This window comes from Bacillus sp. TH17, assembly GCF_016651125.1.
GTDB classification, from domain to species: domain Bacteria; phylum Bacillota; class Bacilli; order Bacillales; family Bacillaceae_G; genus Bacillus_A; species Bacillus_A mycoides.
In genome coordinates, this window is the sequence record NZ_JAEKEN010000001.1 from 1,268,768 (window position 1) to 1,326,438 (window position 57,671).

The following is a 57,671-nucleotide window of genomic DNA, read 5'->3' on the forward strand; positions in this document are numbered from 1 at the left end:
CAAAAAGAGCGAAAACGGAGTAATCTTGTGTTTACCGGGCGGTCCCAAATCATTTCGAACAATAATGAAATAGGGATTCTACTTGCGAGTTTAGGTGATGGAAAGATTGTAAAAGAAATGCTTTCTAAGGAAATGGATACGGTGTTGCAGTTGTTCTCAAAGTTACATATGTTGTCCGAGGAAGGAAAGCAATCGGAAAAAATATATGAACAAATTGTTAGAAGTTTACAAGGAATTATTAAGCAAGCGTATATAAAAGATATTCCGTTACTCGATGGGACGTATGATTTCGCTGAAGTACAGCTTTCATTCGGGCGAAAAGTACATATTCCTTTACTTGACGTAAGTGCTCTCATTTCTAGAGTGGAAAGTGATTCTTCAGAAGGAAATATAAATTTAATGATAACGGTTATTACAGCTTACATGACGAAATTGTCTAATGAAACAATCTTAATTAGCGGTACAGATCGTATTTCTAAAGAACGTGATGTGAGCGTGTGGAGAGCACTTGCAGAAATGAATATGACGCAATTATCTCATGCGTTGAAACATACGATTCAAGAGCATAAATGGTCTGTTACAGCTCTATTTCTCTTTATATGGGTTATAGGTATCATATTGATTCGTATTATATAATAAAAAAAGGTCGCCATTTCAATTATGACGACCTTTTTCTATATTTTTTCGTAGAAGAATGTATCAAAACGCTGAAGGTTGTAGCGTTCGGGTGTTAAAATTTGTTCTGTGCTACCAACGAATAGTACGCCGCCTTTTCGTAAAGAACGACTAAACTTTTCATAAAGCTTTATTCTTGCTTCTTCTGTAAAGTAAATCATTACATTTCGACAAATGATTAAATCGTAGTTCGTATCAAATGTCTGCATTAATAAATCATGTTGTTTAAATGTAACTTGCTGTTTAATATTTTGATGCAATATATATGTATCATCTTCTTTTGTGAAATGACGTTGTTTTAAATCATTAGGTAATTCTTTCAAAGAGCGTTCTGTATATTGACCACGTTTTGCAGTTTCTAAAACATGAAAATCAAGATCCGTTGCTTGAATGTCATAACGAAACGGAGCTAGATGCTTCGATAATATTAAAGAAAGTGTATATGGTTCTTCACCGGCAGCGCAAGCAGCACTCCAAATTTTTAATTTACCGTTATTTTGTTCAAGTAGCTTTGGTAGAGCTTTCGTCTCTAACGTTTGCCAGCGCTCTTTATTTCTGAAAAACTCTGATACGTTAATTGTAATATAGTCAATAAAACTTAAAAATAACGTTTGATCGATGCGTAAATTATTTAAAAAATTTGTGTAATTTTCAAAACCTTTTCTCGAAATGAAAGCGTCGATTCTTCGGCGCATTCTATCTTGCTTATAGGAAGCGATATCCATATTAAAGTGCTGTTTAAAACTTACGACAAATTGATTATAATCTTGTTCAGTTATCATATTTACAATAGGCACAATAACGATATTGTGCCTCCCCTTTACATCATACGAATTTTTTGTTCAAAGCTTTTTTCATCTGCTTTTCATGTAAGCCTGGTAAATCATAAATAACAGCATCAATTCCTGCTTCTTTTGCAACGTCAACGGGAATGACAGACGTATGTTTATCTCCGTTATAAAAACAGAGAACTAAATTGGTATCTTCGACAACTTGCTTTACAAAAAACATATAATCTGATCGATAAATGGATTCGGAAGGATGATCAAAAGCAATATACTCGGCTCCGTGTTTTTTTAAGTAATCAACGACTTCTTGAAATTCGTCTGTTAATACTTGTAACGGTTGTAGTGTGTAAAGACATAAATTTTGAGCAAGTCTTTCGTTTTCAATGAAGAAACGAAGAACCTCATTTTCAATAGATTTATAACATAATATGTAAATTTTATGTTTGTGAGCATAGTCAATTAAAAATTTTTTTATTTCTTCCTGATCTAATGCTGTTAATTGATTTGAACCACAAAGAAAAATATTCATAGATTTGTGCCACCTCATGCTAAATTGTAACATATCTTCTATAAAAAATAACTGCAAAATATCATTGTACAGAGTATAATTATAAATAACTAGATTTTACGATTAAGTTTAGAAGGAAATAAAAAAATAAATAGGTGATATATATGCTGCGTTCTATCTCGCATAATCCAATTTTATCGCATATACCGCCTGCTACTCAAATGCCGAAAGAAGCAAATGTCAGGACAGGACTTGCTTTTTCGGATAATTTGCATGCAGATCCGAAAAACGATAAATTGTTAGAACAAATGGAAGCACTTGTTGATAACATTGGAGAAATTAAAGAGAAAATCGAATTAGAGTTAACGCTCGATAATGTAATGGAATACAAAAATACTGTAAAATCATTTTTGAATTTTTACGTTGATAACGTATTGCAGTATAAAGATGTTATGTCTCGTCATCCGCGTTACGGATATTCGCAGAAAATGACGATCGTAAAACAAGCTGAAATGGGATTAACTGAGTTAGAAGATGTTATGAATTTAATTAATACGAAAACAGGGCATTTAGAAATGTTAAATCAAATTGGAGAAATTCATGGTTTGATTGTAAATTTAGTCTTGTAAAGGAAAGGAAGCTATATGTACATACAATTATATGAAAAGCTCGTTATTATTCAAAAGGCATATGAAAATATTCAAACGCTTGGGGAACAAATATATGAGAATTTAAAAAATAAAAATGTAAATGCAGTTCAAAAGTTGCAAGTAGAGCAATTGCAGTACATAGAAGGTGTTAAAGGATTATCGCGATCTTTTGAGGAAATGGTTGTTCAGCTTTGTAAAGAAAAACAAGTTGAACCGTTGCGTATGCGTTCGGTATTTTCGTATTTTTCACAGGAAGAAAATGAAAAAATGGAAGAATTACAAAAAAGTTTAAATGAATTAGAAGAAAATGTAAAAATGATTCTTTTGAAAAATCAATATTACTTAAACGTACTATTAAAAACTACAGAAAGTATTGTGGATTCCGTTTCTGAATACAATTTGGAGAAAAACAATAATTCGCAAATCTTTATGAATGAACTATTGTAAAGGAGAAGTGAAGCATTATGAGATTATCTGATTATAATACGCCGTTATCTGGTATGCTAGCGGCCCAAATGGGATTACAAACGACAAAACAAAACTTATCTAACATTCATACACCGGGTTATGTGCGTCAAATGGTGAATTACGGATCTGCTGGAGGGAGTAAAGGGTATGCACCGGAACAAAGAATAGGATACGGTGTACAAACATTAGGTATTGATCGTATTACAGATGAGGTGAAGACAAAGCAATATAATGATCAAATGTCACAGTTCTCGTACTATGCATATATGAATTCTACTTTGTCGCGAGTCGAGTCTATGGTAGGAACGACAGGTAAAAATTCATTATCTAGTTTAATGGATGGGTTTTTCAATGCTTTTCGTGAAGTTGCAAAAAATCCGGAGCAATCAAATTACTACGATACATTAATTGCTGAAACAGGGAAGTTCACAAGTCAAGTAAATCGTCTCGCGAAAAACTTACATACAGTGGAAGCACAGACGACAGAAGATATTGAAGCACATGTTAATGAATTTAATCGACTTGCTGCTAGTTTAGCAGAAGCGAACAAGAAAATTGGACAAGCTGGTACACAAGTACCAAATCAACTATTAGATGAACGTGATCGTATTATGACAGAAATGTCTAAGTATGCAGATATAGAAGTATCGTATGAAGCTACAAATCCTAATATCGCAAGTGTTAGGATGAATGGTATTTTAACTGTAAATGGTCAAGATACATATCCACTTCAATTACAGAGGGATAAAGAGCCTATGTCTGTACAAATATCTGGAACAGATATCCCATTAAGTGGTGGAACAATTTTATCGGCAATTGATACGAAAGCAAAGATTACAAGTTATAAAGATAATCTGAATGAATTTGTAAATTCGTTTAAACAACAAGTGAATAATACTATGAAGAAAGAGTTTTTTGTAGGAGAAGATGCGAAGAAAATTGAATTGAATCCTGATTTTACAAAAGATATTTCAAAAATGAAAATTTCAGCTGAAACTGCCAACAACCTTACGAGTATTACAGATAAAGGCTATAAGGATGGACTTACATATAAGCAAGCCTTAGATCAATTTTTAGTTGGTGTAGCTTCTGATAAAAGTTCAGTAAATGCATATCAAAATATTCATAAGGATTTATTAGAAGGTATCCAGCAAGAAAAGATGAGCATCGAAGGCGTTAATATGGAAGAAGAAATGGTTAATTTAATGGCCTTCCAGAAATACTTCGTGGCGAACTCTAAAGCTATTACTACGATGAATGAAGTATTTGATAGTTTGTTTTCGATTATTAGATAAGGAGTAGTCATGTATAGTCTGTGATTGAAAATATATAAGGAGGAGATAGAAATGAGAGTATCTACATTTCAAAATGCAAACTGGGCAAAGAATCAGTTGATGGATTTAAATGTGCAACAGCAATACCACCGAAATCAAGTAACTTCAGGGAAGAAAAACCTTCTTATGAGTGAAGACCCACTTGCAGCAAGTAAATCATTTGCAATTCAACATTCATTGGCAAATATGGAACAAATGCAAAAAGATATAGCGGATTCGAAAAATGTGTTAACACAAACTGAAAATACTTTACAAGGTGTTTTGAAATCTTTAACAAGAGCAGATCAATTAACAGTACAAGCATTAAATGGAACAAATAGTGAAAAAGAATTGAAGGCTATTGGTGTAGAAATTGATCAAATTTTAAAACAAGTTGTATATTTAGCGAATACGAAAGAGCAAGGCCGTTATATTTTCGGTGGTGATAGTGCAGAGAAGCCACCGTTTACAGAAGATGGTACATACCAAGGTGGAAAAAATGATGTGAACTGGCAACTAAATGACGGTTATGAATTCAAAGCGTTCCGTAACGGAGAAGCATTATTATCCCCAGTTATAAAAACGTTAAAACAGATGAGTGAAGCGATGCAAAACGGTGACCCAAAAGCGTTAAAACCGTTATTAGAAGGAAATAAGCAAAACTTAGATGGCATCATTAATCGTACAACTGAAGTTGGTTCGACAATGAACACAATGGAGACGTTTAAAACAATTTTAAGCGAGCAAAATGTAGCACTTCAAGAAAACCGTAAAGAAATTGAGGATGTTGATTTAGCGGTCGCAATTTCTGATTTAGCTTATATAAACGCAACGTACGAAGCAACATTAAAAGCTGTTAGTACGATGAGTAAAACGAGTATTTTAGATTACATGTAAATGATAAGGAGTGAAAAATATGGCAGGGACAATATCTAATTATGGTGACAGACAGCAAATATGGAATTTAGGAAATAACATGATAGATACAAAGAAGTTAGTAGATTTAGAGTTACAAGCATTGGAAATGAAAAAATCACCATATACTACACAAAAACAAACGTTAACAAATGAAAACAAAGTGTATGCGAGCATGAAAAAAGAGTTTGCAAATTTTGTGCAAGTATTCAAAGATTTAAACACATTTAAAGGTGATGAAAAGAAAACAACTCTATCCAAAGATGGTTTTATGACAGCACAGGCGGATGCTGCTGCAATTCCTGGAACATACACAATTACAGTAGAGCGAGTAGCAGAAAGACATCAAATAACTACAGCTCCACTTACTCCCCCAAAAACTCCTGAAGGTACGGAGCAAAAATTCAGTTTAGATTTAAAGCTTGGAGTAGATGATGTATTTCAGATAAATGGAAAAGAAGTTAAAATTTCGGAAGATATGACGTATAAAGATCTTGTCAATAAAATTAATAATGGAAATTATGGTGTATCCGTATACACATTAGGGGATCAACTATTTTTCACATCTACTATTGCAGGAAAAGAGGGAGAGCTGAAATTAACGGATGGTACCAATGGCTTTTTACAAAATATAGGGCTGGTTACTTCTGCGAAAAATACGGATGGAACGAATGCCATTGCACATCAAGTGACAGGAGCAGTAAATGCTGAATATACAATAAATGGAATTAAAGGAACTAGTAAAACAAATAAGATTGATACAATTCCAGGATTAACTATTAACTTAGAAAAGGTAACTACAGAGCCGATTAAATTAACTATCGAAGATTCAGATATAAAAAATTCGATAGATTTAATCAAAAAAATGAAAGATGAGTATAATAACGCTGTTAAAAGTTTAGATTTATTTTCTGGTGAAAATGGAGTAATGCAAGGGAATAATGTTTCATTTGCTATCAGTAATGCAATGACAAGCATTTTTAGATTTTCCCAAGATGATAAATATTTATTTTCTTTCGGGATTCAAATTGATAAAACAGGAAATATGACTCTTGATGAAGAAAAATTGAAAATAGCTTTTAAAGAGAATCCAGAATCTACAAAACAATTTTTCTTTGGTTTTAATGGCATTGGTCATGATATAGATAAAAAGCTCGAGGGAATCTTTGGAGATGAAGGGATTATTGGAAAACGCTCTAAAAGTATTGAAAAGCAAGTAACTGATTTAGAGAGAAAAATTCAAGATATTGATACAATTAATAAGAAAAAACAAGAATCAATTATTGATAAATATGCAAAGTTGGAAAGCCAGCTAGCATTGCTTGATAGTCAGCTGCAGACGATCAAAGCAATGACAAAAACAAAAAGTGATGATTAATGAAAGCTGAGGAAGTGATTATATGCAAGCATGGCAACGTTATATGCAAAATGATATTATGACGAGTAATCCGATTAAAAATACAATATTTATTTATGAAAGATGTATCGTAGAGTTTCGTAAATTAGAAGAATTTTTAAATACATTTAAACTTCAAGAAGGAGACGACCTTCTTGAAAAGTTAGAACGTATATTTGAAGAGTTGAAGCTTCAATTAAATCCTGATATTTCGAAAGATTTATATGACAGTCTATTTGGTTTATATGATTGGATTAGCATTCAAATTCAAACGATGAAAGTAACGCGTGAAGCAAAAGACATTGATGCGATTGTACAAGTGTTACAAGATTTAATAGACGGTTACCGTGGAGCGCTCGAAAATGAACAATGATATTTATCGAACGTTTGTCAGTTGTTTTAATGGAATCGGTGAATTGCAGGTTTCAGATGAAGAGTTTGCTGAGAAAAGTGAGATGTTAAATCGTTGGATGATGACATTGGATGAGGAAACGCGCACGCAAGTTGCAACGGAAGTTACCCCGTGGATTATTAAGGCAGCGCAGCATATTCGAGATAAGCAAAAGATTTTGGAAGAAATGATTATGGAAAATGATGGGCGAATGAAAGCTAATTCATTTTATGGTAAATATTAATGATAAAGTATGGAAAAGGATTCCCCTTTTAAAAGGGAATCCATTCCTTGTTTAAATAAAGAGTTCCGCTGATTGAGGTTTCACTTTATGCCTGTAATGAGAAAGTAATCTAAAAAATATAAAAATTAAATTTGATTTGTATTTCATATATCGAAATATTTCATGGATTACTACGTGTATACATTTTTTTGTATTCTTTTTTATATTTTTGTATTTTTCTAAAGACAACAATGGAAAAATGGAATAAAATATGTAAGGGTACATAATAGTAAATATTTTAATAAATGCATATAAGGAAATAAATAATGAAGTGAAACTTCCATCAGTGGATCATTAAGTTAGAAAAGGAAGGGTGTGGAATATGCCAGATTTAGTGAGTGATGTAAGCCATTATATGAATTATTTAGTGACGAAACGAAATACTGTTTCTAGTAATATTGCAAATGCGAATACACCTGGCTATAAAGCACAAGATGTAACATTTGCTGAGCAGATGAGTAAGAGTAGTGCGTTATATAAGAACAATGCGGCTGATTTAAAGAGTAATCCAGATTTATATCAAACGAATGAAATGCACTTACCGACAGTAAATATGAAAAATACATATGCAAAGATTCAAACGAAATCAATGCAAACGAATCAAGATGGAAATAGTGTGGATGTAACGACAGAAATGCTAGATTTAATGAAAGCAAATCAGTTATACGGTATTTCAATTAATGCAATTAATACACAATACGCAATTAACCAAGCGGCACGTGGACGTTAAAGGTAGAAGGAGAGACAACGATGTTTCAGGCAATTAATGCAAGTGGATCAGGACTAACGACAGCGAGAAAGTGGATGGAAGTTACTTCAAACAATATTGTAAATGCGAATACGACAGCGGCTCCGGGGACAGATTTATATGAGCGTCGTAGTGTGGTGCTAGAATCAAATAATAGTTTTGCAAGTATGTTAGACGTGGCTCCTACTAACGGAGTGAAAATAAAAAGTATTGAAGCAGACAAAACGGAAAACTTAGTGTATGATCCGACGCATCCGCACGCAAATGAAGAAGGATATGTACGTTATCCAAATGTTGATGTAACTGCTGAAATGACGAATGTTATGGTTGCTCAAAAAATGTATGAAGCAAATACGAGTGTATTAAATGCGAACAAAAAAATGCTCGATAAAGATTTAGAAATTGGACGAGGATAAGGGGGAAGATAGGGATATGAAAATTCAACCAATGTTACATACACAGCCATTTGGAGCAATTCAGTCAATTGGTGCACCAAAAACTTCGGAAACATCTGTAGTTGAGGGGAAAAAGTTTATTGATTTATTGGAAGATATAAATCAAACACAAAATAATGCGCAAACAGCAGTATATGATTTATTAACAAAAGGGGTAGGAGAAACACATGACGTTTTAATTCAGCAAAAAAAAGCTGAATCTCAAATGAAAACGGCTGCTCTCGTACGTGATAATCTTATTGAAAATTATAAGTCACTAATTAATATGCAAATTTAGGAAAGTGGACGGGTGTGTTTAAATGGAAAAGATAAAAAATGTTATCCAATCGTTAAAAACGTGGCATAAGTTAGTAATCGGTGCTGCGCTATTAGCGGTTGTAACAGGAGCACTTTTATACTTCACCTTGCCAGATAAATATGTTGTTGTATATCAAAATTTAAATGATGCAGATAAGCAAGAGATTACAGCAGAATTATCGAAGTTAGGTGTCGATTACCAATTAGCGGCCGATGGTTCAATTCGTGTGCAAAAGAATGATGCTCCATGGGTTCGAAAAGAAATGAATGGAATGGGCTTACCGTTTAACTCTAAGAGCGGCGAGGAAATTTTATTAGAAAGCTCGCTCGGTTCAAGTGAGCAAGATAAAAAAATGAAGCAAATTGTCGGTACGAAAAAACAATTGGAGCAAGATATTGTACGAAATTTTGCGACGGTTGAAACGGCGAATGTTCAAATTACATTACCTGAAAAAGAGACAATTTTTGATGAAGAAAAAGCAAAAGGAACAGCAGCGATTACTGTTGGTGTGAAGCGTGGACAATTATTAACAGCTGATCAAGTTGCTGGTATACAGCAAATGATTAGTGCGGCAGTTCCTGGCGTGAAAGCAGAAGAAGTAAGTGTTATTGATAGTAAAAAAGGTATCATCTCAAAAGGAGCAGATGAAGCGCATTCTAACAGTTCCTCTTCTTATGACAAAGAAGTAGAGATGCAGCATCAAATTGAAGGTAAATTAAAACAAGATATTGACGCAACGTTAATGACGATGTTTAAGGCAAATGAATATAAAGTGAATACGAAAGTGTCTGTAAACTACGATGAAGTTACACGTCAGTCAGAAAAATATGGTGATAAAGGTGTACTTCGTAGTAAACAAGAGCAAGAAGAAAGCTCTACTGCGCAAGAAGGAGCAGATACGAAGCAAGGTGCGGGTATTACAGCGAACGGTGAAGTGCCGAACTACGGTACGAACAATAATCAAAACGGTAAAGTTGTCTACGATAATAAAAATGGTAACAAAATTGAAAACTATGAAATAGATAAAACAGTTGAAACAATTAAGAAACATCCGGAATTAACAAAAACAAATGTTGTTGTATGGGTAGATAACGATACGTTAGTAAAACGAAAAATTGATATGACAACATTTAAAGAAGCGATTGGCACAGCGGCTGGGCTTCAAGCTGATCCGAATGGAAACTTTACAAACGGTCAAGTTAACGTTGTAACTGTTCAGTTCGACCAGCCGAAAGTTGAAAAAGAGAAAGAGCCAGAAGAAAGTGGTATGAACTGGTGGTTATTCGGTGGAATTACAGCTGGCTTGTTAGCGCTAATTGGCTTAGTATGGTTCTTCTTAGCAAGACGTAAGAAAAAGAGAGAAGAAGAGGAATATGAAGAATACTTAGCAGAAGAGGAAATTGCTGCAAGCAATGAAAGTATCCTGGAAATTCCTGAAGAAAAAATAGTGCCAGAGCCAACACCGGAACCAGAAGAACCGAAAGAACCAACGTTAGATGATCAAGTGCAGGAAGCTACGAAAGAACATGTAGAAGGTACTGCAAAAGTAATTAAAAAATGGTTAAACGGACAGTAAGGGAGGAACAACGATGTTAGATGAAATCTCCTCCAAAGAAAAAGCTGCCATCCTCATTCGTACATTAGACGAAGGGGTGGCAGCAAAAGTCATTGAATATATGACAGCTGAGGAAAAAGAAGTATTACTTCGTGAAATTGCGAAGTTTCGTGTATATAAACCAGAAACGTTAGAAAATGTATTAGGGGAGTTTTTGTATGAACTAAATGTAAAAGAATTGAACTTAGTGACTCCAGATAAAGAATACATTCGTCGTATATTTAAAAATATGCCAGAAGACGAGCTGGAAAAATTATTGGAAGACCTTTGGTATAACAAAGATAATCCGTTTGAGTTCTTAAATTCACTTACAGATTTAGAACCACTTCTTACAGTGCTCAATGATGAATCACCGCAGACGATTGCGATAATTGCTTCTTACATTAAACCGCAACTTGCTTCTCAATTAATTGAGAGATTGCCAGATCATAAACGAGTAGAGACGGTAATGGGTATTGCAAAACTAGAACAAGTTGATGGTGAATTAATTAATCAAATTGGTGAGTTGTTAAAAACGAAATTAAATAATATGGCATTTAGTGCAATTAATAAAACTGATGGCTTGAAAACGATCGTGAACATTTTAAATAATGTTTCACGAGGTGTTGAAAAAACAGTCTTTCAAAAGCTGGATGAAGTCGATTATGAGTTATCTGAAAAAATTAAAGAAAATATGTTTGTCTTTGAAGATTTACTTGGTCTTGAAGATCTTGCGCTTCGCCGTGTATTGGAAGAAATTACAGATAACGGTGTTCTTGCGAAAGCACTTAAAATTGCAAAAGAAGAAATTAAAGAGAAATTATTTACATGTATGTCTTCGAACCGTAAAGAGATGATTCTAGAAGAATTAGATGGCTTAGGACCGCTTAAGATGACGGATGCTGAAAAAGCGCAGCAAACGATTACAGGTACAGTTAAAAAGCTAGAAAAAGAAGGAAGAATTATCGTTCAAAGAGGTGAAGGGGATGTCCTTATTTAAAAACAGAATTCCGAAGAATTCTGTTTCTTTTTCTGAAGAAACGTATGAATTACAATTTCCAAAACTAGCTTCAGTCCAAATAGAAGAGGAAGAATTACAAGCTGATCATGCAGAGCTTCGCGCCCAGCAAGAATCATTACATATGGAAATGAATCAGTTAAGACAAGGGCAGCAAATGCTAGAACGAGAGCGTCAGCAGCTAGTACAAGATAAAGAACAGTTTCAAATGCATATTCATGAACAAATGGAACAGATGGAAGCAGCGCGTATACAGTTTCAAAAAGAACAACAAGAAACAGCATACGAATGGACAGAGTTATTATGGAATCAATCTTTTCAGTTAGCAGAAAAAGTAGTGAATCAAGCGGTAGATTCGCGCTTATTAGACGTTTTGCCGATTTTAACAGGCATCGTGCAAACATTACCTACTTCATTTGAAAAATTAATTATAACGGTTCACCCAGAAACATTTGAACGTATACAAGAAGAGAAAGAAAATACGAAAGAGTATTGGCTACTACAATTAGTAGAATGGAAGTATGATTTTTCTTTACAGTTTGGCGAATTTGTTCTGGAAGAAGAGAAAGAGTTTTTTGAATTTAAATTTGCACCGATATTTGCGAAGCTTCGTCATAAATGGGAAGAAGAGAAGTTGTTTGAGGAGCAAAACGTATGAACAACGAGCTAATGAATGAGCATAATAAATGGAATACATTTATTGAAACACCGTTTTATACGAAAGTTGGCAAAGTTCATAGTGTACAAGAGCAGTTTTTTGTAGCGAAAGGTCCAAAAGCGAAGATTGGAGATGTTTGTCTCGTTGGAGAGCATAGCGTCTTATGTGAAGTTATTGCAATTGAAAAAGAAAACAATATGTTACTCCCATTTGAACAGACAGAAAAAGTATGTTACGGAGATTTAGTTACATTAATTACAGAAGATGTCGTTGTTCCCCGTGGTAATCATTTACTTGGCAAAGTGTTAAGTGCAAATGGAAAAGTGTTAAACGAAGTTGCCGAGAACATTCCACTGCAAAAAATAAAATTGGATGCACCGCCGATTCATGCATTTGAGCGTGAAGAAATTACAGATGTATTTGAAACGGGAATTAAATCAATTGATTCTATGTTAACGATTGGGATCGGTCAAAAGATAGGTATTTTTGCTGGATCAGGTGTTGGTAAATCTACTTTACTTGGAATGATTGCGAAAAACGCAAAAGCTGATATTAACGTTATTAGTTTAGTAGGTGAGCGTGGCCGGGAAGTAAAAGACTTTATTCGAAAAGAGTTAGGCGAAGAAGGTATGAAAAAAAGCGTCGTTGTTGTAGCGACGTCAGATGAAAGTCATCTTATGCAACTTCGCGCTGCAAAGCTTGCAACATCTATTGCTGAATACTTCCGTGATCAAGGCAACAACGTACTACTCATGATGGATTCTGTAACTCGTTTTGCTGATGCGCGCAGAAGTGTTGATATTGCAGTGAAAGAGTTACCGATTGGTGGTAAAACACTGTTAATGGAAAGTTATATGAAGAAGCTGTTAGAGCGATCTGGGAAAACACAAAAAGGATCTATAACAGGTATTTATACCGTACTCGTTGATGGTGACGATTTAAACGGTCCTGTACCAGATTTAGCACGTGGTATTTTAGATGGACATATTGTATTAAAGCGTGAGCTTGCTACGCTTAGTCATTATCCTGCCATTTCAGTGTTAGATTCAGTAAGTAGGATTATGGAAGAAATTGTGTCGCCTAACCATTGGCAACTGGCAAATGAAATGAGAAAAATCTTATCTATTTATAAAGAAAATGAATTGTACTTTAAATTAGGGACGATTCAAGAGAATGAAGAAAATGCTTATATTTTTGAATGTAAAAATAAAGTAGAAGGTATAAATACGTTTTTAAAGCAAGGTCGATCGGATAGTTTCCAATTTGATGATATCGTTCAAGCGATACACCATATAGTATAAGGCCTCGTATGCGGAGGCCTTATTTTTTTGTTTTTTAATATTTCACAGATTTTTTTAGAAAAAAACTATATAATAGAAAAAGAGAGCGTTATAATAGGAAGGGGCTATGAAAACAGGTGGATAAACAGCAGTACGACACGATAAAATTGCAGATTAATCAAGAAAAAGAACATATTTTAAAAGAAGTATACGAATTAACAGCTGAAAAAAGAAAAATAGAACAAAAAAAAGAATATGATTTATATGTTGTGAAATCACGTAGCAAAGTCGTACAAACTGGGCAACGTATTATGGCTGGCATGCTTTCTTCACATACGTTTTCACCTGAAAGAATAGAAGAATGGAATCGAAAAATTAAAAAAACAGAAGGTTTTATTCAAAAAAATGAAAGTCTTTTAGAACAAGTAAAAGAAAAAGAACGTGTCATTGATGAAATGTATCAAGAAGATTGTAAGAAGCTTGCGAAAGTAAAAGAAAAGCTGGAAGAAAAAATGCTTCTTGATTTAAAAATGTGTATGAACGGATGAGGTGGATGTAGTGATACAGTTTGTATTACCGGTGCAGCAAAGTTTACCTCCGCAAAAAGAAAAAGGGCTAGAAGTACAATCGAAAAATGAAAATTCTTCATTCGATAATACAATGAGAATTGAAAATAAAAAACAGCCGAAAACGGAGAAACCGAAACGAGAAGAAGCACCAGAAGAAGAGAAGAAAGAATATATTCTCGCAAAAAAAACGGTAACGAAAGAAGAGCCGATTGTAAAGAAAGAAGAAAAGAAAGAGACAGAACAGTTATTGTTAGCTGTATCTGAGCAAATGGTTGCAATTGAGCAATTACGTGTGCAGCCAGAATTGTTATATCAATACATACAAAAAATACAAGAGTTGTATAAAGAATATGGAAATATAAAACTTAACGAATTGCCTGCAGCTGAATTACAACAATTACAAGAGCTCCTTTCAAACATGAATATTAAAAAAGCCATATGTTTAGAAGATACAATGCAAATGGTGTTAGACAAAGTGAAGATGCCGGAGCAAACGATGCACGCATTGAAAGTTGTAGAAACAGAAACTTGTAATATCACAAAGAAACAAGAAGAGTCTAAAGACGTAGACCTTCCGAAATCAGAAAGTGATGATGTAAAGATAGAGTTGCCAGAAGTTGATTCGTTAAACGATTCGAATTCTGCGGGTGCGGAATTATTAAATAAAGCAACGAATACCGAACAAATAGGGAAATCAAATAGTGGTGCTGAGAAAGTTTCATTACCTGACTTAGGAAAGAAAATGGAAGCGCAAGTAGAAGCGCTACAAAAGTTTGTAGTGAAACAAGAACGTGTTTTATTCCAGCTAAATCCAGAAAAACTTGGTACGTTAACTGTGTTTATGAAAAAGCATGGAGATCAAATTGACGTTCACGTAGAAATGGAAAAACACGATGCGAAAAAGCGTGTTGAAATAATTTTTGACGAATTGAAGCTAAAGTTAAAAGAAAAAGAAATTAATATTCAAATTAGTTATTCAGAAAAAGATGAAAATCGTAAAGAACAGCGAGAGCAAGAGCAAAGACAAAAACAAAAATTAGCAAGCACGAAACAGGAGAAACAAGAATCAAAAGAATTTGCTGGATTATTGGAGGAATAAAGCGTGCCAACAGTTGGGTTAAATACAACGAGTACAAATCATATTCCGTTACAAGCAGGAGCGCAAGCAAAAAACGCATCTGTTAATGGTGCACAGTCGTCAGTTCAACAAGCAAACGGAGTATCAGCAAGTACACAAAAAACACCTGGTATTATGGATAAAGATGATTTTCTGAAACTTTTCTTAGCAAGTTTCCAACATCAAGATCCATTCAATGCAATGGATATGAATCAAATGATGAACCAAACAGCTCAACTATCGCTTATGGAGCAAGTGCAAAATATGACGAAAGCAGTAGATAAATTGCAATCAACGATGCATACGACAGCTCTTGATGGAGGAATGAAATTTTTAGGGAAGTACGTTAGGGGTGTAGACAATAATGGGAAGCAAGTGACTGGTCAAGTGGAAACAGTTCGACTTGCCGAAAATAACGATGTACAACTTATTGTTGATAATCAAGTTGTCTCACTTCGTTTTGTAGAAAGGGTTTCAGATAAACCGATAGCAGAAACAAATCCAGAAGATGAGAAGAAAGATGATATAGAAAAAAATGAAGAGGTTAAGCAAAATTAATAAAAGGAGTGTATATAGGTTATGATTAAAGCGTTATATACAAGTATTACAGGGATGAATGCAGCACAAAATGCATTAAGTGTTACTTCAAATAATATTGCAAATGCACAAACAGTTGGATATAAAAAGCAAAAAGCTATTTTTGATGATTTGCTATATAATAATACGGTTGGTTCACGTGGTGATGGTGCTTATGCTGGTACGAATCCAAAGAGTATTGGTAACGGTGTAAAGTTTAGTGGGACATCTACAGATTTTAGTGATGGTTCTATTACTTTAACTAGTGATAAGATGGAGACAGCCATAGAGGGAAATGGTTTATTTTTAGTTGGCGATCGTAATGGTGGAAATGTAGAGTATACGAGAAAAGGGTCTTTCGGTGTATCTAAAGATAACTATGTTACAAATACAAGTGGACAGTATGTGTTAGGTTATGGTGTGAAAACAGGAACGCAAGAAATAGATTTTTCTTCACGACCAAGTCCAATTCATATTCCGATGGGATCAGCTGTTGGTGGGATTCAAACAGATAAAGCAACAATAGGTGGAAACCTTCCTAGAAACCAAAATGCATTAGCTCACGAATTCACAGTTTTTGATGAGGAAGGAAACTCATTAACGTTACGTGTAAATATTAAGCAAAAGACTACAAAAGAGACTGTAGATGGAAAAGAAGTTGAGAAGCCGGTGCCAGGTGAATATACATATACAGTTTCTGTAAGAAATGATTCTAAAAACGAAAAAGAATTTAAGCCTGTTGAAGGCATGACGGGCGAAAAAAATCTTAAATTTGATACTTTAGGAAATTTAAAGGAGACAGATGAATCTGTACAAAAAGATCCAGTAACTGGAGAGATTACTAGAGGAGGAACAGTTAATATTCCTTTCGGTAAAGGACTTACACTCGATTTAGGAGGATTAACTAATTACCCTACAGGGAAAACGATTTCTACAACAGAAGTAACGGGGCGTCCAGCTGCAATTGCAAATGACTATTCTATTTCTGACGGTGGTTTTGTTATGATGAGATATTCGGATGGTAGTATGAAGGTTGTAGGACAACTAGCTGTAGCTACATTCCCTAATTCAGGTGGATTAATGAAAACTGGGAATGGAAATTACATTGCCACACCATCAGCGGGTATTCCAGGGATAGGTGTTGCTGGTGAGAATGGTGCAGGTAATGTACGGGGGTCAGCAAAAGAAAGTTCAAACGTAGATTTATCAGTAGAATTCGTTGACTTAATGCTGTATCAACGTGGATTCCAAGGAAATGCGAAAGTAATTAAAGTATCAGACGAAGTATTAAATGAAGTTGTAAACTTAATTCGATAATATAGTATAAAGAAAAATTGTAATGTAGTAGAAAGGGTTTTTTATTCGTATGACAAGACAAGAGCGAATTTTACAATTGCCTTTTTTTGAAAATAAACGTGAACTTGCCGAGCAAGTGTTAAACATGGAACGAGAAGAGCATGCATATTTACCGGATCAATTTGAAATTAAGCAAGTGCCTCCGTATTCATTTGGTGAAAAGGAAGCAATCATTGGTCGTATTCATGAGTTTTATTTCGTAAGTGTTGGTAGTGATGGTGTTTGGAAGTATCAACTGTTTAAAGATGAGATGAAGTGCCGTGAGTTTTTCGTTATGTTGCCGGATATTACGGATCAGCAGCTTGCTTTTTGGTTCAATAACATTGAGCTGTTGAAAGGGGCTTAAAAGCTTTCTTTTAAGGTTTTGAGAGAGGGCCTAGCGATGAGTAGTAGCGGTTAGTGCTTATGAGTGGCTCGCATGTTGTAAGACCAGAGATATGGAGAGGTTCTAAGGTAGTTGAAGAGGCGAGGAGCCATGAATAAGATTGATAGGTTCTAGGTTAGTTGAGGGGGCCGAAAGTCAATTGTGGTGGCGCCTCTTCTCTTTTTGAAGATAGGGTCTATAAGTAGTGATTTGAAATAGAGTTAGATTAATTTAAGATAGTTGTGCTATATTGTACAATTAGACTAAGTTTATATAAAAGGAGAGGTGAGGAGGATGGCGCAGAATAAGTATCGCGTTACATTCATTTCGCCAAGTGAGGTTGAGCAACGTACTGTAATGGCGGCGAGTAGTTTACCTAATTTAATACGTCAAGTAGAGAGTATTATTGCAGATCCGAACGGTTATTTTGTAAATGATAAAAAAAATAATTGCTATTTTAAAGTTATTAAAGAAAATGTTACGTTTATTCAATATGAGTTACTATTTTCGGATAAGGAAATTCACATTGAAAAGTTAAAACATATAGCACCGGCGGTATTGAAACAATTATTTAAAAAAATAAACGATCCGGAATTATATGCACTTGCACTCCTTGATGTTGATATAGCGACGAAAGAATATGTGCTAGGAGAAATGGGTCCAGAGCTAAGAATGAGAGTGGAAACAGAGCTTTCAAAAAAATGGGAAGCGATGCCGACAGAAATTGTAGGAGCACAAGAAGTATTACTAGAGGCACTTGCTTCGTTTATACAAGATTAAGTTTTACTGGTAGTATTTCTACTTTAAAACTGTGAGGATCACTCAACTATCTATATTTTTTATATAGGTAGTTGACTTTTTGGTTTTAATAAAGCTTAATAATTAGATATACGGAATTAATGAAAGGGGAGCGACACCTTTATGTCACAAGCACAAAGTATTTTATTAGAAAGTGGAACAAACGAATTAGAAATCGTAACTTATACTGTTGGTGAAAATTTATTTAGCATCAATGTAATGAAAGTGCGTGAAATTATTAATCCATTCCCTGTTACAACTGTGCCAGAATCTCATCGTGCAGTTGAAGGTGTTGTTCAAGTACGTGGTGAAATTTTACCTGTTATTAACTTAGCAACGGCTCTTAATTTAAAATCTATAAAACCACTTGATCAAACGAAATTTATCATTTCAGAATTAAACCAAATGAAAGTTATTTTCCGTGTTGATGAAGTGCATCGTATTCAACGTATTTCATGGGAACAAATTGATGAGCCAGCTTCATTATCTATGGGACTAGAAGAAACGACGTCTGGAATTGTAAAGCTAGATGGGAAAATCATCTTATTATTAGATTATGAAAAAATTGTATGTGAAATTAGCGGTACTGGTTATGACAATAAATCACTTTCAGGATTAGAGCAAAAAACAGATCGAGCTGAAAAAGTTATTTATATTGCAGAAGATTCAGCGATGCTTCGTCAAATACTAGAAGAAACATTATCATCAGCTGGATATACGAAAATGAACTTCTTCAGCAATGGGGCGGAAGCGTTAGCGCAAATTGAAAAATTAGCAAAAGAGCAAGGCGAAAAAATGTTTGAACATATTCACCTGCTTATTACAGATATTGAAATGCCGAAAATGGATGGACACCACTTAACGAAAGTAATTAAAGATAGTGAAGTAATGAATCAATTACCAGTCATTATTTTCTCTTCATTAATTACAAATGAATTATTCCATAAAGGTGAAGCAGTAGGAGCGAATGCTCAAGTAAGTAAGCCAGATATCCAAGAATTAATCGGGCTAGTTGATAAGTTAGTACTATAAAGCTTCTTTTAGTTGGAAGAGAGGAGCCAGCCATGTGTGTAAAGACAGAAAGGTAGAGTGTTTCTGAGATATTTTTGTTTTTCTGTAGCCACGGTGGTAATAATGGTCATTCTTTAGGTTAATTAGTTAGCGTTGTGTAAAACCCTCACCTTTATAGTAAAGGTGAGGGTTTTTTTTACATGATGTTCAATTATTTCATCTATAAGATTTCGTGGTGGCGCAAACTTTTTCGGTGAAAATATATTAGGAATACCATATAATATAATTAAGTAGAATTTTTCTGATATAATATTTTGCTTAGCTATTTTTTATTTTTTAATATTTGTTAAAAATCATTTTTTATTTCGATACTTTTTATACCTTTTTATATGTTAATTATTTGACAGATAATTTCGAAATGTTATAATATGGATATGTAAAAATTTCTATTTTCTTAAAGGGCATGGGAGTCATATGAGAATTGTGAAAGGATGAGGGGAGTGACACAGATTATGTATCACCACACAGCAATCAATGTATTAAGTCTTTTACAAAACATGTCAAATAATAAAACGAACGATATGAAATTAGAGGCGGAATTTAAAAAAATAGAGAAACAATTCCAAGTCAGGTATGAAGAGCTAATCGATTTATATAATAGAATGGTATTATTTCAAATAGATATAGAAAAAAATGGCGGTATGAGAGTATATGAAAAATCAGCGATTACTTGGTTGAAGTCTGAACTAGAACTATTGTATGAAGTGTATCAATTTTGTCAACGTCATGGCTTAAACATCGCAAATATTTCAAAATATGTTAGTAAAAATGAAATGAATCTTTTCCGAAAAACGGAAAGTCAATTGCAAAACACGTATTATAAATTAAAAAAACAAGAGATGCCGTTTGAAAATATTGAAAAACAAAAGCCGGGGCGAAAACGTAAGTATACACCTGTAAAAGAGACAATTGTTGAGACAAAACAAGAAAGCAAGCAGGAAGTAAATGAAGACGTTCGAAATGAAGAAGATGAAAAAAGCCTCGTAACAGTTATGTCTGGCATCGTGGATAACTTTGAAACAATTAGTCAATGTAGTGAAAAGAGAGAACACGAATTGCATCAGTTCATGGAGGGAATCTATAAGCTTTCTAGCATGGCGGCAGAGCGTTCGAAGGATGAGAAGAACGCACGTGGTCTTGAAGGCGAATTACATTCATTACGAGCTGAAAATGAAAGATTAACACGAGAGAAGGCAGAGCTCGTTCATGATATTAAAGAAATGACGCATCATTTAATTCATTTCATTACGAGCTCGGATATCGATCAAATTCGTACATTGCCTTACTTCGTAAAAGAATGCAAACAAGATCTACATAAGCTAGGGTTATATAACGCTCAAGACGGAAAAATGAAAATTATGGTTGACCGTAGTGGACAAGTTATGACCGTAACACAATAAAAAATGGGTACAAAATAAAAGGGAGATACATAGTGTATATGTATTTCCCTTTTGTTTTGTATGGAATCATTTCGGGCAGAGGAAAAGTTATAATTAATTTTAGTAAATCAAAAATTTGTACAAAAGGAAGGAGCTAGGTCTTACTTTGTAGTATTGTGATCCGAAAAATACTGGGAATATGCGTATTGTCACTGTGAAAGGGCTTAATACATAATGATTTTAAAGATAAACCGACTTTTCCTCAATATTTAACTGATTTAATTGAGGTGAATAAGTTGTATAATCGTACAGTTGTTATTACATTTCATCAACAAACTTTTAATACGGAGAATTGAAGAGTAAAGTAGGATTCCAAAGCATAGCCAAAAAGGTGGCTGTTATAAGTTATTTGCCTACCAAGATAATTAATATTTGTTTAAAATATAAGATTACTATTTTATTACACCGAGTAATTATTCACATTATATAATAATTACTTACTACATAATTAACATGGTTATCTTACAAAAATGTAAGGTTTTTTTAATTGACACTCGTACATATGAGTAACTATACTGGTTACACGACGTTGGTGAATATATTTAATAGTTTCTATCTATAAGTGTATGTCTCAGGATTCTTTTCGGAATAATAGTTCGATTTGTATTTGATATCTTTAATATAGGGATAATGCGGATTTAATCTATTCTTTATTCTAGGTCGTATTATTTAAAGATTAACTATAAATGATATATTTACCAACTTGTAATAATTTTTTAGAGGTGCTAAATTTTGAAGAAAAAATTAATTGCTACAGGAATTCTTGCTGGAAGTCTACTATCCTACTCATCTAGTGCATTTGCAAATACTCATAAATTCTCAGATGTTCCTGCATGGGCTGACAAATCCGTTAATTATTTAGTTGATAAAAAAGTATTGAGTGGTTATCCAGATGGAACTTTTGGTTCAAGTGATACATTAGATAGGGCTTCTGCGGCAACAATTATGACAAAGGCCCTTGGTATACATATTGACTTAAATGCAAAACCATCTTTTACAGATTCACAAAACCACTGGGGAACGCCATACATTGCCGCAGCTGAAAAAGCAGGAATAATTAAAGGTGAAGGAAATGGAATATTTAATCCTTCTGGAAAAGTTACTCGTGCTGCAATGGCAACAATGTTAGTAAATGCATATAAGCTACAAGATAGAACAAATAGTAATGGGCAAAGTAAATTTGATGATTTAAAAGGACATTGGGGTGAAAAATTTGCCAATATTTTAATTGATTTAAAGATTTCTGTTGGTACTGATAATGGTTGGCAACCAAATAAATTCATAACACGTGCAGAAGCCGCACAACTTACTGCCAAAACAGATACCCTTCAATACAGTCCGAAAAACCCTTTAGAAAGTAAAACAATCATTATTGATCCTGGACATGGTGGTGCAGATCCCGGAAAGTCCACAAAAGGATTGCCTGAAAGTAAAATCGTATTAGACACTTCCTTACGCCTACAACAATTGCTCGAAAAACATACACCATTTACAGTTTTACTAACTCGTGAATCTGATACTAGACCTGGACATGACCAAAAAAGCTCTTTACAGGAACGTGTTAAATTTGCTAAGCAAAATCAGGGGGATATCTTTATAAGTATTCATGCAAATGCTTATAATGGTAATGCAAAAGGGACAGAAACATACTATTATAAATCTTCTGAATCCGAAAAAACAAATCCTCATGTGGAAGAAAGTCATGTGTTAGCGGAAAAGATCCAAGCACGTTTAGTAGAGGCCCTTCAAACACGTGATAGAGGCGTTAAACATGGAGATCTTCATGTTATAAGAGAAAACGGCATGCCAGCTGTGTTAACGGAACTGGCTTTTATAGATAATGGTGTCGATTACAGTAAACTATCTACGGCAAACGGTAGACAGATTGCAGCACAAGCCATTTATGAAGGGATTTTAGATTATTATGAATGGAAAGGAAATAATGTATCTGAATATAGGTTGAAATAAGTAAAAGGGAATTTAGTAATTCTAGGAATAAGTAATTTATAAATTGCTAAAGTATAATTTTGTTATTTGTAATGTGTTTTAGTTTTATAGTGTATACTGGCGCCGACTTATTAAGGATTATAAATAAGTCGGTGTTTAAGTTAGCGTACTTAATGAATACTATAGAAGTTATGAAGAAAAAAAGATAAATAGATAGGGGCATACACCTACATTCATTATTTTTACGTGAAATTTTAATTTAAAAATAGTTAAGTTATATGATTCAGATGGGCAGTATACAATGAGTTCAAAGAAAACATTCTTTGAACTCATTAGCTATTAAATAAACTTGTTACATAAATAGTTCGTATAACAATAATTGATAGTGTTAAGGACATAGCTGTTCATATTTTTTTGTAATTCCTGTTATGAAATTATTAAATATTTACAGGTGTAATGTAAGGCTGCTTTATTTTGAAAGAAATCTTTTGAAATGGCCATAATATGAATAATAATTAGAAATAAATTTTTGAAAAAATGATGAAAGACTTAAGAAGGTGAATATATTGCTTAAACATTCACATTTGCAATTTATCTTATTAACAATAGCTCTAATATTCTATATAAGCTTTTGTTTTATATTTTTATTTGTTTTTCCGAATCATTATTTTGTATCAGATTTTAATATCCGACTATCATCCTTAGTTGTTGAAACTACTGTATTTATCTCATTACTTTATTCTATATTATCCGGAAAAATTAAGTTAGGAGTATTCTGGGTTTGCATTACTATTGCAATAGGGTGTTTCTTGATCGGGAATTTTATATCCGCTTTCCAAGTACTTAATGTAGAATTGCCGATACAAAATTTTAATATCTCTGATGTGTTTTTGTTGTTTTTCTTATTCTTCTTTCTCTTTGCATTCTTTTATAAAATCATTATGGAATGTAACAAGTGGGAAAAAGCGTATTTAATTTGTGATTTATGTATTGTTGTTACTGCCATTTTTACATTAGAGTGGTACCTGTTTAATAAACCTTCTGCAAATATCTTATTCTTATCAATTGGAGATGTTTTTCTCTCATTTATTTTTCCGATTATAGATTTATTACTTCTTTTATTAGGAGTTAGTCTAATCTTTCGACCAGCTATTTTTAATGCGAAAAGTAAATTATTTATTTTTATTCTCGTATTAACTGGATTGGCTATTACGGACTACTTGTATTTTTACTTACAAGATGATTTGTCAGATCGTTCACTTATATTATTAAGGTGTTTGTATAGAGTTTTCCTATTATTAATTGCTATTGCTGCTTCGATCTCAAAGAATGCATCTTCTAGAAGGAATTATTTCATTATCGATCCCACATTTGGGAAGAAACTTCTTGTTATATTTCCTTATCTTGCAGTTGCGGTATTAATTGGCTTTACTTTAAAAGAGCAAACTGCCTCGGCTACACTTATTACTGGGAATTGTATTGCATTTGTATTTGTGCTGATTCGTCATACTATCGTACGAATGCAAAACAGAGATTTAACCGAAATGTTAAAAGTGTTTAATAATCAATTAGAACAAAAAGTATCTCAAAGAACAGAAGATTTAATAAACAAATCCAATGACTTGGTCAAAAATCAAGAGAGATTTAAGTCATTATATGAGTATCATCCAGATCCTATTTTAACGATTAATTCAAATGGTACTGTGTTAAATATAAACCAGGCTGGAAGTATGTTATTAGGAAAAAACAGTGATGAATTAATAGGTAAAGAGTGCTTCTCGATTTTTTTAGACGAAGATAGATCTGAATTGGAAGCAGCTCTACAGGAAGGGAAACGATGCAGTTCGGCTTCGTTACAATTACGTGTGAAAAATAATAATGAGAAGGACATTCATTTTTGGTACGTCACCATTGTTCCTATTATGATAGAAGGACAAACTTTTGGGAGTTATGTAATGGTAAAAGACATTACGAGAATGAAGAAACAACAAGATGAGATAAACTATCTAGCATTCCATGATACAGTGACGGAGATTGGAAATCGAATATTCTTCCAAAAAGAATTAGAAAAATCCATTGAGCGTGCACGAAAAACGCAGGGTGAATTTGGACTCTTGTATATAGATTTAAATCGTTTTAAAACCATTAACGATACACTGGGACATTCAATTGGTGACAGTGTTTTAAAAGAAGTTGCTAAACGTTTTAGGACATGTCTGTCACCGGCTATTCCTCTAGCGAGAATAGGGGGAGATGAGTTTGCGATCATAGTCCATAACCACACAGAGCAACAGCTATTGGATTTGTGTGAAACTCTATTTCGTATAACTGAAGAACCATTTGTAGTTAATCAACATAGTTTTTATTTATCTCTTAGTATAGGAATAGCGGTGTATCCGTTTGGAGGAATAAATACTACTACACTTTTACAACATGCTGATATTGCTATGTATAGTGCAAAGGAAAAAGGTAATAATGCTGTTTGCATGTATGACGAGACATTATCAAAAAAAATAACAAGACGATTACGATTAGAACAGGATTTACCGAAGGCATTAGAAAATAATGAGTTGTTTTTATTATATCAACCACAAGTTGACAGTAAGACTGGTATGGTTATTGGTGCAGAGGCTTTAATTCGTTGGCAACATCCAAAACTGGGACTTATTTCTCCTTTTGAATTTATACCTATCGCGGAAGAAACGTCGGAAATTATTCCAATTGGGAAATGGACATTACAGGAAGCGTGTCGACAACTGAAAAAGTGGCATTCTGCAGGCTATGCAAATCTAAAAATGGGGATAAATTTATCAGCTATAGAGTTTGAACAGAAAGATTTTGTTCAAGCAATCATATCTACCATAGAAGAAGTAGGGGTACCTGCTAGTTCGATTGATTTAGAATTAACAGAGAGAATAGCAATGGTAGATGAAAAAGAAACCTTATCGAAGTTAAAAGCATTAAAATCATATGGTGTACATTTATCAATTGACGATTTTGGTACAGGGTATTCTTCATTAGCATATCTCCCTTTGTATCCAATTGATACCTTGAAAATTCCAAGAGAATTTGTTAATAGGATCGGAAATTCTACTGATGGAAATGAAATTATTCATACCATTATTTCACTAGCGCATACTTTAAACATGAAAGTGATCGCAGAAGGGGTGGAAACGAAGGAACAATTAACAGTGTTACAACGTAATGCATGTTATCTAATTCAGGGCTATTACTACAGTAAACCTGTAAGTGAAGATGAATTCATCAAGTTTTTAAGCACAATGTCGCGTCACCTTTTCTAAGGGAACCACAATCTAGATTTGTTTTTTGTTGAAATTATAACAAATAGAGGACAGCAAAGTAACTGTCAAAATGTTTTAGCATTTAATTTGGCTTAATAGGAAATTCTAATGAGCAAAGACCTTATCTGATTTTAGTTTTAGAAAGGAGAGAAGCGGATGGATTCAATATGGCTAGAGTATGCTTGGGCATTGTTAATTTTAATCGGATTAGAAGGATTGTTATCGGCTGACAATGCCCTTGTACTAGCAGTTATAGCCAAGCATTTACCCGAAGAAGAGAAAAAAAGAGCTATAAATTACGGAATTATTATGGCCTTTGTTTTTCGATTCGCAGCCCTTTTTGCTATATCATTTATTGCAAATGTTTGGCAAATACAGGCGATAGGAGCAGCTTATCTTCTTTACTTAGGATTAAAGCATGTCATTCAGGCGCAATTTGGAAAAAACAATCAAAATATTCATAAGGACGATGAAAAGGAAGCGGCAGGTAAAAGCTACTGGTTCACAGTAGGAAAGATTGCATTAGCTGACCTTGCTTTCGCGATCGATTCAATATTAGCCGCAGTTGCTCTTGCCCTCGGTCTTCCAGATTCACCACTAGAAGATTTCGGTGGTATGGATGGAGGCCAGTTCATAGTTGTACTTCTCGGAGGGATTGCGGGGCTTATTTTAATTAAATTTGCGGCAACTTGGTTTGTACAATTACTGGAGAAACGTCCAGCATTGGAAACAACAGCATACGCAATTGTTGCCTGGGTCGGTGTAAAACTCGCTGTAATTACACTTGCCCACGAGGATATTGGTATTTTAGACCATGATTTCCCGCACAGTACAACTTGGACTTTAATCTTCTACGGAGTATTAGTTGCCATCGCACTAATTGGTTGGTTTGCACCGGGAAGTAAGTCATCTCAGAATAATCCTAAAATGTAATACAAAGGTCAGAGCATTATGTGCTTTGTCCTTTGTAATGATAATTATATTGTGTATTTTTCGATTTAACGCTATAATTACAGTGTTAAAGATGGAATCGTGATATGACCTGTTATGAATCTATCATTTTATTTATGAATAAATGGACTGGCATTTTAGCAAGATGTGCTAATAAACTACTCCACCATGATGATAACGTGCCAAAAATGTGGTGCGTATATTTTCGTGGTGGAGTTTTTTTTATTCTCAAAAAGGGGGAGTAACCATGAACGACAGCATGGTTCATATTACAATTAACGGCAAAGAGTATAATGCTGAGCCTGGTTCAACTATACTGGGCATTATTAATGAGAACGGAATTGAACATCCACAAATTTGTTACGTGCCGGAAGTGGATCCTATTCAAACGTGTGATACTTGTATTGTAGAAGTTAACGGAAAGCTTGTGCGATCCTGTTCTACTGTAGTGACGAGCGGTATGAATATTGAGTTGTCCTCTACTAGTGCGAAGGCAGCACAACATGAGGCGATGGACCGCTTATTGGAAAATCATTTACTGTACTGTACGGTTTGTGACAACAATAACGGGAATTGTAAACTGCATAATACGGCAGAATTAATGGAAATTGAGCATCAAAAATATCCTTATGAGCCAAAAGTTGATACAGGCGAAGTTGATATGTCTCATCCATTTTATCGCTATGATCCGAATCAATGTATCGCGTGCGGTCAATGTGTAGAGGTGTGTCAAAACTTACAAGTTAATGAAACGTTATCTATTGATTGGGAGGCAGAGCGCCCACGTGTTATTTGGGATGAAGGAGTAGATATTAACGATTCTTCATGTGTAAGCTGCGGTCAATGTGTAACGATTTGTCCTTGTAATGCTTTAATGGAGAAATCGATGCTTGGTGAAGCTGGATTTATGACTGGGCTGAAGCCGGATATTCTTGAACCTATGGTCGATCTTATTAAAGAGGTTGAACCTGGATATAGCGGTATTTTCGCTGTGTCAGAAGTAGAAGCTGCGATGCGTGACACTCGTACGAAGAAGACGAAAACAGTATGTACGTTTTGTGGTGTAGGTTGTTCATTTGAAGTATGGACGAAAGGGCGCAAAATTTTAAAGGTGCAACCAACTTCTGAGGCACCAGTTAATGCAATTTCTACTTGTGTAAAAGGAAAATTCGGTTGGGATTTCGTTAATTCTGAAAAACGACTTACGAAACCTTTAATTCGTAAAAATGGAGTGTTCGTTGAATCGACTTGGGAAGAAGCGCTTCATGTAGTGGCGAATAAATTGGGCTCTATTAAAGAAGAGTACGGTAAAGGCTCTATCGGCTTTATTTCTTCTTCTAAAATTACGAATGAAGATAATTATGTTATTCAAAAATTAGCGCGTCAAGTGTTCGAAACGAATAACGTTGATAACTGCTCACGTTATTGTCAATCACCAGCGACAGATGGATTGTTCCGTACAATTGGTATGGGCGGAGATGCAGGGACGATTAAAGATATCGCACAATCGGGTCTTGTTATTATCGTCGGTTGTAATCCAACAGAAGGTCACCCAGTATTAGCAACTCGTGTGAAACGTGCGCATAAACTTCACGGTCAAAAACTAATTGTTGCAGATCTTCGTAAAACTGAAATGGCAGAGCGTTCGGATATCTTTATTAGTCCAAAGCAAGGAACAGACCAAGTATGGTTAATGGCTGTTACGAAATATATGATTGATCAAGGTTGGCACGATCAGCAGTTCATCGATGAGAATGTAAACTTCTTTGATGATTTCAAAGATAGTCTCGCGGAATATACGCTTGAATATGCAGAAGAGATTACAGGCATTTCAACAGAAACTCTCGTTAAAATGGCAGAAATGATTCGTGATGCAGACGGTACGTGTATTCTTTGGGGAATGGGGGTAACGCAAAATACTGGTGGTTCAGATACTTCCGCTGCAATTTCAAACTTACTTCTTGCAACAGGAAACTATCGCAGTCCAGGTGCTGGTGCATATCCGCTTCGAGGTCATAATAACGTACAAGGTGCTTGTGATATGGGAACACTTCCAGGTTGGCTTCCAGGATATCAGCACGTTACTGACGATGTAGAACGTGCGAAATTTGAAATAGCTTACGGAGTAAAAATTGATAACAAACCAGGTCTTAATAACATTGAAATGCTTCACGCAATTGATGAAGGAAAAATGAAAGCTATGTATCTTGTTGGAGAAGATATGGCTCTTGTAGACTCTAACGCAAATCACGTACATGAAGTGTTATCAAGCCTTGAATTCTTTGTCGTTCAAGATGTGTTCCTTTCTAAAACAGCTCAATACGCTGATGTAGTATTACCAGCAGCGCCATCTCTTGAGAAAGAAGGTACTTTTACAAATACAGAGCGTCGTGTACAAAGATTATATCAAGTGCTTCCAACGTTAGGAGATGCGAAACCAGACTGGTGGATCGTGCAGGCAATTGCTAATAAGTTAGGCGCAAACTGGAGCTATAATCACCCAAGTGAAATCTTTGCGGAAATGGCAAGCTTATCACCACTATTTGCACACGCAAACTATGAAGTGCTTGAAGCGTGGAACAGTTTCCACTGGGGAAGTTTTGATGGTACGAATACGCCGCTTCTATTCAAAGATGGATTTAACTTCCCGGACAAAAAAGCTCGTTTTGCGATAGCTGATTGGGTACGTCCTGCTGCATTCCCAGCAGAATACGATCTTCACATTAATAACGGCCGTATGCTTGAACATTTCCATGAAGGGAACATGACAAATAAATCAACTGGTATTCAATCGAAAGTACCAGGTGTTTTCGTTGAAGTTTCTCCAGAGTTAGCAAGGGAACGTGGAGTGAAAACTGGTTCATTAGTACGCCTTGTTTCTCCATTCGGAGCACTTAAATTACGTGCACTTGTAACGGATCGTGTAAAAGCGAATGAGCTGTATTTACCGATGAACTCGACTGATAATGAAACGGCGATTAATTTCTTAACTGGTCCGGCAGTCGATCAACGTACGAATACACCTGCGTATAAACAAACGAAAGTACGTATGGAAGTGTTACAAGTAGAAGGAGAGAATCCGATGCCAAAAACGAACCCGCGTAATAAAAAGCGTCACCCTCAAAACGGCATTGAGGTAAATCGCAAGTGGGCTCGTCCAGGATACGTACACTTAACGGATAAAGTGAAACTTTAATCAGGTGGGGGTTCTTTATCCCCTACTGATTATTAGCCTTCACCAATCGGGCTTTTATGGGCAGCCCAACCCCCACCTAACTTCTTGGCTTTCATTGAATTTTGAGGTAGGGGTCTTACTGCCCGCAAATAGCGGGATAAATAGGGAGGAGAAAAGAATATGGCGGCACCTATTCAAGCGATCCAGAAGCAGGAGCTAACTGAGGAAGAACTTAAACAACAAAAACTCGAAGATTTAAAAGAACTTCTAGCTAATAATGAAGAAGCTTTAAATCAAATGTTTAATATAGTAGGTGAACTGAATGACATTGGGATGCTAGAAGCTGCAAATTCTATGCTGAAAGCGAAAGAACCAATCGCAAAAATTGTTCTAGGCCAAGTCACCCGTGAACCAGTTACAAATTTAATTAATAATATGATGGGCGCTGCAGGAGCTTTAACAGAACTTGATCCGGAACTTACTAAAAAACTTATAGGTAGTGTATTAATAGGTATGGATGAAGGGAATCAGCATCTGCAAAGTAATAAGAAAGTAGGAATATTAGACCTTATGAAAGTACTGAAGGATCCAGATATTAATCGTGCTATCGGATTTGGTCTTCATTTCTTAAAAGGCATGGGTAAAGGGTTAAAAGAAGAATAGATAAGCAACAATAGTAGTATTTCATATGTTGTTTGCGTACTTGAGGTAATTGTAAAAGATGATCCATTTCGTCTCATTATTAAATAGTTTAGACGAAATGATCATTTTGTTAAAATAGTTGTGATGGAATAACTAGGAAGGAATGAGAGTATGTCAAAAATGGTACATGAATTTAATGATATGATCCGAAAGCTTCGAAAAGAGTTGTTCGGGAAAGGGCCGGAAAGAATTCATACTGTATTTACCGAGAACATGGCTATTGCAACACTTTATGGGAATTTAACACCTACTGAGAAATTTATTTCGGGAACTACGGATGGGGCGGAAATGGTTCATATGGCTCGAACGAAAATGATTCAAGAAGTGTATGTGGCTAATCCTCATGAACATTTAGAAGAACTTGTTGGTGCGAAGTTAGTTCATCTGTTTTCTGATATGAAAGTAGATGAAGATATTGCAGTTTCCGTGTTTGTCTTTGATAAAAATATAACGTGAGAGAAGGATGCTCATCGTGAAATCGATTCAGGTGGAACGGAAAATTTTTAAATATGAGCAAGGGGAATTTAAACATATAGAGGACAGCATTGTAACAGAGTTTCCTGTTACGGTTAAAATTAACGGCCAGGAATTTGTTACAATGGTTAGTACTCCGGAGTATATTGAAGATATGGTAATTGGCTTTTTAGCCTCGGAAGGCATTATCCGAAAGTATGAAGATATTGATGAAATATGGGTGCAAGAAAAAGAAGGCTATGTACATGTAAAAACGACGAAAATCAATCCTTATTATCGTGACATGCAAAACAAACGTTATATTACTTCGTGCTGTGGAATGAGTAGGCAAGGGTTTGTTTTTGCGAACGATGCGCTGACTGCGAAAGAAATGAATGATATTCGCGTAAAGATCTCTGCCGAGGATTGTTTTCGGTTAATGAATGATATGCAGCAGTCTGCGTCTACGTTTCAACATACAGGCGGCGTTCATAATGCAGCTTTATGTGATGTGAATGGAATTATTTTAAGCCGGATGGATATAGGAAGACATAACGCTTTAGATAAAATTTACGGTTATTGTTTAAAAAACAACATTTCTATTGGTGATAAAATTATTGTTTTTAGTGGACGTATCTCTTCTGAAATTCTATTGAAAGTTGCGAAAATTGGCTGTGAAGTAATATTGTCAAAATCAGCTCCAACCGAGTTAGCATTAGAGCTAGCGGAGCAGTTAGGGATTACTACAATAGGCTTCATTCGTAATAAATCTTTAAATGTATATACGCATCCAAAGCGGATTATAAATATTAATAAGTAGAAACGAGGCAATAAATATGAAATCTGTTACATTAGACAAATTGGATCGTCCTTTAAAGGATTTACGTATTTCTGTTACCGATCGTTGTAATTTTCGCTGTCGATATTGTATGCCGGAGGAAATATTTGGTCGTGATTATTCTTTTTTGTCTAATGATAAAATTTTATCTTTTGATGAAATTGAAAGGATTACACGTATTTTCGTTTCTTTAGGTGTCAGAAAGTTACGTATTACTGGGGGAGAGCCTTTACTTCGAAAAGACCTACCTAAACTCATACAGCGGTTAAACGAAATTGACGGAGTGGAGGATATTGGTTTAACGACAAATGGATCATTACTTAAAAAGTTTGCATCTGATTTATATAAGGCGGGTTTATCTCGTGTAACAGTTAGTTTAGACTCGTTAAATGAAGAACGTTTCTCTTATTTAAATGGGAATAGAAGTAAAGTAAAAACGGTTCTTGCAGGAATACAGGCTGCGGCGGAAGCCGGAATGAAAATTAAAATGAACATGGTTGTTCAAAAAGGGAAAAATGAACAAGACATCGTTCAGATGGCAGAGTACTTTAAAGAGAATAAGCATATCCTTCGGTTCATTGAATATATGGATGTCGGAAATTTTAACGGCTGGGAATTAGGCGAAGTAGTTTCTAAGCAAGAAATAGTAGAGATGATTCATAAAGTGATGCCGCTTGAACGTATTGAAGCGAACTATCCTGGTGAAGTTGCGACACGTTATCGTTATATCGGGAGTGATGAAGAAATAGGAATTATTTCATCTGTAACAGATTCGTTCTGTTCATCGTGTACGAGAGCGCGTATTTCCGCAGAAGGAAAATTATATACTTGTTTGTTTGCTTCTAAAGGAAACGATCTTAAAGAATTACTTCGTTCTGGATATACGGATGAAGAGATTACTAATGTTATTCGTGACATTTGGAATAATCGTTCAGACCATTATTCAGATGAACGGTTAAGCAATACGAATAAAAAAACAATGCCGAAAATTGAAATGTCGCATATCGGTGGCTGAGAAGCTACTAAGAATGTAGATTCTCTTTGTTAACGTAAATAGTGGGAAATGTGCAAGTTTTGTACACTTTCTATGCGTATAGTAAAAATGATGATTGATATTTCTGTAAGAGATATGCAGAGAGATTAAGCAGCATTCAAAAATCCTTACGATGTTAAGGGTTTTTGGTGCTGCTTTTTTTAGATGAGAAAAATGGAGGAATTGGTTATGGCATTTCATAAACCGGAACAAATCGCTGCGCTTGTGATTGAATCCGGTGTTCAAAAGGTAAGGCAACCGCTATCCGCAATGCTTATTCTTGGTTTTTTAGGAGGAGCATTCATTTCGTTAGGATTTTTACTTAATATTCGTGTTCTCGGTAATGTACCGGAGCAATGGGGAAGTTTAGTCAATTTTATAGGAGGAGCGGTTTTTCCTATCGGACTGATGCTCGTTGTGTTAACAGGAGGAGAATTAATTACGGGAAATATGATGTCAATGTCCATGGCACTTTATGCACGGAAAATTTCATTGAAACATGTGTTACACAATTGGGCCTGGATTACTTTAACTAACTTTGTAGGTGCACTTTTCGTAGCGTATTGTTTCGGTCATCTTGGCGGGCTTACAGAGGGGGCGTATTTAAATAAGACGATAGCGATAGCTCAAGATAAGTTACATGAATCTTTCGGGAGAACGTTAATTTTAGCAATTGGTTGTAACTGGCTCGTTTGCCTGGCGATTTGGTTAGCTTACGGAACGAACGATTTGATCGGAAAGATTGTTGGGATTTGGATCCCGATTATGGCGTTTGTAGTCATTGGATTTCAGCAAGTAGTAGCAAATATGTTTGTCATTTCAGCTGTTATTTTTGCGGGACACCTTACGTGGATGGACCTTGCGAAAAACTTTGTTCCAGTCTTTATTGGAAATGTAATTGGCGGAGCTGGCTTTGTTGGGTTCGCTTATTTTTCTTGTTATCAGAAACAAAGTGCTACCGAAGAAGATGTATTGAAAAAATAATAGTAATTGAAGCGGATTTTCTAAATGAAAGGAAGGATACCTCATGATAGAACGGTATTCACGACAACAGTTGTTCACTCCTATTGGAAAAGAAGGGCAAGAGAAGATTAGAAATAAGCATGTATTAATAATAGGGGCAGGTGCATTAGGCAGTGCCAGTGCAGAAAGCTTTGTACGTGCAGGTATCGGGAAATTAACGATTATCGATCGCGATTACGTAGAATGGAGCAATTTACAGCGGCAACAGCTTTACGCTGAACAAGATGCGATAGAAAAATTGCCAAAAGCAATCGCAGCGCAGAATCGTCTCAAACAAATTAATTCAAGCGTGCAAATTCAAGCGCTAGTAATGGATGCAAGAGTAGATAATATGGAAGCTTTATTAGGTGGTGTGGATGTCATTATTGATGCGACAGATAATTTCGATATTCGGTTCGTGATCAATGATACATCACAAAAATACAATATCCCTTGGATTTACGGTTCTTGTGTCGGAAGTTATGGCATGAGCTATACAATTATTCCGAAGAAAACACCGTGCTTACATTGTGTGTTGAAAAGTGTTCCTGTTACAGGGGCGACGTGTGACACAGTTGGAATTATTAGTCCAGCTGTTCAAATCGTTGCAGCGTACCAAGTGGCAGAAGCATTCAAAATTTTAGTAGAAGACTATGAAGCGGTTAGGAAAGCATTTTTAATGTTTGATATATGGAATAATCAACATCATTTTATCAAACTAGGGAAAATCAAAACGGAAGACTGTCCTTCGTGCGGAACAAATAGAACTTATCCTTATTTATCATACGAAAATCAAACGAAGACAGCTGTTTTATGCGGAAGAAATACAGTTCAAATTAGACCGGCGCATAATAGACATTACAACTTTGATGAGTTAGAAAAAGTATTAGAGAACCACGGGAAAGTTGATCGGAATCCGTATTTGCTCTCTTGCCAATTAGAAGAGTATCGCATCGTCATTTTTCATGATGGTCGTGTATTTATTCACGGCACGAATGAAATTCAAAAAGCGAAACAACTATACTATCGGTTATTAGGATAATAGAGAGGGATTGGTAATGATGGAAAGAAGAGTGCCAATTACAGTTGAAGAGGCTGTTCATAAAGTGATGGCATTTGCTAATTGTGGTGTAAAAGAACTAGTACCACTGGAATTAGCATACGGACGTACATTAGCAGATGATTTAATAGCGGATCACGATGTCCCTTCCTTCGCTCGCTCGCCATATGATGGATTTGCTATTAGAGCAGAAGATACGACAGGGGCGAGTCGTGAGAATCCAATCGTATTCGAAGTAATCGGTGAAATTGGAGCAGGTTCCGTATTCTATAAAGAAGTAGGAGCATTTCAAGCAGTACGAATTATGACGGGGGCGCAAATTCCGAAAGGATGTAACGCGGTCGTCATGCTAGAACTGACTCGTCATCGTCAATATGACAATATCGGAAAAAGCTATATGGAAGTGCGACGCTCATTTAAAGAAGGGGACAATATATCCTTTCAAGGTGAAGATGTTCAGAAAGGAACCGTTCTCGCAAAAAGAGGTAGTTACATTAATCCGGGTATTTCAGCTCTTCTTGCTACATTCGGTTATAGCGAAGTTCCAGTAGCGAAAAAGCCTATAATTGGACTATTAGCGACTGGCAGTGAACTTCTCGATGTAAATGAAGAACTACAATCTGGGAAAATCCGAAATAGTAATACGTATATGATATCGTCTCAAATTCGAAGAGCGGGTGGAAGAGTAAAATACTTTGGGAAGTTTAGTGACGATTTGAATACGTGCTATGAAGCAGTGAAAAGAGCGTTAAGCGAAGTTGATATGTTAATTACAACTGGTGGTGTTTCAGTAGGGGATTATGACTATTTGCCAGCTATATATGAAAAATCAGGTGCATCAGTTCTCTTTAATAAAGTTGCTATGCGGCCAGGAAGTGTCACAACCGTAGCACAATTAAACGGAAAATTATTATTTGGGTTATCAGGTAATCCTTCTGCTTGTTACGTAGGTTTTGAATTATTCGTAAAACCTAGCATTCGTGCGTATATGTTTAGCGAAACACCACATGTAAAACGAGAAAAAGCAATGCTCGGAGAAGACTTTCTAAAACCTAATCCATTTACAAGATTTGTACGAGGTAAGCTGAAGTATAACGAAGGACAACTAATCGCTTATCCATCAGGATTTGATAAATCTAGTTCCGTCTCTTCATTAGCGGAATCAAACATTTTTATTGTACTACCAGGCGGTACGAGAGGATATAAGAAAGGGATGTTTGTAGACATTCTCTTATTAGAAGATAACGAAGGTAGTGAATGGCCTTGGACATTTCGTAAAGAAGGGAGAGGTTTTGATGGGACAAGCACGATTTGAAATTGTAGATACTCCGATTGTAGCTCAAGAAGTAACGGATAAAGTAGCAAGACGCGAAGCGGGAGCAATTACAACTTTTATTGGAACAGTAAGGGAATTAACGAAAGGAAAACGAACGTTACATCTTGAGTATGAAGCATATAAACCGATGGCGGTAAAAAAGCTTACTGCAATTGGAGAAGAAATTAAGAAAAAGTGGCCGGATGCGAAAATAGCAATCACGCACCGAGTAGGACGATTAGAAATAATGGATATCGCCGTTGTTATTGCAGTATCGTCGCCGCATCATAAAGTAGCGTACGATGCGAATGAATACGCAATTGAACGTATAAAGAGAATCGTCCCAATTTGGAAAAAAGAATTTTGGGAAGATGGAACGGAGTGGATTGGTGATCAACTTGAAAATACTCCCTATCCAGAAGGAAAACCAAAGAAAGAAGAATGAGAGAATGATTACAATTTTATTGTTCGCAAATTTACGAGAAGAAGTCGGCTCAGAGAGATTAGTAATAATAGAAAAACGAGAGATGAATGTTCATCAATTGAAAAAATGGCTGAAAGATCACTATCAATTACAGACGCTAGATAAAGTTATGGTGGCGATTAATGAAGAATTTGTAACGGACGAAGATATTGTAAGAGCTGGAGATACTGTCGCGTTTATCCCGCCTGTAAGTGGAGGTTAATTTTTTCTATTCGAGTATCAAAATTTTCATACGTTAAGGAGGATCATTATGAGTGAATTTTCGCACTGGAATGAAGAGGGAAGAGCTGAAATGGTTGATATTTCTCAAAAGGACATTTCAACACGCACAGCTGTTGCGCAAAGTACAATTTCTTTATCAAATGAATTATTTGAAGCAATTCAAAGTGGTGGGTTGAAAAAAGGAGACCCGCTTCAAGTAGCACAAGTTGCTGGCATAATAGGTGCTAAAAAAACAGCGGATATAATCCCGATGTGTCACCCGATATTAATCCAAGGAACAGACTTTACGTTTCATTATGAAAAGAAAACTGATGGGTATGAATTAATCATACGAGCGACAGTAAAATGCAGCGGAAAAACAGGAGTAGAAATGGAAGCATTAACGGCTGTATCAATCGCCGCCCTTACTTTTTACGATATGTGTAAAGCAGTTGATAAAACGATGGTTATGAAAGAAACATATTTAGTTCAAAAAACGGGTGGAAAAAGCGGAGACTTTTTTCACAAGGTAAAATAATTACAATGGAAGGAATGTGTATGATGATTACTCACGAACAAATTATGAACGCTTTAAGCCATGTAGAAGATCCAGAGTTACACAAAAGTATTGTGGAATTAAACATGGTTAGAAATATAAAAATAGATGGTACAGAAGTTGGGCTAGAAGTAGTTTTAACGATTCAAGGTTGTCCGTTGAAAGCAAAAATACAACAAGATATTGAAGACTCACTTCGAAACATTGGAGTGTCGAAAGTTTCCGTAACATTTGGCTCAATGACACCGGAAGAACGAGCTGTATTAACAGCGTCTTTAAAGAAAGAAGCTAGAACAGAAACAGGCATGCCTAGTATGCTGCAACCTGATTCAGGGGTACGTTTTATTACTGTAACAAGCGGAAAAGGCGGCGTCGGAAAATCAACTGTGACGATTAATCTTGCTACTGCGTTAGCTCGTATGGGGAAAAGGGTTGGGATTTTAGATGCAGATATATACGGATTCAGTATCCCAGCTATGATGGAAACGAATGAAAAGCCAATAATGATTGATCAAACAGCAATTCCCGTCGTTAGTCACGGTGTTAAAATTATGTCGATGGGATTCTTTACAGAAGGTAATAACCCAGTAATGTGGCGCGGACCGATGTTAAACAAATGGATTCAAAACTTCCTGGCGAACACACACTGGGGAGAATTAGACTATCTTCTTTTAGATTTACCACCTGGAACAGGGGACGTTGCGATAGATGTTGCTGCAATGATTCCGCAGGCGAAGGAAATTATCGTTACAACGCCTCACAATATAGCTTCATTTGTCGCGTCTAGAGTAGGCGTAATGGCAAAACATACGAAACACGATATTTTAGGTATTGTTGAAAATATGGCATATTACGAAGAACAAGATGGCTCAAGAAACTATCTCTTCGGAAAAGGCGGTGGTGAAATGTTAGCAGAACAACTGCAAACGGAAGTGATAGCACAAATACCGTTTGCGAAGCGTGAGGAAAATAAAGAATCGTGTGTATATGATGAAGATTCGCTTGTTGGAGAAATCTTTACTTCTTTAGCTGAGGATCTAATTTATAATGGATAGGTTGATATTAAAGTGGGATACATAGCATATATGTATCTCACTTTTTATTTTTAATGGAGTTATTTCAATAGTTTTAAAGGTTATATTTAAGATTGTAGTAACTTAGAAACCATTTGTGGAATTTGATTAGCCTGCGAAACCATACTAAGCGCAACTTCAGTTAACAATTTAAACTTTAAGAAGTCGCTCATTTCTTGCGCCATATCCGCATCTTCAATTCGAGAAGCAGCATCGGTTAACGCTGTACTTTGACTATTTAAATTTTCTATATTAAATTGCAATTGATTGATCATAGCGCCAAGATCGGCACGATGAAGTGATACATTTTGTAAAGCTTCTTCAATTTTACGAATCGCGACTCTTGCTTCTTGTTCAGTTGAAATCTTGATGTCATGTTGTGTAGGGGAAGGGGGAATGTTTTTTGGTATATCTACCGTATGACCGATATCGTCTAACGTAATAGGACGGCTTTGTCCATCGAATACAGATAAATCATTAAACTCAGTTGTCTCGCCAATATAGCCAATTTGTTCTGTTAAGGATTGAAACTCTTTATTCAGTACATCACGGTTTTTATTTGAATTTGTACCGTTCGCAGATTGGACAGCTAAATCACGCATACGCTGCAAAATATTCGTCACAGTTTGAAGGGCAGCTTCCGCTGTACGAAGCATTGATATCGCATCTTCATTATTACGAATCGCAACGTGCATACCACTCGCTCTCGCATGCATACGAGTCACAATCGCAATATTTGCTGGATTATCAGAAGCATCATTTAACTTCTTACCAGTCGCCAAACGCTCCATTGCAACATTCATACGCTTTTCATTCTCATACAACGACTGCCTAGCATTCATACTTAAAACATTCGTACCGATACGCATAATAGACACTCCTTATAGATTGATATAGTTAGTGTTCTAAAAGTAATAAACGGCTATGGAAGGATAAAAAGACTTATGCTTATTTTATCTTTTTGTTTTAATACAAGGGACGAGGGTAAAGTAAGCCCTGGCCGCTACTAAATATGGCTAGAGCTTCTATTTAAGCAAAAGAGAAGTCTTTAATCTGTTTATATAGAAAAAATAAACCTCTCCGCAAGCAGAGAGGTTTATTCATGAAACTAATTCAAATGGCTTATTGTAATAATTTAGAAACCATTTGTGGAGTTTGGTTTGCTTGAGAAAGCATGCTGATGCCTGCTTCATTCAAGATTTTAAACTTTGTCATGTTAGACATTTCTTTTGCCATGTCAGCATCTTCAATTTGAGAAGCAGATGCTGCCATATTAGTAGCTTGGCTCGTTACGTTGTTTAAGTTATGGTCTAAACGGTTTAATTGAGAACCGAAAGTTGCTCTTGCGTCAGCAATATTTTGAATAGCATCGTCAAGTTTTGTGATTTCACTTGCTGCATTTGTAGCATCTAATTTCTTTGTTCCATCAGTTGCAGTTGCTAAAGTACCAGTTGTTAATTTCTTTGTTTCGATAGCTGCGATTGTCATTGTATCACTTGAAGCATCAGAAAGTTGAATCGTGATATCTTTACCATCAGTACCTTTATTTAAAAATGCATTACCATTGAAATTTGTTTTGTCAGCAATATGATCAATTTCTTGTGCTAATGCTTGATACTCTTTGTCCATAGATGCGATATCTTTATCGTTGTTTGTACCGCTTGATGCTTGTGTTGCAAGGTCACGCATACGAAGTAAGATGTTTGAAACTGAACCTAATGCAGCGTCACCAGTACGTAAAGCAGACATAGCGTCTTGTGTGTTACGTGCTCCAACGTTTAAGCCGCCTTCTTTCGCACGCATACGAGTAGCGATAGCTAAGCCAGCCGCATCGTCAGCTGCACTGTTGATTGATTTACCGCTAGATAAACGGTTCATAGATGTATTCATTTTGTCTTGGTTTTGTCGCATGTACTCTTGCGTACGCATGCTGTTAATGTTTGTATTAATTCTCATGATAAGAACCCCCATTAATTTTTAATTATTTAAAAGAAAACTCTTTATATACTACAGAGAGTATATGTTCAAATGGCTTATTGTAATAATTTAGAAACCATTTGTGGTGTTTGGTTAGCTTGAGAAAGCATGCTGATGCCTGCTTCGTTTAAAATCTTGAACTTGGTCATGTTAGACATTTCTTTTGCCATATCAGCATCTTCAATTTGAGAAGCTGAAGATGCCATATTAGTAGCTTGGCTCGTTACGTTGTTTAAGTTATGGTCTAAACGGTTTAATTGAGAACCGAAAGTTGCTCTAGCGTCAGCAATTTCTTGAATAGCAGTGTCAAGAGCTGTGATTTCAGCTGCTGCAGTTGTAGCAGTTAAATTCTTAACTGCATCATCTGGATCAGGTCCAACTGCTAACTTATCAGTTGTTATAGACTTTGTTTGGATAGCTGCGATTGTCATTGTATCACTTGAAGCATCAGAAAGTTGAATCGTGATATCTTTACCCTCACCAGGATTCGTACCTTTATTTAAAAATGCGTTACCATTGAAATTTGTTTTATCAGCAATATGATTAATTTCTTGTGCTAATGCTTGATACTCTTTGTTCATAGATTTGATATCTTTATCGTTGTTAGTACCGCTTGATGCTTGTGTTGCAAGATCACGCATACGAAGTAAGATGTTTGAAACTGAACCTAATGCAGCGTCACCAGTACGTAAAGCAGACATAGCGTCTTGTGTGTTACGTGCTCCAACGTTTAAGCCGCCTTCTTTCGCACGCATACGAGTAGCGATAGCTAAACCAGCTGCATCGTCAGCGGCACTGTTAATTGATTTACCGCTAGATAAACGGTTCATAGATGTATTCATTTTGTCTTGGTTTTGTCGCATGTACTCTTGTGTGCGCATGCTGTTAATGTTTGTGTTAATTCTCAAGTTAAGAACCCCCATTAGTTTTTAATTGTTTATAAGAAATCTCTCTTTTTAAATGGCTTATTGTAATAATTTAGAAACCATTTGTGGTGTTTGGTTTGCTTGAGAAAGCATGCTAATACCAGCTTCGTTCAAGATTTTAAACTTTGTCATGTTAGACATTTCTTTTGCCATATCAGCGTCTTCGATTTGTGAAGCAGAAGCTGCCATATTAGTAGCTTGGCTCGTTACGTTGTTTAAGTTATGGTCTAAACGGTTTAATTGAGAACCGAAAGTTGCTCTTGCGTCAGCAATATTTTGAATAGCAGTGTCAAGAGCTGTGATTTGAGCTGGTGCAGAAGCTGCATTTAAAGCCTTATCTGGGCCTGTAGCTGTAGCTGTAGCTAAAGTTGCAGTTGTTATAGCTTTTGTTTCGATAGCTGCGATTGTCATTGTATCACTTGAAGCATCAGAAAGTTGAATCGTGATATCTTTACCATCAGTACCTTTATTTAAAAATGCATTACCATTGAAATTTGTTTTGTCAGCAATATGATCAATTTCTTGTGCTAATGCTTGATACTCTTTGTCCATAGATGCGATATCTTTATCGTTGTTTGTACCGCTTGATGCTTGTGTTGCAAGGTCACGCATACGAAGTAAGATGTTTGAAACTGAACCTAATGCAGCGTCACCAGTACGTAAAGCAGACATAGCGTCTTGTGTGTTACGTGCTCCAACGTTTAAGCCGCCTTCTTTCGCACGCATACGAGTAGCGATAGCTAAGCCAGCCGCATCGTCAGCTGCACTGTTGATTGATTTACCGCTAGATAAACGGTTCATAGATGTATTCATTTTGTCTTGGTTTTGTCGCATGTACTCTTGCGTACGCATGCTGTTAATGTTTGTATTAATTCTCATGATAAGAACCCCCATTTTTTTATATTGATTTTTCTGTTAATTGATAAACGTAAATATGCAAAAAAATCAATTTCGAGATTAATTGTAATCCTTGGTATATATCGTGTCAACGATTAATTGTAATTATTGAATATAAAAAAATGATAATTTTCTATTTGTTCATTTTTTTATTACAATATTATCAAAAGGATTATTGCAAACTTTTAAAAAAACTCTAATATTAGATTATCTTTGTTTACCGAAAAGGTGATATTATGGTAGTTGGAAATATAGTAAAAGAAGTGCTTGCATATAAGAAAGGACAAATTCAGCAAAAGCTAAGTAGTCCACAAGCATTCGTTAGTAGTCGTTTTCAAGAGAAGTTGCAGAGTGAACCTGCGAAGGAGACGAAGGGTACTACGCAGCCGGCAAACATAGAAGATATGAGTCAGCCGGTACAATCTACGAAAATAGAAACGGTTGTTAATAAGCCGGAACAATCTATTAATAAAGTAGAGGAAGTGAGTAAGCCTGAAGAAAAAGCTGAAACGAAGAAAGTAGATGAAGTGCAAGTCGCGCAAAAGGAGTTTGAACGGCGTTTCCCAGAAACGAAAAATGAGGCTGCTGATACGTGGGGATTAACGAAGAAGTATAATATTCAAAAAATACGTTATTCCAATGAAGGTAAGTATGAGGACATTATTGATCGCGCTAGCAGTACATACGGAATTCCAAAAACGTTAATTCAAAAAATGATTGAAGTAGAATCAGATTTTAATCCGAAAACGGTGTCACATGCAGGTGCGATGGGGCTTATGCAGCTTATGCCAGCGAATGTGAAAGAGATGGGTATAAAAAATCCATTTTCACCAGCTGAAAGTATTGAGGGCGGCGTGAAAGAGTTAAGCGGTTATTTAAAGAAAAATAACGGCGACTTAGTATTGGCGCTCGCTTCTTATAATGCGGGTCCTGGTAATGTGAGAAAGTACGGAGGCGTACCACCATTTAAAGAAACGCAAGGATATATTAAAAAAATATTAAATATCGACGTTTCAAAATAAGAAATTTCATATATAGAGAGAACATGAAATTTTCGTGAACATGATATGGGAGTTGGCTAGATTTGAAATTACAAGATGATATTCCGTTAACAATTTATTTTGAAATCGGAAATACGAAAAAGAAAATTGAAGATCTACTTCATATTACGAAAGGTACATTGTATCGTCTTGAAAATTCAACGAAAAAGACGGTGCGTCTTATGCTTGAGAATGAAGAGATTGGAACCGGAAAGATTTTGACGAAGAATGGGAAAATGTACGTTGAAATCGTTGAATTGAAAAGGTAGGGAAAGGGGATTATCATGAGTGGCGAAAAATTAAGCCAAGAGCAAATTGATGCCCTGCTGAAGGCGGTTAATGAAGGCGAGGAAATGCCAGCTTTCGCACAAGAAGCAGGGAAGCAGGAGAAATTTCAAGAGTATGATTTTAATAGACCGGAGAAGTTTGGTGTTGAGCATTTACGTAGTTTGCAAGCAATCGCTTCTACGTTTGGAAAACAGACGTCACAGACGTTGGCGGCGCGTATGCGTATTCCAATTGAGCTAGAGCCCTCGGCCGTTGAGCAAGTTCCATTTACGAGTGAGTATGTGGAGAAAATGCCGAAAGATTATTATTTATATTGCGTTATTGATCTCGGTTTACCAGAGCTTGGAGAAATTGTTATTGAGATTGATTTAGCGTTCGTTATTTATATTCATGAATGCTGGCTTGGCGGAGATAGTAAGCGTAACTTTACGATGCGCAGACCGCTAACGGCGTTTGAGTTTTTAACGCTTGATAATATATTCTTGCTTCTTTGTAAAAATTTAGAGCAATCATTTGAAAGCGTTGTTGCGATTGAACCGAAGTTTGTAACGACGGAGACAGATCCGAATGCGCTAAAGATTACGACAGCGAGCGATATCATTTCATTACTTAACGTAAATATGAAAACAGATTTTTGGAATACGACGGTGCGTATCGGAATTCCGTTCTTATCTGTTGAAGAGATTATGGATAAGTTAACGTCTGAAAATATTGTCGAACATTCTTCAGATAAGCGTAAAAAATATACGTCTGAAGTAGAAGTGAAAGTAAATCAAGTGTACAAACCTGTTCACGTTGCGATTGGTGAGCAAAAGATGACGATTGGTGAGATTGAGAAAATTGAAGAAGGCGATATTATTCCGCTTCATACGAAAGTTTCAGATCAATTGCGTGGTTATGTAGATGGGAAACATAAATTTAATTGTTTTGTTGGGAAAGATGGAACGCGTAAGGCGCTCCTATTTAAAAGTTTTATAGAGTAGGAGGATCCATATGAAGCATGAAGTATCTCCCGTGTCATTAATGGGATTAGAAGAATTTGCAGGGAAGCGAAATGAAGCAGGTAAAGCGCATATTGATACCGTTTCGGATATTTCGATTGAACTTGGTGTAAAGCTTGGGAAGTCATCGATTCAGCTTGGCGATGTGAAACAATTAAAAGTTGGCGATGTTCTTGAAGTAGAGAAAAATTTAGGACATAAAGTAGATGTATATTTAAGTGATATGAAAGTCGGTATTGGTGAGGCGATAGTAATGGACGAGAAGTTTGGCATTATTATTTCTGAAATTGAAGCTGATAAAAAGCAAGCTGCGCTAATGAAGGCGCAAAGTCAAATGCAAGATAAAGAGTAGAGGAGGAGTCATATGTCGTATATGACGACCTTATTTCAAGTCGTTTTACTGTTTGGTGCGCTCGGCTACGGTGCATATTATATGACGAAAAAGACGCGCAAACAGCAGTTTTTTAAGCAAGGTGAAAATGGTCATATTCAAGTAAAAGACGGTGTGTATTTAAATCATCAAACGAGCGCTTTTTTATTTGAAGTGGATGGTAAGCAAGTATTCACTGTTATTAGTAATAATGGTGTGCAGTCTGTGCAATTAACAGGAACAGGAAATCAGTTTCAACAAGCGCTAGAAGACGCGGTGAAGAGTGAAACGAAAAAAGTAGAGGATCCATCATGAGAATAAAGAAACAGTTATCATTATTAGCCGTTATTTTCGTATTTTCTATCGTTTTTTCAATTGTTTTTGTAAATCCAGCGTATGCAGCCCCGAACGGTTTTATTAATTTCGAAAATGGAAAAGAGTTTACGAGTAATTCAAGTGTACAACTATTCGCACTCGTTACCCTTCTATCATTATCTTCTTCTATCGTTCTTTTATTTACGCATTTTACTTATTTTATGATCGTTCTTGGGATTACTCGTCAAGGGCTTGGGGTTATGAATTTACCACCAAACCAAGTGCTGGTTGGACTCGCTTTATTCTTATCACTATTTACGATGCAGCCAGTGCTTGGTCAGTTAAAGAGTGATGTGTGGGACCCGATGACGAAAGAAAAAATAACAGTAAGTCAAGCTGCGGAGACGACAGCTCCTATTATGAAAGATTATATGTCGAAGCATACGTATAAGCATGATTTGAAAATGATGCTGAAAGTGCGTGGAGAAGAGTTGCCGAAAGATTTAAAGGATCTTTCATTGTTTACGCTTGTGCCATCCTTTACGTTAACGCAAATTCAAAAAGGTTTACTTACAGGGATGTTCATTTATTTAGCGTTTGTCTTTATTGATTTAATTATTAGTACACTTTTAATGTACCTTGGGATGATGATGGTACCGCCGATGATTTTAAGTTTACCATTTAAAATACTCGTTTTCGTATATTTAGGTGGATATACAAAAATCGTCGATATTATGTTTAAAACGGTCGCCTGAAGCGTTTGATGCTATGTGATAGGAGTCATATAAATGAATACGTCACCAATTATAGATATTTTCCAAACCTTTTTTTATAAAGGGGTTATGATTTTAATGCCGATTGCCGTTGTAAGTATGATTGTCGTTATTATTATCGCTGTCATTATGGCTATGATGCAAATTCAAGAGCAAACGCTGACGTTTTTACCGAAAATGGCGAGTATTGTACTCGTTATTATCATTTTAGGTCCGTGGATGTTTCAAGAGTTAACGATGCTTATTTTAGATTTATTTGATAAAATCCCATCGCTATTGCGTTCGTACTAAGATAGGTGAACTGAAATGAATATGGAATTATGGGCGGCGACGTTTTTTGCGTTTTGCCGCATTACTTCATTTTTATATTTTCTACCATTTTTCTCAGGCCGATCAATTCCGGCGATGGCAAAGGTTACATTTGGACTCGCTCTTTCGATTACAGTGGCAGATCAAGTGGATGTCTCTCACATAAAGACAGTTTGGGATGTAGCAGCTTATGCAGGAACGCAAATTGTAATTGGATTATCACTTTCAAAAATTGTAGAGATGCTGTGGAACATTCCGAAAATGGCAGGGCATATTTTAGACTTTGATATCGGTTTATCACAGGCGAGTTTATTTGATGTAAATGCAGGGTCACAGTCCACTTTGCTATCAACAATTTTTGATATATTTTTTCTTATTATTTTTATTTCACTTGGAGGCATTAACTATTTCGTTGCCACGATTTTAAAGTCGTTTCAATATACAGAGGCGATTTCAAAATTGTTGACGACTAGTTTTTTAGATAGTCTACTCGCAACGTTATTATTTGCGATTACATCAGCGGTTGAAATTGCTTTGCCACTTATGGGCAGTCTATTCATTATTAATTTCGTCCTTATTTTAATCGCAAAAAATGCACCGCAATTAAACGTTTTTATGAATGCGTACGTAATTAAAATAACGTGTGGTATTTTGTTTATTGCGATGAGTGTACCGATGCTCGGTTATGTGTTTAAAAATATGACAGACGTATTACTGGAAGAGTATACGAAACTATTTAACTTTTTCTTAACGAAGTAGGGGGACGCGCATGGCAAAGGATAATAAAACAGAAAAGGCCACCCCGCAGAAGCGTAAAAAATCGCGTGAAGAAGGGAATATCGCCCGGAGTAAAGATTTAAATAATTTATTTTCCATTCTTGTATTAGCAGTTGTCGTTTACTTTTTCGGAGATTGGCTCGGGTATGAGATCGCACATTCCGTAGCGGTACTGTTTGATCAAATTGGAAAAAATACAGATTCGACCGAGTATTTTTATTTAATGGGTATATTACTTCTGAAAGTATCGGCTCCCATATTAATACTCGTATATGCTTTTCATTTGTTCAATTATATGATTCAAGTTGGTTTCTTATTTTCTTCTAAAGTACTTAAGCCGAAAGCGTCACGTATTAATCCGAAAAACTATTTTACGAGATTGTTTAGTCGTAAAAGTTTAGTAGATATTTTGAAATCACTGTTTTATATGGGATTAATCGGTTACGTTTCGTACGTTCTCTTTAAAAAGAATTTAGAGAAGATTGTTAGTATGATTGGATTTAACTGGACAGCGTCACTTACTGAAATTATTAGCCAAATTAAATTTATCTTTTTAGCCATTTTAATTATTTTAATCATTCTTTCTATTATTGATTTCATTTATCAAAAATGGGAGTACGAACAAGATATTAAGATGAAAAAAGAAGAAGTGAAACAAGAGCATAAAGATAATGAAGGGGACCCGCAAGTAAAAGGGAAACGAAAAAACTTTATGCATGCCATCTTGCAAGGGACAATCGCGAAGAAGATGGATGGTGCAACGTTTATTGTGAACAACCCGACGCATATTTCAGTGGTGCTTCGTTACAATAAACAAGTTGATGCGGCGCCTATTGTCGTTGCAAAAGGGGAAGATGAGCTCGCATTATATATACGAACGCTTGCCCGTGAACAAGAAATACCAATGGTAGAGAACCGTCCGCTCGCTCGTTCTTTATATTATCAAGTCGAGGAAGATGAGACGATTCCAGAAGATTTATATGTAGCTGTAATTGAAGTTATGCGCTATTTAATTCAAACGAAAGAACTTGAAGTATAATAGCGCGTTTGGAGGGGATCTCTTTGTTTAAGATGGATTCTGCAAGAACCTATTTTTCTATCTTTTTAGCAGCGTCATTCGTTGTGGCGCTCTTAATTCCACTTCCACCATTTATACTTGATATCGTTATTGTTTTTCTACTAAGTATGTCAGTGCTTATTTATATGCGAGCTACAAGTATTAACGAGTGGGATGAATTAAAGTCATTTCCGACGATGTTGTTATTAATCGGGATTTTCCGCGTATCGATTAACGTTTCGACGACGCGAGCGATTTTAACAGACGGAAATGCGGGTCATGTTATTGAAGAGTTCGGCCAGTTCGTAATTGGCGGGAACTTATTAATTGGTATCGTTATTTTTATAGTATTAATCATATTCCAGTTTATCGTTGCAAACGGTGCGTCTCGTACAGCTGAAGTAGCAGCTCGTTTTACACTTGATTCTTTACCAGGGAAACAAATGTCTATCGATGCTGACTTGAATCAGCGTCTTATTACAGAAAAAGATGCACAGGCGAAACGAAAAAAATTAAATATGGAAACAGAGTTTTACGGAGCGATGGATGGTGCCGGAAAGTTCATTAAAGGGGACGTTATTTTCGGGATTGTCATTTTATTCGTAAACATTATTTTCGGTTTAATTGTTGGTATGATGCAGCAAAGGATGAGCTTTGCAGATGCGGCTATTCACTATACACAGTTAACTGTCGGTGACGGAATTGTAAACCAAATCGGTTCGTTAATGCTTGCGATTTCAACAGGTATTATCGTAACGCGTGTATTTGACGGTTCACCTGATACAGTAACTGAAGGAATCTTTAAAGAGTTATTAGCGCATGAAGTTGTTGTATATGCACTTGGTGGTTTATTTATCGCAATGGGTGTTTTTACACCGCTACCATTTCTACCATTTGCTCTCGTTGGAGGCACGATTATTTTCTTAGGAATTCGCAATAAAAAGCGAATAAAGAAAGAAAAAGAAGACGAGCTTCAAAAAGAATTAGAAATGATTCAAGGCGAGGATGAGCAATTACAGCAAGTGGAAGATTCATTCGGAGTCTTTACAGATAAATATCCGATTATTGTAGAACTCGGTTTAGATTTAGCGGCACTTGTAAAGCAGAAAATTAAAGGGGAAACAGCTCGTGATAAAGTTGTTCTAATGAGGAAATCAATTATTACTGATCTTGGTATTAACGTTCCTGGAATTAACTTTAAAGATAATACGAGTTTTAGACCACGTGGACGCTACATTATTCGTATTAAAGGTGCGAAAGCTGCTGAAGGTGTTTTAAAATCAGGTTATTTATTAGCACTGAAAACACCGAACGTAATGGCTGATTTAGATGCAGAGCCAGCGAAAGATCCAATCTTCGGTGAAGATGGATATTGGATTTTGGAGCATATGGTACAAGATGCACAAATGAAAGGCTATCAAGTATTAGAGCCGCTTAGCATATTAATTACGCATTTAGATGTAGTCGTTAGACGTAACCTTCATGAGTTAATTCAGCGTCAACATGTGAAGGACTTGATTAACTCGCTTGAAAATGATAATGGCGTTTTATTAGAAGAGATTAAGAAGAAAGAAATTGATTTATCACTCGTTCAAAATGTTATTAAACAACTTCTGAAAGAAGGAATTTCTATTCGTGATTTGCCGACAATTATTGAAGGTATTATTGACGGGAAAGAAATTTATCAGAATCATGTTGATGGTGTAACGGCATTTGTTCGTGAATGTATTTCAAAAGTTATTTGTGAGAGTGCGAAAAATCCTGATGGGAAAATTTATGCGGCGCTTTTCGCTGATTCAATCGAGTTAGATGCGGAGGTTGTTAATAATTCATATCAAGGTTATTTATTAAACTGGGATTTAGATTTAGAAACGCGAGTAGTAGAGCAAGTACAGCGCGTTTTCAAACAAGCTCGTTTAATGGGAAGAGAGCCAGTATTATTAACGCGTAGAAAAGATTTCAGATTTGCGATTGTGAGACTTCTTGAACGTTATCAAATAGAAGCTAAAGTATTATGTATTAGTGAATTAGCACCAGAAATTGTTGTAGATCAAATTGCTTATATTGAATAGTAGGGGGTGAAGTAATGGAAAGTACAGAAAAAAAAGAAGCGTTAATGCGAATAAAAGCAGCTTCGAAAAATGAATTGTATCGAAAGTTATTTGACCAATATGGTACAGATTATTACTACGTTGTCGATGAAAGTGTAAAACGAAACATCCCGTTTTTTTGGAAGAAGAATTATGAAATGTTAGTCGCTTTTCCTGAAGATAAACAGGCTGAAAATAGCGAAGGAACAACTCAATTTCATGAGCAATTAATGGATGTTGTAGGTGAACCTTCAGAAGAAATCGTGAAGGTGAATGGAATTCAATCTGTCTTGCACAATTTAGAAAACGTAACGACTTCTATGTCATACGCAGCGATGCAAACAGGGAATAGTGAAGAATGGGCAAGAAAAAAAGAGAAACTATTACAACTGTTTGAAAAGGGTATTGTCGTTGTGAAACATACAGAAGAGACGAAAGTAGCTAAAAAACAGCCTGTTGTGAAACAAGCTATTCCTGTAAAAAAAGAAGAAGTAGTTATAAAAAAAGAAAATCAGGAATCTGTACCATTTATTATTCAAAAAGTAATTCGGATGTTAGAACAAAACGATGTGGAACAATATTTCATTCATGCATATGCTGAAAAATTAAAAGTGAAGTTTGAGAATGCGACGATGATTACAGAAGAAGAAGTCATCGAATACATATTGGAAGATATGAGATCTCATTTCAATACTGAAAACGTATTTGAAAAAGAGGTACAAACAATTGCATTAATCGGTCCAACTGGCGTTGGAAAAACGACGACACTTGCGAAAATGGCATGGCAGTTTCACGGTAAGAAAAAAACGGTTGGTTTTATTACGACAGATCACTCTCGCATCGGAACGGTACAGCAACTGCAAGATTACGTGAAAACAATTGGATCAGAAGTAATCGCTGTGCGGGATGAAGCCGCAATGGCACGGGCGCTTACTTATTTTAAAGAAGAAGCGCGCGTCGATTATATTTTAATAGATACAGCCGGAAAAAATTATCGTACGTCAGAAACGGTTGAAGAAATGATTGAGACGATGGGGCAAGTAGAGCCAGATTATATTTGTTTAACGTTATCAGCTTCTATGAAAAGTAAAGACATGATTGAAATCATTACGAACTTTAAAGATATTCATATTGATGGTATCGTGTTTACGAAATTTGATGAAACAGCAAGTAGTGGTGAATTGTTGAAAATTCCAGCAGTATCATCAGCTCCAATTGTATTAATGACAGACGGACAAGACGTGAAGCAACATATACATATCGCTACAGCGGAACATTTAGTAAAACAAATGTTACAAACATCGTAAGAAAAGAGGTGAAGAATAAGGCGCTTGCCTTATTCAAATGAGTATGAACGGTCTTTATATAGGTTCTATGGGTATGATGAATTACATGCAGCATATTAATGTTCATTCGAATAACGTCGCAAATGCCCAAACGACAGGATTTAAAGCAGAAAACATGACGTCTAAAGTATTTGATGTGCAAGACACATATCGCCGTGGAGACGGATCGGCGACAAATATCGGCTCGGTCGATTACGCTGTCGTACCAGCTGCGACGCATGTGAACTTAGTACAAGGAAATGTACAAATGACAAATAGTGCTACAGATTTCTTTTTAGACGACGGTGCGGCTGGCACATCATCATTTTTCGTTACATCTAAAAATGATGAAACATTTTTAACGAGAGACGGTAGTTTTACATTAAATAGTGATCGTTATTTACAAACAGCATCTGGTGCTTTCGTAATGGGTGAGAATAATGAACGTATTCGTATTCCAGAAGGAGCAAAGATAGCTGTACAAGCAGACGGTACATTATACGATGAAGTAACACAAAATAATATTGGCCGCTTGCAAACGAAAACAGTAGATGCAGAAACGAATGCTCGCCTTGTGCAACGAGAAAATAAGAGTTTTACACTAGCAGAAGGTAACCTCGCTGATTTACCGAACGGAACAGGAATAGTAAAAAATCATATGCTAGAAAATTCAAATGTGGATATGACGAAAGAGATGGCAGATCTTATGTCGAGTCAAAAAATGATTCAAGCATCGCAACGTATTATGACTTCGTTTGATAAAATTTATGAAAAAGAAGCAAATGAAATATTGAGATAAAGGACTCCCATTAGCGGGAGTCTTTTTTGTTATTGCATTTATTTCAGTAACATCATAAAATGATAATGATTATCAATATCATTTTATCCTTTTTCATAAGAATGGAATTTCAAAATGATAGCAACATTGCTTAACTAGGTAAATTAAAAATAAGGGGATGGTGTGTATGTCTACAAAGAAACAACTTTGCATTGGATTATGTTTAATTTCTAGAAAGAAAGAAGATTGTATATTTGATTCGGGAATTGATGAACAAGTAGAGTTAGCGAAACGAGCAGAAAAATCGAAGTTAGATTTTGTTTTTAAAGCGGATTATTTAGTGGCACATCCTGATTTAATTGCTCGTAATAAGGGGAATGTAATTTTAGATCCGACACTATTGTTTACTGCTATTGCTTATGCAACAGAAAAGATTGGAGTCGTTACGACCGCTTCAACATCATTTTATCCACCATATATACTAGCGAGGCAACTACAATCTTTAAATTGGATTAGTAACGGCCGAGTAGGTTGGAACATTGTCACATCAATTGATGGTGCTGAAAACTTTGGTGAGACAGGGATGCCACCATCTGAGGAACGATACGCGAAAGCGGCAGAATGTACAGAGTTAGTAAGAAAACTTTGGAGGAGTCATCCTTATGAAGTTTTGAAAGAAGACAACGCAGATGTAATTAGAGAAATGGTACAGCCAATTGAGCATCGTAGTGAGCATTTTGAGGTGAAAGGTCCACTTAATATCCCGCAACATATTTCTGGGGAAATGCCTTTATTTCAAGCTGGTGCTTCAGAGTCTGGCCGGAATTTCGCTGCTTCTGTTGCGGATGCGATTTTTGCCGCAATGCCAGATGTAGAATCAGGAATCGAACTTCGTCAAGATTTAAGAAGAAGAGCAGAAAAGCATGGCCGAAAGCAAGAGGATATACGTGTATTGCCAGGTTTATATTTCTTTATTGGTGATTCATATGAAGAAGCACTAGAAATGCACAGGCAAGCTCACCAACACCTTACAAAAGAGAAGAGGTACGCTTTACTCGAAATGGTTCTCGGATTAGACGTTAGAGGGCTTCCATTAGAAAGTAAGGTTACTGAACATATGCTACCAAGTAGAAATCAAGCTGTACGTAGTAAAACACATGCCGAATTATTACGGAATTTCATCATAAAAAATGAACCAACTGTTGAGCAAATACTAGAACGACCAGAAGTTGTTGGTTCTGCTCATTGGGTCGCTATTGGCACACCACAAGACGTTTTCAAACAAATTATGGAAAGGTTTGAAGCAGGAGCACTAGATGGATTTATTGCAATTCCAGGCGGTCCTCCAAAATCATTGGATTTATTCTTTAGTGAAGTCATTCCTTTATTCGTGAGAGCAGGTGTATTTAGAGAAGAGTATACAGGTTCAACCTTACGTGAGCATTTGGAGGGTAATATATCAAATGCTCTACAGTTGAAATAATTCATTATGCACAAAAAGCCTTTCAAAAGAAGGCTTTTTATTTCGAATAAAAATTCGGAATTATCAGTTGACTTGTAGAGGCTTCTTTTTTATATTAGTAGGTATAGCAATAACTACTAATGGAAAGTGAAATCGTAGTTTTGAAATTAGAGCTATATAAATTGTGAGGGGTTACCGATGGATGAAATAATAAAGGAGTTACAAAAGTTAGGTTTTTCCCAGTACGAATGTAAAGCGTATATTGGACTATTAAAACATTATCCAGTAACAGGTTATGAAGTTAGTAAACAAACAGGCGTACCTCGTTCGATGATTTATGAAGTACTTGGCAAGTTGATGGATAAAGGAGCGGTGCATATCGTTCCTTCTGAACCAGTGAAATATGTACCAGTGCCAGCTACGGAATTAATGGATCGAATGCGAAAAGATTTTGAAAAGTCCTTTGAATTTCTAAACCGAAAATTAAATTGTTTAGAACAAGAGCGACAAATTGATGTAATTTCGCATATTCGCTCAAATGATCGTGTTTTGAAAGAAATATGCAATATAATTAATAGAGCAAAAGAAGAGTTATGGATTTCTGTATGGGAAGATCAAGTGCAAGAGATTGAGCCATTCATTCATCAAAAGGAAGCGGAAGGCGTACATATTTTTTCAATTTTATTTGGTGCTCCAGAAACAAAAATAGGAGCGACATTTCACCATAATTATATGACACCTCACGTCGTTGAAAAGAGAATGGGTGGTCATTTAACTGTTATCGCGCGTGATGGGGAAGAAGTATTAATTGCTAACTTTTCAAATGATAGCACTTCATGGGCCGTTACAACGTACGATCCAGCTTTAGTTCTCGTCGCTACAGAATATGTTCGGCACGACATTATGGTGGAAGAGATTACGAAGGAGTTTGGAGCTGATAAATTAGATACATTATGGCGTGAAAACATAGATTTAGTTCATGTCGTAACAGGAAAACGTACTATAGAAGAAATGGAGGGAGATAATGGTGAATAAAGCTCAAGCACATATGACACTGCAGAGCGATGATTCATTTCAGCAAGGTGTAAAGGATTGTTTACCAACTGTATTTGGATATTTGAGCATCGGTATAGCGGCTGGTGTTATTGCGAAAACAGCAGGTTTCTCGATCATAGAAATTGCTTTTATGTCCACATTAATTTACGCAGGTTCTGCTCAGTTTATATTAGCAGGTATGTATGCAGCGGGTGCCCCAGCCTCGGCAATTATTTTTACTGTGTTCTTTGTTAATTTACGTCACTTATTAATGAGTGCTGCACTCGCACCTTACTTTACCAAGATACCTCTTTTTAAAAATTTAATAATTGGTTCGCAAATTACAGATGAAACTTTCGGCGTTGCAGTGCAACAAGCAGCACAAAAAGGCCATTTAGGCGAGAAATGGATGATGGGACTTAATGTAACAGCATATTTAAATTGGATTTTAGCTACAGTTCTCGGAGGGCTTTTTGGAGAGTGGATACCAGATCCTCATACGTACGGAATGGATTATGCGTTACCAGCGATGTTTATCGGATTATTTGTACTTCAGCTAATAAGTAGTAAACCGAAACTAGCCATTCATCTAAGTGTTGCAATTGTAGCGATTATTATCGCATACGTTTCACACTTATTTATGCCAGATAGTATAGCAGTTATTATCGCAACACTTTTAGCTGCGACAATCGGGGTGGTGATTGAAAAATGGAAGTAAGATTGGACGTATTATTCCTTTTACTAGCAGCCGGAGCTGTCACACTCGTACCACGTATTTTACCTCTTCTCGTATTTAGTAAACTACAAATTCCAGACTGGGGTTTAAAATGGTTAAATTACATACCAATTGCGATATTAGCAGCACTTTTAGCACAAGTATTATTTATGCATGAGACAGTGCAGTGGGATTATATCATTGCGGCAATCCCAACATTCTTCGTAGCGATATATACTCGTAGTTTATTAGGAACAGTATTAACAGGAGTCATTGTAATTATTTTGTTACGTTTATTTTTCTAAAAAGGATTCAGCTCATATAATAGCGAAAGGTGTAATAACATGAAATATATAGGGGTGGTGTTATGATACTTTTAACGATAGGAGCAATATTGTTAACGTTGTTTATTTTTTTATTATCGGTTTTATTACGTTTATGATGTTTGTTGATAAGGCGACACCTCAAATTTATTACACACCTTGTGAATCAGTAACAGTGAAATCTAAAGGTAAAAATAGAAGGAAGAAAAGTTGATGTTGGGCTTTTCTTCCTTTTATTTTTACATTCCTGAAAGAACTAACAACAATAATCCAAATAGAAAACTAATAAAGTGAAACTTTAATCAGTGGGGGTTGTTTATCCCCCACTGATTATTAGCCTTCACCAATCGGGCGTTTACGGGCAGTTAATCTCTCACTTAACTTCTTTGCTTCAGCCGAATTTTGAGGTGGGAGTCTTACTGCCCGTTAATGCGGGATAAAAGAAAGAAAACCGATAGATATGGAAAAAATACGATTGTTTTTCCATTCGCGTGTGAAAACGATTAAACCTAAAACGCAAAGGAAAAACCAAATGGGTAGGAATATAAATCGACTAACTTTTTCTTCATATTTACAATGTGCCTCTATGAAACTTATATTCCTTCTCAACAAGGCAGATGCGCAGGTGGAAGTTTTCATACCATTGCTCACGGCCTCTTTTTTTCGCTTCTTTATGTAAGACGTTCTTTTTCCAATTTTCAATTGCTTCAAGTGACTCCCAATAAGAAATTGTAATGCCGAGTCCCGAATTATCACGTGCGCTTTCGACACCTAAAAATCCAGGTTGCTGTTTCGCAAGCTCCTCCATTTTTTCGGAAACGGTACTATAATCTGTTGTATCATTTGATAGATTTGAAGTGAATATAACTGCATAATAGGGCTTGTTTTTTTCTAAATCATATTTCATTATTTTCCCTCTTAATGTATAGTGCGAATAATTAATTCATAGTTTGTATTTTAGCAGGTTAAAAAAAGAAGTAGAAGATTCTTATTTTTTTTAGGTGTTGTAAAACAGAGGATAGAAGGGATTTATATTAAGTAATCTAAAGTAAGAAAAATGCCACTTCAAAAAAAGAAGTGGCATTTTTTATATTTCCTCTAAGCTATTAACTGGAACTGTTAATTCGCGTTTTGGATTTGTTACTTCATATATGCGGGCGGTTTCGTTGCTTTCGTCAACGTGTTGAATCATAACAGGCATGCCTTGGAAACTGACATTGGCTTCTTCAGATGACTCGGAAAGCTCTTTTGCGCGTTGTATATTCATTTATATTCCTCCCATCATTATTATCTTTGCAAAAAAAGAGGAATAATATACCATTTCGAGACATTTTTAAAGTTTTTGTATTATTTGTAATGTTTCTTTAATAAAAGAAGAAAAGATGGAATCTGG

At 35.7% G+C, this 57,671-nt stretch carries 62 protein-coding genes and 4 pseudogenes (2 of these 66 running past the window's edge); 57 read left to right on the forward strand and 9 right to left on the reverse strand.

The annotated features are described in order from the left end of the window. Positions 1–636, forward strand: partial view of a hypothetical protein gene (locus tag JFT95_RS06410; RefSeq protein ID WP_002012062.1) — the 3' portion only. It extends 81 nt beyond the left edge of the window; the window shows 636 of its 717 coding nt (coding positions 82–717); its start codon lies off the left edge, out of view; the stop codon is at positions 634–636. A 38-nt stretch (positions 637–674) separates the two neighbouring features. Here the strand turns inward: JFT95_RS06410 and JFT95_RS06415 are convergent, their stop codons facing one another. Further along, the gene (locus JFT95_RS06415) at positions 675–1,457 is read right to left on the reverse strand and encodes a CheR family methyltransferase (RefSeq protein ID WP_201053599.1); all 783 of its coding nucleotides are present in this window, start codon (positions 1,455–1,457) and stop codon (positions 675–677) included. 38 nt (positions 1,458–1,495) lie between these two features. Further along, a pseudogene (locus JFT95_RS06420) lies at positions 1,496–1,992 on the reverse strand (flagellar motor switch protein FliG). 143 nt (positions 1,993–2,135) lie between these two features. Here JFT95_RS06420 and JFT95_RS06425 point away from each other — a divergent pair. The 39 genes and pseudogenes from JFT95_RS06425 (at position 2,136) to JFT95_RS06610 (ending at position 38,802) form a co-directional block, all read left to right on the forward strand. After that, entirely contained in the window at positions 2,136–2,600 is a 465-nt protein-coding gene (locus tag JFT95_RS06425) for a YaaR family protein (RefSeq protein WP_002141107.1), read from the forward strand. Between the two features lie 15 nt (positions 2,601–2,615). Then, positions 2,616–3,068, forward strand: a complete 453-nt coding sequence (locus JFT95_RS06430; protein ID WP_201051738.1) for a hypothetical protein — start codon at positions 2,616–2,618, stop codon at positions 3,066–3,068. Between the two features lie 17 nt (positions 3,069–3,085). After that, the gene (gene flgK, locus JFT95_RS06435) at positions 3,086–4,384 is read left to right on the forward strand and encodes a flagellar hook-associated protein FlgK (RefSeq protein ID WP_201051740.1); all 1,299 of its coding nucleotides are present in this window, start codon (positions 3,086–3,088) and stop codon (positions 4,382–4,384) included. A gap of 51 nt (positions 4,385–4,435) precedes the next feature. After that, a complete protein-coding gene (locus JFT95_RS06440) occupies positions 4,436–5,299 on the forward strand; it encodes a flagellar hook-associated protein 3 (RefSeq protein ID WP_088039100.1) in 864 nt (287 codons plus the stop codon). Positions 5,300–5,318: 19 nt separating this feature from the next. Then, positions 5,319–6,695, forward strand: a complete 1,377-nt coding sequence (locus tag JFT95_RS06445) for a flagellar hook-associated protein 2 (RefSeq protein ID WP_201051741.1) — start codon at positions 5,319–5,321, stop codon at positions 6,693–6,695. A gap of 22 nt (positions 6,696–6,717) precedes the next feature. Further along, complete coding sequence (locus tag JFT95_RS06450) at positions 6,718–7,086, forward strand: flagellar export chaperone FliS (protein ID WP_088039102.1); 369 nt, start codon at positions 6,718–6,720, stop codon at positions 7,084–7,086. Further along, entirely contained in the window at positions 7,076–7,348 is a 273-nt protein-coding gene (locus tag JFT95_RS06455) for a flagellar biosynthesis protein FlgG (protein ID WP_079519204.1), read from the forward strand. Before JFT95_RS06450 ends, JFT95_RS06455 begins: the two co-directional genes overlap by 11 nt. Before the next feature lie 361 nt (positions 7,349–7,709). Continuing rightward, positions 7,710–8,117, forward strand: coding sequence for a flagellar basal body rod protein FlgB (gene flgB / locus JFT95_RS06460; protein WP_001113113.1), 408 nt, complete (start codon positions 7,710–7,712; stop codon positions 8,115–8,117). 20 nt (positions 8,118–8,137) lie between these two features. Beyond that, entirely contained in the window at positions 8,138–8,551 is a 414-nt protein-coding gene (gene flgC, locus JFT95_RS06465; RefSeq protein ID WP_088039103.1) for a flagellar basal body rod protein FlgC, read from the forward strand. Positions 8,552–8,567: 16 nt separating this feature from the next. Then, complete coding sequence (gene fliE, locus JFT95_RS06470) at positions 8,568–8,867, forward strand: flagellar hook-basal body complex protein FliE (protein ID WP_088039104.1); 300 nt, start codon at positions 8,568–8,570, stop codon at positions 8,865–8,867. Positions 8,868–8,889: 22 nt separating this feature from the next. Beyond that, a complete protein-coding gene (locus tag JFT95_RS06475; RefSeq protein ID WP_088039105.1) occupies positions 8,890–10,464 on the forward strand; it encodes a flagellar M-ring protein FliF C-terminal domain-containing protein in 1,575 nt (524 codons plus the stop codon). Between the two features lie 13 nt (positions 10,465–10,477). Further along, a complete protein-coding gene (fliG, locus tag JFT95_RS06480) occupies positions 10,478–11,482 on the forward strand; it encodes a flagellar motor switch protein FliG (protein WP_000883357.1) in 1,005 nt (334 codons plus the stop codon). Further along, on the forward strand, positions 11,469–12,158 hold the full coding sequence (locus tag JFT95_RS06485; protein WP_201051742.1) for a FliH/SctL family protein: 690 nt from the start codon (positions 11,469–11,471) through the stop codon (positions 12,156–12,158). The genes fliG and JFT95_RS06485 overlap by 14 nt, the downstream gene beginning before the upstream one ends. Then, entirely contained in the window at positions 12,155–13,459 is a 1,305-nt protein-coding gene (locus tag JFT95_RS06490; RefSeq protein ID WP_201051743.1) for a flagellar protein export ATPase FliI, read from the forward strand. The genes JFT95_RS06485 and JFT95_RS06490 overlap by 4 nt, the downstream gene beginning before the upstream one ends. A gap of 116 nt (positions 13,460–13,575) precedes the next feature. After that, the gene (locus JFT95_RS06495) at positions 13,576–13,986 is read left to right on the forward strand and encodes a cytoplasmic protein (RefSeq protein ID WP_088039108.1); all 411 of its coding nucleotides are present in this window, start codon (positions 13,576–13,578) and stop codon (positions 13,984–13,986) included. A 10-nt stretch (positions 13,987–13,996) separates the two neighbouring features. Then, entirely contained in the window at positions 13,997–15,106 is a 1,110-nt protein-coding gene (locus JFT95_RS06500) for a flagellar hook-length control protein FliK (RefSeq protein ID WP_201051744.1), read from the forward strand. Positions 15,107–15,109: 3 nt separating this feature from the next. Further along, on the forward strand, positions 15,110–15,682 hold the full coding sequence (locus JFT95_RS06505) for a flagellar hook assembly protein FlgD (RefSeq protein ID WP_088039110.1): 573 nt from the start codon (positions 15,110–15,112) through the stop codon (positions 15,680–15,682). 21 nt (positions 15,683–15,703) lie between these two features. Then, entirely contained in the window at positions 15,704–17,017 is a 1,314-nt protein-coding gene (gene flgE, locus JFT95_RS06510) for a flagellar hook protein FlgE (protein ID WP_002135398.1), read from the forward strand. A gap of 49 nt (positions 17,018–17,066) precedes the next feature. After that, positions 17,067–17,402 (forward strand): DUF3964 family protein, encoded by a 336-nt coding sequence (locus tag JFT95_RS06515; protein ID WP_088039111.1) that lies wholly within the window; start codon positions 17,067–17,069, stop codon positions 17,400–17,402. Between the two features lie 312 nt (positions 17,403–17,714). Continuing rightward, complete coding sequence (locus JFT95_RS06520) at positions 17,715–18,200, forward strand: hypothetical protein (protein ID WP_002086477.1); 486 nt, start codon at positions 17,715–17,717, stop codon at positions 18,198–18,200. A 141-nt stretch (positions 18,201–18,341) separates the two neighbouring features. After that, positions 18,342–19,250 (forward strand): chemotaxis protein, encoded by a 909-nt coding sequence (locus tag JFT95_RS06525; RefSeq protein ID WP_088039112.1) that lies wholly within the window; start codon positions 18,342–18,344, stop codon positions 19,248–19,250. A 491-nt stretch (positions 19,251–19,741) separates the two neighbouring features. Beyond that, positions 19,742–20,689, forward strand: a complete 948-nt coding sequence (locus tag JFT95_RS06530) for a DNA-binding domain-containing protein (protein ID WP_016119942.1) — start codon at positions 19,742–19,744, stop codon at positions 20,687–20,689. Between the two features lie 93 nt (positions 20,690–20,782). Then, positions 20,783–21,012 (forward strand): annotated as a pseudogene (locus JFT95_RS29460) (Ger(x)C family spore germination protein); the annotation flags it as partial. A 448-nt stretch (positions 21,013–21,460) separates the two neighbouring features. Next, positions 21,461–22,696: an N-acetylmuramoyl-L-alanine amidase gene (locus JFT95_RS06535; RefSeq protein WP_088039114.1), complete on the forward strand. Its 1,236-nt coding sequence runs from the start codon at positions 21,461–21,463 to the stop codon at positions 22,694–22,696. A 545-nt stretch (positions 22,697–23,241) separates the two neighbouring features. Continuing rightward, the gene (locus tag JFT95_RS06540; RefSeq protein WP_201051745.1) at positions 23,242–25,977 is read left to right on the forward strand and encodes a sensor domain-containing protein; all 2,736 of its coding nucleotides are present in this window, start codon (positions 23,242–23,244) and stop codon (positions 25,975–25,977) included. Positions 25,978–26,133: 156 nt separating this feature from the next. Next, positions 26,134–26,910, forward strand: coding sequence for a TerC family protein (locus JFT95_RS06545; RefSeq protein ID WP_201051746.1), 777 nt, complete (start codon positions 26,134–26,136; stop codon positions 26,908–26,910). Between the two features lie 104 nt (positions 26,911–27,014). Beyond that, positions 27,015–27,207: pseudogene (locus JFT95_RS06550) on the forward strand (hypothetical protein). After that, a complete protein-coding gene (gene fdhF, locus JFT95_RS06555; protein WP_201051748.1) occupies positions 27,176–30,124 on the forward strand; it encodes a formate dehydrogenase subunit alpha in 2,949 nt (982 codons plus the stop codon). The pseudogene JFT95_RS06550 and the gene fdhF overlap by 32 nt, the downstream one beginning before the upstream one ends. 159 nt (positions 30,125–30,283) lie before the next feature. Beyond that, positions 30,284–30,766, forward strand: a complete 483-nt coding sequence (locus JFT95_RS06560; protein ID WP_201051750.1) for a helical membrane plugin domain-containing protein — start codon at positions 30,284–30,286, stop codon at positions 30,764–30,766. A gap of 150 nt (positions 30,767–30,916) precedes the next feature. Next, positions 30,917–31,261 (forward strand): Na-translocating system protein MpsC family protein, encoded by a 345-nt coding sequence (locus JFT95_RS06565; protein ID WP_002012015.1) that lies wholly within the window; start codon positions 30,917–30,919, stop codon positions 31,259–31,261. Positions 31,262–31,277: 16 nt separating this feature from the next. Beyond that, the gene (gene fdhD, locus JFT95_RS06570; protein ID WP_201051753.1) at positions 31,278–32,078 is read left to right on the forward strand and encodes a formate dehydrogenase accessory sulfurtransferase FdhD; all 801 of its coding nucleotides are present in this window, start codon (positions 31,278–31,280) and stop codon (positions 32,076–32,078) included. A gap of 16 nt (positions 32,079–32,094) precedes the next feature. Beyond that, positions 32,095–33,111, forward strand: coding sequence for a GTP 3',8-cyclase MoaA (gene moaA, locus JFT95_RS06575; protein ID WP_201051755.1), 1,017 nt, complete (start codon positions 32,095–32,097; stop codon positions 33,109–33,111). 207 nt (positions 33,112–33,318) lie between these two features. Next, positions 33,319–34,113, forward strand: coding sequence for a formate channel (locus JFT95_RS06580; protein WP_201051757.1), 795 nt, complete (start codon positions 33,319–33,321; stop codon positions 34,111–34,113). A 43-nt stretch (positions 34,114–34,156) separates the two neighbouring features. After that, on the forward strand, positions 34,157–35,173 hold the full coding sequence (locus tag JFT95_RS06585) for a molybdopterin-synthase adenylyltransferase MoeB (protein WP_201051760.1): 1,017 nt from the start codon (positions 34,157–34,159) through the stop codon (positions 35,171–35,173). Between the two features lie 19 nt (positions 35,174–35,192). Further along, positions 35,193–36,506, forward strand: coding sequence for a molybdopterin molybdotransferase MoeA (locus tag JFT95_RS06590; protein WP_201053601.1), 1,314 nt, complete (start codon positions 35,193–35,195; stop codon positions 36,504–36,506). Further along, the gene (locus JFT95_RS06595; protein ID WP_201051762.1) at positions 36,487–36,951 is read left to right on the forward strand and encodes a molybdenum cofactor biosynthesis protein MoaE; all 465 of its coding nucleotides are present in this window, start codon (positions 36,487–36,489) and stop codon (positions 36,949–36,951) included. Before JFT95_RS06590 ends, JFT95_RS06595 begins: the two co-directional genes overlap by 20 nt. A gap of 4 nt (positions 36,952–36,955) precedes the next feature. Then, positions 36,956–37,192 (forward strand): molybdopterin converting factor subunit 1, encoded by a 237-nt coding sequence (gene moaD, locus JFT95_RS06600; protein ID WP_201051764.1) that lies wholly within the window; start codon positions 36,956–36,958, stop codon positions 37,190–37,192. 48 nt (positions 37,193–37,240) lie between these two features. Continuing rightward, positions 37,241–37,729, forward strand: coding sequence for a cyclic pyranopterin monophosphate synthase MoaC (gene moaC, locus JFT95_RS06605; protein ID WP_201051766.1), 489 nt, complete (start codon positions 37,241–37,243; stop codon positions 37,727–37,729). Between the two features lie 20 nt (positions 37,730–37,749). After that, positions 37,750–38,802: a P-loop NTPase gene (locus JFT95_RS06610; RefSeq protein ID WP_201051768.1), complete on the forward strand. Its 1,053-nt coding sequence runs from the start codon at positions 37,750–37,752 to the stop codon at positions 38,800–38,802. Positions 38,803–38,888: 86 nt separating this feature from the next. Here JFT95_RS06610 and JFT95_RS06615 read toward each other — a convergent pair whose 3' ends face one another. The 4 genes from JFT95_RS06615 to JFT95_RS06630 form a co-directional block, all read right to left on the reverse strand. Continuing rightward, positions 38,889–39,689: a flagellin N-terminal helical domain-containing protein gene (locus tag JFT95_RS06615; protein WP_201051769.1), complete on the reverse strand. Its 801-nt coding sequence runs from the start codon at positions 39,687–39,689 to the stop codon at positions 38,889–38,891. A gap of 253 nt (positions 39,690–39,942) precedes the next feature. Continuing rightward, positions 39,943–40,776 (reverse strand): flagellin N-terminal helical domain-containing protein, encoded by an 834-nt coding sequence (locus JFT95_RS06620; protein WP_201051770.1) that lies wholly within the window; start codon positions 40,774–40,776, stop codon positions 39,943–39,945. A 77-nt stretch (positions 40,777–40,853) separates the two neighbouring features. Beyond that, positions 40,854–41,705: a flagellin N-terminal helical domain-containing protein gene (locus tag JFT95_RS06625; protein WP_201051771.1), complete on the reverse strand. Its 852-nt coding sequence runs from the start codon at positions 41,703–41,705 to the stop codon at positions 40,854–40,856. Between the two features lie 57 nt (positions 41,706–41,762). Continuing rightward, entirely contained in the window at positions 41,763–42,602 is an 840-nt protein-coding gene (locus JFT95_RS06630) for a flagellin N-terminal helical domain-containing protein (protein ID WP_201051772.1), read from the reverse strand. Positions 42,603–42,856: 254 nt separating this feature from the next. On the opposite strand from JFT95_RS06630, the gene JFT95_RS06635 reads away from it, so the two are divergent. The 17 genes and pseudogenes from JFT95_RS06635 to JFT95_RS06715 all read left to right on the forward strand — a co-directional run bounded on the left by JFT95_RS06635 (position 42,857) and on the right by JFT95_RS06715 (position 56,492). Beyond that, positions 42,857–43,642: a lytic transglycosylase domain-containing protein gene (locus JFT95_RS06635; RefSeq protein ID WP_201051774.1), complete on the forward strand. Its 786-nt coding sequence runs from the start codon at positions 42,857–42,859 to the stop codon at positions 43,640–43,642. Positions 43,643–43,704: 62 nt separating this feature from the next. Next, the gene (locus JFT95_RS06640) at positions 43,705–43,929 is read left to right on the forward strand and encodes a flagellar motor switch protein FliN (protein WP_088039126.1); all 225 of its coding nucleotides are present in this window, start codon (positions 43,705–43,707) and stop codon (positions 43,927–43,929) included. 15 nt (positions 43,930–43,944) lie between these two features. Next, a complete protein-coding gene (gene fliM / locus JFT95_RS06645) occupies positions 43,945–44,931 on the forward strand; it encodes a flagellar motor switch protein FliM (RefSeq protein WP_088039127.1) in 987 nt (328 codons plus the stop codon). 10 nt (positions 44,932–44,941) lie between these two features. After that, entirely contained in the window at positions 44,942–45,301 is a 360-nt protein-coding gene (gene fliN, locus JFT95_RS06650; protein WP_201051776.1) for a flagellar motor switch protein FliN, read from the forward strand. A gap of 12 nt (positions 45,302–45,313) precedes the next feature. Beyond that, the gene (locus tag JFT95_RS06655) at positions 45,314–45,634 is read left to right on the forward strand and encodes a hypothetical protein (protein WP_000121176.1); all 321 of its coding nucleotides are present in this window, start codon (positions 45,314–45,316) and stop codon (positions 45,632–45,634) included. After that, positions 45,631–46,389 carry a flagellar type III secretion system pore protein FliP gene (locus tag JFT95_RS06660; protein ID WP_101165693.1) on the forward strand — a complete coding sequence of 253 codons (759 nt, stop codon included), beginning with the start codon at positions 45,631–45,633 and terminating at the stop codon, positions 46,387–46,389. Before JFT95_RS06655 ends, JFT95_RS06660 begins: the two co-directional genes overlap by 4 nt. 33 nt (positions 46,390–46,422) lie before the next feature. Further along, positions 46,423–46,698, forward strand: a complete 276-nt coding sequence (locus JFT95_RS06665; RefSeq protein ID WP_002011993.1) for a flagellar biosynthetic protein FliQ — start codon at positions 46,423–46,425, stop codon at positions 46,696–46,698. Positions 46,699–46,713: 15 nt separating this feature from the next. Next, positions 46,714–47,475, forward strand: coding sequence for a flagellar biosynthetic protein FliR (locus JFT95_RS06670; RefSeq protein ID WP_001055697.1), 762 nt, complete (start codon positions 46,714–46,716; stop codon positions 47,473–47,475). Between the two features lie 10 nt (positions 47,476–47,485). Beyond that, on the forward strand, positions 47,486–48,532 hold the full coding sequence (flhB, locus tag JFT95_RS06675; RefSeq protein WP_002011992.1) for a flagellar type III secretion system protein FlhB: 1,047 nt from the start codon (positions 47,486–47,488) through the stop codon (positions 48,530–48,532). Between the two features lie 23 nt (positions 48,533–48,555). After that, positions 48,556–50,622 (forward strand): flagellar biosynthesis protein FlhA, encoded by a 2,067-nt coding sequence (gene flhA, locus JFT95_RS06680; protein ID WP_088039130.1) that lies wholly within the window; start codon positions 48,556–48,558, stop codon positions 50,620–50,622. 14 nt (positions 50,623–50,636) lie between these two features. Next, a complete protein-coding gene (flhF, locus tag JFT95_RS06685) occupies positions 50,637–51,947 on the forward strand; it encodes a flagellar biosynthesis GTPase FlhF (RefSeq protein ID WP_201051777.1) in 1,311 nt (436 codons plus the stop codon). Positions 51,948–51,990: 43 nt separating this feature from the next. Continuing rightward, a complete protein-coding gene (locus tag JFT95_RS06690; protein ID WP_033716436.1) occupies positions 51,991–52,764 on the forward strand; it encodes a flagellar basal-body rod protein FlgG in 774 nt (257 codons plus the stop codon). A gap of 166 nt (positions 52,765–52,930) precedes the next feature. Further along, positions 52,931–54,226 carry an NtaA/DmoA family FMN-dependent monooxygenase gene (locus JFT95_RS06695; protein WP_201051780.1) on the forward strand — a complete coding sequence of 432 codons (1,296 nt, stop codon included), beginning with the start codon at positions 52,931–52,933 and terminating at the stop codon, positions 54,224–54,226. A gap of 177 nt (positions 54,227–54,403) precedes the next feature. Beyond that, entirely contained in the window at positions 54,404–55,240 is an 837-nt protein-coding gene (locus JFT95_RS06700) for a TrmB family transcriptional regulator (RefSeq protein ID WP_002141154.1), read from the forward strand. Beyond that, entirely contained in the window at positions 55,230–55,958 is a 729-nt protein-coding gene (locus JFT95_RS06705; RefSeq protein ID WP_002126646.1) for an AzlC family ABC transporter permease, read from the forward strand. Before JFT95_RS06700 ends, JFT95_RS06705 begins: the two co-directional genes overlap by 11 nt. Continuing rightward, positions 55,949–56,260 (forward strand): AzlD domain-containing protein, encoded by a 312-nt coding sequence (locus JFT95_RS06710; RefSeq protein ID WP_002086437.1) that lies wholly within the window; start codon positions 55,949–55,951, stop codon positions 56,258–56,260. Before JFT95_RS06705 ends, JFT95_RS06710 begins: the two co-directional genes overlap by 10 nt. A gap of 62 nt (positions 56,261–56,322) precedes the next feature. After that, positions 56,323–56,492 (forward strand): annotated as a pseudogene (locus JFT95_RS06715) (DUF3951 domain-containing protein). A 357-nt stretch (positions 56,493–56,849) separates the two neighbouring features. Here the strand turns inward: JFT95_RS06715 and JFT95_RS06725 are convergent. From JFT95_RS06725 to JFT95_RS06735, 3 genes are all read right to left on the reverse strand, one after another. Further along, positions 56,850–57,185 (reverse strand): antibiotic biosynthesis monooxygenase family protein, encoded by a 336-nt coding sequence (locus JFT95_RS06725; RefSeq protein ID WP_088039135.1) that lies wholly within the window; start codon positions 57,183–57,185, stop codon positions 56,850–56,852. Positions 57,186–57,365: 180 nt separating this feature from the next. Beyond that, the gene (locus tag JFT95_RS06730; protein WP_001025736.1) at positions 57,366–57,545 is read right to left on the reverse strand and encodes an H-type small acid-soluble spore protein; all 180 of its coding nucleotides are present in this window, start codon (positions 57,543–57,545) and stop codon (positions 57,366–57,368) included. Between the two features lie 66 nt (positions 57,546–57,611). Next, positions 57,612–57,671: the 3' end of a helix-turn-helix domain-containing protein gene (locus JFT95_RS06735; RefSeq protein WP_201051782.1), read on the reverse strand. Its footprint extends 1,155 nt past the window's final position; the window shows 60 of its 1,215 coding nt (coding positions 1,156–1,215); its start codon lies off the right edge, out of view; it ends in the stop codon at positions 57,612–57,614.

What these genes read in the sequence shown, in the direction of transcription:
- moaD (WP_201051764.1), top strand. Translation starts at nt 36,956, where the DNA reads ATGATTACAATTTTATTGTTCGCAAATTTACGAGAAGAAGTCGGCTCA.
- flhF (WP_201051777.1), top strand. Translation starts at nt 50,637, where the DNA reads ATGGAAAGTACAGAAAAAAAAGAAGCGTTAATGCGAATAAAAGCAGCT.
- JFT95_RS06455 (WP_079519204.1), top strand. Translation starts at nt 7,076, where the DNA reads ATGAACAATGATATTTATCGAACGTTTGTCAGTTGTTTTAATGGAATC.
- JFT95_RS06515 (WP_088039111.1), top strand. Translation starts at nt 17,067, where the DNA reads ATGACAAGACAAGAGCGAATTTTACAATTGCCTTTTTTTGAAAATAAA.
- JFT95_RS06590 (WP_201053601.1), top strand. Translation starts at nt 35,193, where the DNA reads ATGGAAAGAAGAGTGCCAATTACAGTTGAAGAGGCTGTTCATAAAGTG.
- fliE (WP_088039104.1), top strand. Translation starts at nt 8,568, where the DNA reads ATGAAAATTCAACCAATGTTACATACACAGCCATTTGGAGCAATTCAG.
- JFT95_RS06530 (WP_016119942.1), top strand. Translation starts at nt 19,742, where the DNA reads ATGTATCACCACACAGCAATCAATGTATTAAGTCTTTTACAAAACATG.
- fliN (WP_201051776.1), top strand. Translation starts at nt 44,942, where the DNA reads ATGAAGCATGAAGTATCTCCCGTGTCATTAATGGGATTAGAAGAATTT.
- JFT95_RS06580 (WP_201051757.1), top strand. Translation starts at nt 33,319, where the DNA reads ATGGCATTTCATAAACCGGAACAAATCGCTGCGCTTGTGATTGAATCC.
- flgK (WP_201051740.1), top strand. Translation starts at nt 3,086, where the DNA reads ATGAGATTATCTGATTATAATACGCCGTTATCTGGTATGCTAGCGGCC.
- fliG (WP_000883357.1), top strand. Translation starts at nt 10,478, where the DNA reads ATGTTAGATGAAATCTCCTCCAAAGAAAAAGCTGCCATCCTCATTCGT.
- JFT95_RS06665 (WP_002011993.1), top strand. Translation starts at nt 46,423, where the DNA reads ATGAATACGTCACCAATTATAGATATTTTCCAAACCTTTTTTTATAAA.
- JFT95_RS06560 (WP_201051750.1), top strand. Translation starts at nt 30,284, where the DNA reads ATGGCGGCACCTATTCAAGCGATCCAGAAGCAGGAGCTAACTGAGGAA.
- JFT95_RS06630 (WP_201051772.1), bottom strand. Translation starts at nt 42,602, where the DNA reads ATGAGAATTAATACAAACATTAACAGCATGCGTACGCAAGAGTACATG.
- JFT95_RS06705 (WP_002126646.1), top strand. Translation starts at nt 55,230, where the DNA reads ATGGTGAATAAAGCTCAAGCACATATGACACTGCAGAGCGATGATTCA.
- JFT95_RS06695 (WP_201051780.1), top strand. Translation starts at nt 52,931, where the DNA reads ATGTCTACAAAGAAACAACTTTGCATTGGATTATGTTTAATTTCTAGA.
- fliM (WP_088039127.1), top strand. Translation starts at nt 43,945, where the DNA reads ATGAGTGGCGAAAAATTAAGCCAAGAGCAAATTGATGCCCTGCTGAAG.
- JFT95_RS06475 (WP_088039105.1), top strand. Translation starts at nt 8,890, where the DNA reads ATGGAAAAGATAAAAAATGTTATCCAATCGTTAAAAACGTGGCATAAG.
- JFT95_RS06520 (WP_002086477.1), top strand. Translation starts at nt 17,715, where the DNA reads ATGGCGCAGAATAAGTATCGCGTTACATTCATTTCGCCAAGTGAGGTT.
- JFT95_RS06485 (WP_201051742.1), top strand. Translation starts at nt 11,469, where the DNA reads ATGTCCTTATTTAAAAACAGAATTCCGAAGAATTCTGTTTCTTTTTCT.
- JFT95_RS06655 (WP_000121176.1), top strand. Translation starts at nt 45,314, where the DNA reads ATGTCGTATATGACGACCTTATTTCAAGTCGTTTTACTGTTTGGTGCG.
- moaA (WP_201051755.1), top strand. Translation starts at nt 32,095, where the DNA reads ATGAAATCTGTTACATTAGACAAATTGGATCGTCCTTTAAAGGATTTA.
- JFT95_RS06660 (WP_101165693.1), top strand. Translation starts at nt 45,631, where the DNA reads ATGAGAATAAAGAAACAGTTATCATTATTAGCCGTTATTTTCGTATTT.
- flgE (WP_002135398.1), top strand. Translation starts at nt 15,704, where the DNA reads ATGATTAAAGCGTTATATACAAGTATTACAGGGATGAATGCAGCACAA.
- moaC (WP_201051766.1), top strand. Translation starts at nt 37,241, where the DNA reads ATGAGTGAATTTTCGCACTGGAATGAAGAGGGAAGAGCTGAAATGGTT.
- JFT95_RS06415 (WP_201053599.1), bottom strand. Translation starts at nt 1,457, where the DNA reads ATGATAACTGAACAAGATTATAATCAATTTGTCGTAAGTTTTAAACAG.
- JFT95_RS06610 (WP_201051768.1), top strand. Translation starts at nt 37,750, where the DNA reads ATGATGATTACTCACGAACAAATTATGAACGCTTTAAGCCATGTAGAA.
- JFT95_RS06585 (WP_201051760.1), top strand. Translation starts at nt 34,157, where the DNA reads ATGATAGAACGGTATTCACGACAACAGTTGTTCACTCCTATTGGAAAA.
- JFT95_RS06490 (WP_201051743.1), top strand. Translation starts at nt 12,155, where the DNA reads ATGAACAACGAGCTAATGAATGAGCATAATAAATGGAATACATTTATT.
- JFT95_RS06700 (WP_002141154.1), top strand. Translation starts at nt 54,404, where the DNA reads ATGGATGAAATAATAAAGGAGTTACAAAAGTTAGGTTTTTCCCAGTAC.
- flhB (WP_002011992.1), top strand. Translation starts at nt 47,486, where the DNA reads ATGGCAAAGGATAATAAAACAGAAAAGGCCACCCCGCAGAAGCGTAAA.
- JFT95_RS06565 (WP_002012015.1), top strand. Translation starts at nt 30,917, where the DNA reads ATGTCAAAAATGGTACATGAATTTAATGATATGATCCGAAAGCTTCGA.
- JFT95_RS06595 (WP_201051762.1), top strand. Translation starts at nt 36,487, where the DNA reads ATGGGACAAGCACGATTTGAAATTGTAGATACTCCGATTGTAGCTCAA.
- JFT95_RS06670 (WP_001055697.1), top strand. Translation starts at nt 46,714, where the DNA reads ATGAATATGGAATTATGGGCGGCGACGTTTTTTGCGTTTTGCCGCATT.
- JFT95_RS06615 (WP_201051769.1), bottom strand. Translation starts at nt 39,689, where the DNA reads ATGCGTATCGGTACGAATGTTTTAAGTATGAATGCTAGGCAGTCGTTG.
- flgB (WP_001113113.1), top strand. Translation starts at nt 7,710, where the DNA reads ATGCCAGATTTAGTGAGTGATGTAAGCCATTATATGAATTATTTAGTG.
- JFT95_RS06545 (WP_201051746.1), top strand. Translation starts at nt 26,134, where the DNA reads ATGGATTCAATATGGCTAGAGTATGCTTGGGCATTGTTAATTTTAATC.
- JFT95_RS06525 (WP_088039112.1), top strand. Translation starts at nt 18,342, where the DNA reads ATGTCACAAGCACAAAGTATTTTATTAGAAAGTGGAACAAACGAATTA.
- fdhF (WP_201051748.1), top strand. Translation starts at nt 27,176, where the DNA reads ATGAACGACAGCATGGTTCATATTACAATTAACGGCAAAGAGTATAAT.
- JFT95_RS06450 (WP_088039102.1), top strand. Translation starts at nt 6,718, where the DNA reads ATGCAAGCATGGCAACGTTATATGCAAAATGATATTATGACGAGTAAT.
- flgC (WP_088039103.1), top strand. Translation starts at nt 8,138, where the DNA reads ATGTTTCAGGCAATTAATGCAAGTGGATCAGGACTAACGACAGCGAGA.
- JFT95_RS06710 (WP_002086437.1), top strand. Translation starts at nt 55,949, where the DNA reads ATGGAAGTAAGATTGGACGTATTATTCCTTTTACTAGCAGCCGGAGCT.
- JFT95_RS06725 (WP_088039135.1), bottom strand. Translation starts at nt 57,185, where the DNA reads ATGAAATATGATTTAGAAAAAAACAAGCCCTATTATGCAGTTATATTC.
- JFT95_RS06430 (WP_201051738.1), top strand. Translation starts at nt 2,616, where the DNA reads ATGTACATACAATTATATGAAAAGCTCGTTATTATTCAAAAGGCATAT.
- JFT95_RS06730 (WP_001025736.1), bottom strand. Translation starts at nt 57,545, where the DNA reads ATGAATATACAACGCGCAAAAGAGCTTTCCGAGTCATCTGAAGAAGCC.
- JFT95_RS06635 (WP_201051774.1), top strand. Translation starts at nt 42,857, where the DNA reads ATGGTAGTTGGAAATATAGTAAAAGAAGTGCTTGCATATAAGAAAGGA.
- JFT95_RS06620 (WP_201051770.1), bottom strand. Translation starts at nt 40,776, where the DNA reads ATGAGAATTAATACAAACATTAACAGCATGCGTACGCAAGAGTACATG.
- JFT95_RS06440 (WP_088039100.1), top strand. Translation starts at nt 4,436, where the DNA reads ATGAGAGTATCTACATTTCAAAATGCAAACTGGGCAAAGAATCAGTTG.
- JFT95_RS06425 (WP_002141107.1), top strand. Translation starts at nt 2,136, where the DNA reads ATGCTGCGTTCTATCTCGCATAATCCAATTTTATCGCATATACCGCCT.
- JFT95_RS06445 (WP_201051741.1), top strand. Translation starts at nt 5,319, where the DNA reads ATGGCAGGGACAATATCTAATTATGGTGACAGACAGCAAATATGGAAT.
- JFT95_RS06690 (WP_033716436.1), top strand. Translation starts at nt 51,991, where the DNA reads ATGAACGGTCTTTATATAGGTTCTATGGGTATGATGAATTACATGCAG.